51 protein-coding genes and 1 pseudogene (2 of these 52 running past the window's edge) are annotated in these 56,937 nt (G+C 63.2%); 34 read left to right on the forward strand and 18 right to left on the reverse strand.

The window, feature by feature from the left end; genetic code table 11:
- The 5 genes from EYW45_RS07040 to EYW45_RS07060 all read left to right on the forward strand — a co-directional run.
- Nucleotides 1-356: the 3' portion of a YqgE/AlgH family protein gene (locus tag EYW45_RS07040; protein WP_161134692.1), read on the forward strand. The gene continues 235 nt to the left of window position 1, outside the view; 356 of the gene's 591 nt are visible here — the last part of the coding sequence; its start codon lies beyond the left edge, outside the window; it ends in the stop codon at nt 354-356.
- Nucleotides 349-750, forward strand: coding sequence for a Holliday junction resolvase RuvX (gene ruvX, locus EYW45_RS07045; RefSeq protein WP_161134693.1), 402 nt, complete (start codon nt 349-351; stop codon nt 748-750). Before EYW45_RS07040 ends, ruvX begins: the two co-directional genes overlap by 8 nt.
- Nucleotides 751-765: 15 nt before the next feature.
- Nucleotides 766-1,746 (forward strand): aspartate carbamoyltransferase, encoded by a 981-nt coding sequence (locus tag EYW45_RS07050; protein ID WP_161134694.1) that lies wholly within the window; start codon nt 766-768, stop codon nt 1,744-1,746.
- Nucleotides 1,747-1,810: 64 nt separating this feature from the next.
- Nucleotides 1,811-3,232, forward strand: a complete 1,422-nt coding sequence (locus tag EYW45_RS07055) for an amidohydrolase family protein (RefSeq protein ID WP_161134695.1) — start codon at nt 1,811-1,813, stop codon at nt 3,230-3,232.
- Nucleotides 3,229-4,035: a lysophospholipid acyltransferase family protein gene (locus tag EYW45_RS07060; RefSeq protein ID WP_161135363.1), complete on the forward strand. Its 807-nt coding sequence runs from the start codon at nt 3,229-3,231 to the stop codon at nt 4,033-4,035. The genes EYW45_RS07055 and EYW45_RS07060 overlap by 4 nt, the downstream gene beginning before the upstream one ends.
- A gap of 69 nt (nt 4,036-4,104) precedes the next feature.
- On the opposite strand, the gene EYW45_RS07065 is transcribed toward EYW45_RS07060, so the two are convergent.
- From EYW45_RS07065 to mpl, 8 genes and pseudogenes are all read right to left on the reverse strand, one after another.
- Entirely contained in the window at nt 4,105-4,938 is an 834-nt protein-coding gene (locus tag EYW45_RS07065; RefSeq protein WP_161134696.1) for a symmetrical bis(5'-nucleosyl)-tetraphosphatase, read from the reverse strand.
- Nucleotides 4,935-6,113, reverse strand: coding sequence for an LPS export ABC transporter permease LptG (gene lptG / locus EYW45_RS07070; protein ID WP_161134697.1), 1,179 nt, complete (start codon nt 6,111-6,113; stop codon nt 4,935-4,937). The genes EYW45_RS07065 and lptG overlap by 4 nt, the downstream gene beginning before the upstream one ends.
- 62 nt (nt 6,114-6,175) lie before the next feature.
- Nucleotides 6,176-6,919, reverse strand: a complete 744-nt coding sequence (gene mtgA, locus EYW45_RS07075) for a monofunctional biosynthetic peptidoglycan transglycosylase (RefSeq protein WP_161135364.1) — start codon at nt 6,917-6,919, stop codon at nt 6,176-6,178.
- A 20-nt stretch (nt 6,920-6,939) separates the two neighbouring features.
- Complete coding sequence (gene aroE / locus EYW45_RS07080) at nt 6,940-7,827, reverse strand: shikimate dehydrogenase (protein ID WP_202444656.1); 888 nt, start codon at nt 7,825-7,827, stop codon at nt 6,940-6,942.
- A gap of 86 nt (nt 7,828-7,913) precedes the next feature.
- A complete protein-coding gene (locus EYW45_RS07085) occupies nt 7,914-8,816 on the reverse strand; it encodes an energy transducer TonB family protein (RefSeq protein ID WP_328703600.1) in 903 nt (300 codons plus the stop codon).
- Nucleotides 8,817-9,107: 291 nt separating this feature from the next.
- A pseudogene (locus tag EYW45_RS07090) lies at nt 9,108-10,973 on the reverse strand (ribonuclease catalytic domain-containing protein); the annotation flags it as partial.
- Nucleotides 10,974-11,018: 45 nt separating this feature from the next.
- Nucleotides 11,019-11,642, reverse strand: a complete 624-nt coding sequence (locus EYW45_RS07095) for a YqiA/YcfP family alpha/beta fold hydrolase (protein WP_161134699.1) — start codon at nt 11,640-11,642, stop codon at nt 11,019-11,021.
- Complete coding sequence (gene mpl / locus EYW45_RS07100; RefSeq protein ID WP_161134700.1) at nt 11,639-13,024, reverse strand: UDP-N-acetylmuramate:L-alanyl-gamma-D-glutamyl-meso-diaminopimelate ligase; 1,386 nt, start codon at nt 13,022-13,024, stop codon at nt 11,639-11,641. The genes EYW45_RS07095 and mpl overlap by 4 nt, the downstream gene beginning before the upstream one ends.
- Nucleotides 13,025-13,173: 149 nt before the next feature.
- Between mpl and EYW45_RS07105 the strand changes: the two genes are divergently transcribed.
- The 13 genes from EYW45_RS07105 (at nt 13,174) to EYW45_RS07160 (ending at nt 24,932) form a co-directional block, all read left to right on the forward strand.
- The gene (locus tag EYW45_RS07105) at nt 13,174-13,728 is read left to right on the forward strand and encodes a TlpA family protein disulfide reductase (protein WP_161134701.1); all 555 of its coding nucleotides are present in this window, start codon (nt 13,174-13,176) and stop codon (nt 13,726-13,728) included.
- 98 nt (nt 13,729-13,826) lie between these two features.
- Nucleotides 13,827-14,261, forward strand: a complete 435-nt coding sequence (aroQ, locus tag EYW45_RS07110; protein ID WP_161134702.1) for a type II 3-dehydroquinate dehydratase — start codon at nt 13,827-13,829, stop codon at nt 14,259-14,261.
- 89 nt (nt 14,262-14,350) lie between these two features.
- Entirely contained in the window at nt 14,351-14,803 is a 453-nt protein-coding gene (gene accB / locus EYW45_RS07115; RefSeq protein ID WP_161134703.1) for an acetyl-CoA carboxylase biotin carboxyl carrier protein, read from the forward strand.
- A gap of 1 nt (nt 14,804) precedes the next feature.
- The gene (gene accC, locus EYW45_RS07120; protein WP_161134704.1) at nt 14,805-16,151 is read left to right on the forward strand and encodes an acetyl-CoA carboxylase biotin carboxylase subunit; all 1,347 of its coding nucleotides are present in this window, start codon (nt 14,805-14,807) and stop codon (nt 16,149-16,151) included.
- 35 nt (nt 16,152-16,186) lie between these two features.
- Nucleotides 16,187-17,107: a 50S ribosomal protein L11 methyltransferase gene (gene prmA / locus EYW45_RS07125; RefSeq protein WP_161134705.1), complete on the forward strand. Its 921-nt coding sequence runs from the start codon at nt 16,187-16,189 to the stop codon at nt 17,105-17,107.
- Between the two features lie 19 nt (nt 17,108-17,126).
- A complete protein-coding gene (locus tag EYW45_RS25010) occupies nt 17,127-18,983 on the forward strand; it encodes a DUF3426 domain-containing protein (protein WP_161134706.1) in 1,857 nt (618 codons plus the stop codon).
- 18 nt (nt 18,984-19,001) lie between these two features.
- Entirely contained in the window at nt 19,002-19,940 is a 939-nt protein-coding gene (locus EYW45_RS07135; protein WP_161134707.1) for a carbohydrate kinase family protein, read from the forward strand.
- Nucleotides 19,941-20,034: 94 nt separating this feature from the next.
- The gene (locus EYW45_RS07140; protein WP_161134708.1) at nt 20,035-20,538 is read left to right on the forward strand and encodes an outer membrane lipoprotein; all 504 of its coding nucleotides are present in this window, start codon (nt 20,035-20,037) and stop codon (nt 20,536-20,538) included.
- A 247-nt stretch (nt 20,539-20,785) separates the two neighbouring features.
- A complete protein-coding gene (locus EYW45_RS07145) occupies nt 20,786-21,022 on the forward strand; it encodes an acyl carrier protein (RefSeq protein ID WP_161134709.1) in 237 nt (78 codons plus the stop codon).
- On the forward strand, nt 21,003-22,190 hold the full coding sequence (locus tag EYW45_RS07150) for a D-alanyl-lipoteichoic acid biosynthesis protein DltD (RefSeq protein WP_161134710.1): 1,188 nt from the start codon (nt 21,003-21,005) through the stop codon (nt 22,188-22,190). Before EYW45_RS07145 ends, EYW45_RS07150 begins: the two co-directional genes overlap by 20 nt.
- Complete coding sequence (locus tag EYW45_RS24715; RefSeq protein WP_268894263.1) at nt 22,187-22,312, forward strand: hypothetical protein; 126 nt, start codon at nt 22,187-22,189, stop codon at nt 22,310-22,312. Before EYW45_RS07150 ends, EYW45_RS24715 begins: the two co-directional genes overlap by 4 nt.
- Before the next feature lie 5 nt (nt 22,313-22,317).
- Nucleotides 22,318-23,445: an MBOAT family O-acyltransferase gene (locus EYW45_RS07155; RefSeq protein ID WP_161134711.1), complete on the forward strand. Its 1,128-nt coding sequence runs from the start codon at nt 22,318-22,320 to the stop codon at nt 23,443-23,445.
- A 17-nt stretch (nt 23,446-23,462) separates the two neighbouring features.
- Complete coding sequence (locus EYW45_RS07160) at nt 23,463-24,932, forward strand: D-alanine--poly(phosphoribitol) ligase (RefSeq protein WP_161134712.1); 1,470 nt, start codon at nt 23,463-23,465, stop codon at nt 24,930-24,932.
- 293 nt (nt 24,933-25,225) lie between these two features.
- Here the strand turns inward: EYW45_RS07160 and EYW45_RS07165 are convergent, their stop codons facing one another.
- The 5 genes from EYW45_RS07165 to EYW45_RS07185 all read right to left on the reverse strand — a co-directional run bounded on the left by EYW45_RS07165 (nt 25,226) and on the right by EYW45_RS07185 (nt 34,916).
- A complete protein-coding gene (locus EYW45_RS07165) occupies nt 25,226-25,786 on the reverse strand; it encodes a YggT family protein (protein WP_161134713.1) in 561 nt (186 codons plus the stop codon).
- 192 nt (nt 25,787-25,978) lie between these two features.
- A complete protein-coding gene (locus EYW45_RS07170; RefSeq protein WP_161134714.1) occupies nt 25,979-26,560 on the reverse strand; it encodes a histone H1-like DNA-binding protein in 582 nt (193 codons plus the stop codon).
- Between the two features lie 256 nt (nt 26,561-26,816).
- Nucleotides 26,817-28,010 carry a ribonucleotide-diphosphate reductase subunit beta gene (locus EYW45_RS07175; RefSeq protein WP_161134715.1) on the reverse strand — a complete coding sequence of 398 codons (1,194 nt, stop codon included), beginning with the start codon at nt 28,008-28,010 and terminating at the stop codon, nt 26,817-26,819.
- Between the two features lie 21 nt (nt 28,011-28,031).
- Nucleotides 28,032-30,947 (reverse strand): ribonucleoside-diphosphate reductase subunit alpha, encoded by a 2,916-nt coding sequence (locus EYW45_RS07180; protein WP_161134716.1) that lies wholly within the window; start codon nt 30,945-30,947, stop codon nt 28,032-28,034.
- Between the two features lie 339 nt (nt 30,948-31,286).
- Nucleotides 31,287-34,916, reverse strand: a complete 3,630-nt coding sequence (locus EYW45_RS07185; protein WP_161134717.1) for an indolepyruvate ferredoxin oxidoreductase family protein — start codon at nt 34,914-34,916, stop codon at nt 31,287-31,289.
- 264 nt (nt 34,917-35,180) lie between these two features.
- Here EYW45_RS07185 and EYW45_RS07190 point away from each other — a divergent pair, with 264 nt between their 5' ends.
- The 3 genes from EYW45_RS07190 to EYW45_RS07200 all read left to right on the forward strand — a co-directional run bounded on the left by EYW45_RS07190 (nt 35,181) and on the right by EYW45_RS07200 (nt 37,566).
- Complete coding sequence (locus tag EYW45_RS07190) at nt 35,181-35,633, forward strand: Lrp/AsnC family transcriptional regulator (protein WP_161134718.1); 453 nt, start codon at nt 35,181-35,183, stop codon at nt 35,631-35,633.
- A 230-nt stretch (nt 35,634-35,863) separates the two neighbouring features.
- Entirely contained in the window at nt 35,864-36,382 is a 519-nt protein-coding gene (locus EYW45_RS07195; RefSeq protein ID WP_161134719.1) for a hypothetical protein, read from the forward strand.
- Entirely contained in the window at nt 36,379-37,566 is a 1,188-nt protein-coding gene (locus EYW45_RS07200; protein WP_161134720.1) for an MFS transporter, read from the forward strand. The genes EYW45_RS07195 and EYW45_RS07200 overlap by 4 nt, the downstream gene beginning before the upstream one ends.
- 275 nt (nt 37,567-37,841) lie before the next feature.
- Here the strand turns inward: EYW45_RS07200 and gltX are convergent, their stop codons facing one another.
- Nucleotides 37,842-39,248 carry a glutamate--tRNA ligase gene (gene gltX / locus EYW45_RS07205; RefSeq protein WP_161134721.1) on the reverse strand — a complete coding sequence of 469 codons (1,407 nt, stop codon included), beginning with the start codon at nt 39,246-39,248 and terminating at the stop codon, nt 37,842-37,844.
- A gap of 62 nt (nt 39,249-39,310) precedes the next feature.
- On the opposite strand from gltX, the gene EYW45_RS07210 reads away from it, so the two are divergent.
- Nucleotides 39,311-41,785: a bifunctional acetate--CoA ligase family protein/GNAT family N-acetyltransferase gene (locus EYW45_RS07210; protein WP_161134722.1), complete on the forward strand. Its 2,475-nt coding sequence runs from the start codon at nt 39,311-39,313 to the stop codon at nt 41,783-41,785.
- A 41-nt stretch (nt 41,786-41,826) separates the two neighbouring features.
- On the opposite strand, the gene EYW45_RS07215 is transcribed toward EYW45_RS07210, so the two are convergent.
- Nucleotides 41,827-42,504, reverse strand: a complete 678-nt coding sequence (locus EYW45_RS07215) for an alpha/beta hydrolase (RefSeq protein ID WP_161134723.1) — start codon at nt 42,502-42,504, stop codon at nt 41,827-41,829.
- Between the two features lie 75 nt (nt 42,505-42,579).
- Complete coding sequence (yjgA, locus tag EYW45_RS07220; protein WP_161134724.1) at nt 42,580-43,140, reverse strand: ribosome biogenesis factor YjgA; 561 nt, start codon at nt 43,138-43,140, stop codon at nt 42,580-42,582.
- Between the two features lie 62 nt (nt 43,141-43,202).
- Here yjgA and pmbA point away from each other — a divergent pair, with 62 nt between their 5' ends.
- From pmbA to erpA, 6 genes are all read left to right on the forward strand, one after another.
- Entirely contained in the window at nt 43,203-44,567 is a 1,365-nt protein-coding gene (gene pmbA, locus EYW45_RS07225; protein ID WP_161134725.1) for a metalloprotease PmbA, read from the forward strand.
- Nucleotides 44,568-44,828: 261 nt separating this feature from the next.
- Nucleotides 44,829-45,257, forward strand: coding sequence for a 50S ribosomal protein L13 (gene rplM, locus EYW45_RS07230; protein ID WP_161134726.1), 429 nt, complete (start codon nt 44,829-44,831; stop codon nt 45,255-45,257).
- A 9-nt stretch (nt 45,258-45,266) separates the two neighbouring features.
- Nucleotides 45,267-45,659 carry a 30S ribosomal protein S9 gene (gene rpsI, locus EYW45_RS07235; RefSeq protein ID WP_161134727.1) on the forward strand — a complete coding sequence of 131 codons (393 nt, stop codon included), beginning with the start codon at nt 45,267-45,269 and terminating at the stop codon, nt 45,657-45,659.
- Nucleotides 45,660-45,746: 87 nt separating this feature from the next.
- Nucleotides 45,747-46,808, forward strand: a complete 1,062-nt coding sequence (gene argC / locus EYW45_RS07240) for an N-acetyl-gamma-glutamyl-phosphate reductase (protein WP_161134728.1) — start codon at nt 45,747-45,749, stop codon at nt 46,806-46,808.
- A 204-nt stretch (nt 46,809-47,012) separates the two neighbouring features.
- Entirely contained in the window at nt 47,013-47,750 is a 738-nt protein-coding gene (locus EYW45_RS07245; RefSeq protein ID WP_161134729.1) for a DUF6776 family protein, read from the forward strand.
- Between the two features lie 87 nt (nt 47,751-47,837).
- Nucleotides 47,838-48,209 carry an iron-sulfur cluster insertion protein ErpA gene (gene erpA, locus EYW45_RS07250; protein ID WP_161134730.1) on the forward strand — a complete coding sequence of 124 codons (372 nt, stop codon included), beginning with the start codon at nt 47,838-47,840 and terminating at the stop codon, nt 48,207-48,209.
- A 153-nt stretch (nt 48,210-48,362) separates the two neighbouring features.
- On the opposite strand, the gene EYW45_RS07255 is transcribed toward erpA, so the two are convergent.
- Both EYW45_RS07255 and EYW45_RS07260 read right to left on the reverse strand, forming a co-directional pair.
- Nucleotides 48,363-49,493: an anhydro-N-acetylmuramic acid kinase gene (locus EYW45_RS07255; protein ID WP_161134731.1), complete on the reverse strand. Its 1,131-nt coding sequence runs from the start codon at nt 49,491-49,493 to the stop codon at nt 48,363-48,365.
- Nucleotides 49,494-49,652: 159 nt separating this feature from the next.
- Nucleotides 49,653-51,083 (reverse strand): M23 family metallopeptidase, encoded by a 1,431-nt coding sequence (locus tag EYW45_RS07260; protein ID WP_235938959.1) that lies wholly within the window; start codon nt 51,081-51,083, stop codon nt 49,653-49,655.
- 260 nt (nt 51,084-51,343) lie between these two features.
- On the opposite strand from EYW45_RS07260, the gene tyrS reads away from it, so the two are divergent.
- From tyrS to EYW45_RS07290, 6 genes are all read left to right on the forward strand, one after another.
- The gene (gene tyrS, locus EYW45_RS07265) at nt 51,344-52,576 is read left to right on the forward strand and encodes a tyrosine--tRNA ligase (RefSeq protein ID WP_161134732.1); all 1,233 of its coding nucleotides are present in this window, start codon (nt 51,344-51,346) and stop codon (nt 52,574-52,576) included.
- A gap of 33 nt (nt 52,577-52,609) precedes the next feature.
- Entirely contained in the window at nt 52,610-53,263 is a 654-nt protein-coding gene (locus EYW45_RS07270) for a YbhB/YbcL family Raf kinase inhibitor-like protein (protein WP_161134733.1), read from the forward strand.
- Nucleotides 53,264-53,449: 186 nt separating this feature from the next.
- Nucleotides 53,450-54,694, forward strand: coding sequence for a serine hydroxymethyltransferase (gene glyA / locus EYW45_RS07275; RefSeq protein ID WP_161134734.1), 1,245 nt, complete (start codon nt 53,450-53,452; stop codon nt 54,692-54,694).
- Nucleotides 54,695-54,746: 52 nt separating this feature from the next.
- Nucleotides 54,747-55,229, forward strand: coding sequence for a transcriptional regulator NrdR (gene nrdR, locus EYW45_RS07280; RefSeq protein ID WP_161134735.1), 483 nt, complete (start codon nt 54,747-54,749; stop codon nt 55,227-55,229).
- A gap of 46 nt (nt 55,230-55,275) precedes the next feature.
- Nucleotides 55,276-56,391 (forward strand): bifunctional diaminohydroxyphosphoribosylaminopyrimidine deaminase/5-amino-6-(5-phosphoribosylamino)uracil reductase RibD, encoded by a 1,116-nt coding sequence (ribD, locus tag EYW45_RS07285; RefSeq protein WP_161135368.1) that lies wholly within the window; start codon nt 55,276-55,278, stop codon nt 56,389-56,391.
- Nucleotides 56,392-56,625: 234 nt separating this feature from the next.
- On the forward strand, nt 56,626-56,937 hold the 5' end (the start) of the coding sequence (locus EYW45_RS07290; RefSeq protein ID WP_161134736.1) for a riboflavin synthase. The gene runs 339 nt beyond the window's last position; the window shows 312 of its 651 coding nt (coding positions 1-312); its start codon is at nt 56,626-56,628; its stop codon lies off the right edge, out of view.

The raw sequence follows: 56,937 nt of genomic DNA on the forward strand, positions 1-56,937 counted from the left end.
ATTCGCCGGTATTTTTCGGCGGCCCGGTGCAAACCGATCGCGGCTTCGTGCTGCATGCGCCTGCCGGCGACTACAGCTCCAGCATCAAGCTGGGCGATCTGGCGTTGACCACGTCACGCGACGTGCTGCAGGCCGTAGCCGAAGGCAGTGGGCCGGCCCGCATGCTCGTCACCCTCGGTTACGCCGGGTGGGGTGCGGGCCAGCTCGAAAATGAAATGGCGCAGAATGCCTGGCTCAATGTCTCGGCCAATCTGCACATCATTTTCGATGTGCCGCCCGACGAGCGTTATCCCGCTGCACTCAAGTTGCTGGGCTTCGATCCCGTGATGTTGACGGGTGACGCGGGCCATGCCTGAAGAAACGTTGCTGGCGTTCGACTACGGCGAGACCAAAATCGGCGTGGCGATCGGCAATACTCTAACCTCGCACGCGCGTCCGCTCGAAATCATCAAGGGTGAGGCGCAGGCGCCGCGCTTTGCGCGAATCGAGCAACTTTTGGCCGAGTGGCAACCCCAACGGATCGTGGTCGGCTTGCCGCTCACGACCGAGGGGGATGAACAGCCGGCGTCCAAGCGCGCCCGGCGGTTCGGCAACCAACTGCATGGCCGCTACGGCCTGGCGGTGGTGCTCGTGGATGAGCGGGGGTCGAGCATGGAGGCCCAGTCGATACTGGGCAGCCACGCACCGGATGACGCCGTGGCAGCGGCTATTATTCTGCAACGTTACTTCGACGCCTTGCCCGCCGCTTAAACCATTGCTGTCCGCATGCTCAACCCGCAACTGAATCGTCAAGGTCGGTTGGTCCATCTTCTGTCGACCGAAGGATTGTCGCGCGCGTTGCTTACGGCGCTGCTCGATGCGGCTGACCGGCGCATGGGGTCCGACGGGCGTTTGCGTGCCGATTCGAACATCCCGCTGTCGCACTGGCGGGTGGCGCTGTGGCGTGAGGAGGGTGCGGCGTTGCCGCGTGATGGCTTGGGCGCTGGCGGGGCCGTTGCAGGGCGTGACGACGACCCTGGGCAATCTCGCGAGGACTCGATGTCGCGTCTGGCAGACGCGGCGGCGTTACTGGGGGCGCGGGTTGAGCAGTGGCCGACAGATCATCCCGCACCAGACAATCCCGCACTGAGCGACCTCGATCTGCTCGTGATGCGGCACCGTGCGAGTGGCGCTGCGCATTGGGCCGCCCGGCGCACGCCTGGGCCGCGGCATATCGTCAATGCCGGCGATGGCGCGCACGAGGATCCTGTTTCTGGATTGACGATGGTGGCCGCGCTGCGGCGGGCCTTGCCCGATCTGACAGCGTTGACCGTAACCCTGGTCGGCAATCTGAACGCCAGCGCGGCCGGGCGCTCCTGTCTGCATATTCTGACGACCCTGGGCGTGCCGGAAGTGCGGCTGGCCACCCCGCCCACGCTGGCACCCGAAGTGAGTGCCGCGCTTGGGGTACAGGCTTATGTCGATGTGGATGCGGCCTTGGTTGGCGCGGATGTGGTCGTCGTGCTTCCCATGGCACCTGTTCACGGTCAGCCGTCGCGACACCTCTCGGCTTGCGAATACCGCACGCAGTATGGCGTGTCGCGGGCGCGCCTGACCGCTGCCTGCCCGGCCGCGGTCGTGCTGCTCGCCGATGGGCTTGGGTGCAGATTGGAGGTTGCCGATGACGTGACGCCGCTGCCTCTGGATGACTGGGGCCGCGGCGTGAGCCTGGCGGTCCTGCAGACCCTCGTCGAAGGCGAAACATGACAGCACGCGAGAGCGACACAGCTGTGCACGCTGGCAAAGGGATTTGGGCCCGGGAGGCCGGCGCATGAGGACGCACGTTGCGGGTGGCCGTGTGATCGACCCGGCAAGCGGTTTGGATGCCGTGGCGGACATCTGGATTGCCGATGGGGTAATCGTCGGTGTCGGCAAGCCGCCTTCAGGTTTTGAGGCGGATCGGCGCATCGATGCGACCGGGTTCTGCGTGCTGCCGGGCCTGGTGGATCTTTCCTTCACCCCGGGGCCGGCAAACGATTGGCTGGGCGCGTTTGCAGGTGGCATTACGACCGTGGCGGTAGGCGTTGCCGCCGGCGCTGTGTTTGCGTCATCTGCAGCAGCAACGCCGCATCGGACGATGGCGCCCCGGTTATTGCCTGTGGGGCCGATGTGCGCCGATGTGTCAAACCAGCACCTGTCCGATTTCGGCAGACTGCGGCAGTCCGGTTGCATCGCCTGGTCGCCGGGCAGGCCCGTGCCTGGACGGCATGGAACCCCACCGATGCGTGCCGATGCTCGCAGCGGTCTCAACGGCGGCGGCAAGGACCGGTCTGACATCGCCGACTGCGAGCCTTCCCGCGCCGAGCGCACTGGCAGCGCTGTCATCGATCCGCATGTGCTTTGGCGCGCGATGCAATACGCCCGCGGATTGGGCGGGGCGCTGTGGCTGCCGCCGGTCGATGCGGCGTTGGCGCAGGGTGGCGTGGGGGGGGCGGGCGCTTATGCGGCGCGACTGGGCCTCGACAGCGTGCCGGTCGTTGCCGAGACCCTGGCGTTGGCACAAATCTTCGCACTGCAACGCGACACGGGCGCGCGTGTGCACCTGTCGCAGATCACCAGTGCAGAAGGGGTGGCGCTCGTGCGCGAGGCCAAGCGCGAAGGGTTGCCGGTAACCTGCGATGTCGCAGCTCACCACCTGCATGTGATCGACCTGGACATCGGGTTCTACGACCCGCGTTACCGGCTCGATCCGCCGTTACGCGGATCGCGCGATCGCGATGCGCTGCGCGCGGGGGTGGCCGACGGCACCATCGATGCCGTGTGCTCGCATCATCGTGTTGTGCCGCCCGAGCACGCCGACGCGCCGTTTGCGTATGCCGCCGCAGGCGCGGCCGACGGCCCGCTGCTGGCGTCGCTGGTGCTCAAGTGGGCGCGGGAAACCGGCGTGTCGCCAGTGCAGGCGTTGGCCAGGATTACGATCGGCCCGGCGGCCGTGGTGGCCGCCACCCAACCGGCCTTGCCGCGCGCGGGACGGCTGGAGGTAGGCGTGCCGGCGGATTTCTGCCTTTTCGATATCGATGATTTCTGGTTGGTGCCTGCCGGCGAGCCAGATGGCGGCGCCGCAGGTGGTGCCACAGGCGCAGCAACCGGCGCGGCCTTTTACGGGCGCACGCCGTTTTCCGGCATGCCGATGACCGGCCGCGTCACGGCGACGTATATCCATGGAGAATGTGTATGGCGGGCGGCGCAATGAGCGTTGTGTGGTTCGTGGCCCGTATGGCCTTTCTGTTGCCGCTCCTCGTCGTGGGGTTGTTGTGTGTGGCTGTGGTGTATCCGCTCTTGAGCGTCAGGGGGCGTTGCCGCCTGAATCGCCGGTGGTCGCGGCTGTTGCTGGGCGTGTGCGGCATCCGCGTGCGCGCCGCCGGGACGCCCATCATGGAGGGCCCGGTGCTGTACGTGGCCAATCATGTATCGTGGATCGATATTTTCGTGATGAATTCGGTGCGGGCCACAGCCTTCATCGCCAAGAGCGAGATTCGGGCCTGGCCGGTGATCGGATACCTGGTGGCAGGGGCCGGCACACTCTTCATTCAGCGCGGTCAGCGTCATGCCGTGCACGCGGTAAGCGAAGCCATGCAAGCGCGTTTTGCGCAGGGCGAGGCACTGGGATTGTTCCCTGAAGGTACGACCTCGCTGGGCGAGGATCTGCTGCCGTTTCACGCCAGTTTGTTTGAACCAGTGCGGTTTGCGTCGGTGCCGGTGCAGCCGCTGGCGATGCAGTTTCGCCAGCATGGCAAGCGCAGCAGTACGGCCGCATTTGTGGGCGAGGAAACCCTGGTGGCCAATCTTTGGCGCGTGCTGGGATCGCGGGGGCTGTCGGTCGACATCATTTATCTGCCGCCGCTCGATCTGAGTGTGGACGGGGCGCCGGTCAGGCCGCCGGCAACGGCATCGCCGCAATCGCCGTCGACCGCGCCGTCCGCCGCCGCTGTGGCGCCCCGCGCGATACTGGCGGAACGCGCACGCCAAGCGATCGCGCGCGGTCTTAACCGTTGATGTCGGATGCATCGGCGGGCAATGCGCCGACCGATCTGCAGGTTGTCGCCGTCGCGACCCGTATCGCAATCAATGGTCGTGCGGATCCAGTGAGGATTCGCATTCGATTTGCACCAGCTTGTGGTCTTGCAGGCGCATGGCCGTGAGCTGTCCGCCCCATACGCAGCCGGTGTCCAGGCAGATGGCGTCCGACCGAATCATCAGCCCCAACGTCGACCAATGGCCGAAAACGACGGTGATGTCTTTGGTGGCGCGCCGCGGCACGTCGAACCACGGCACCAGCCCTGCCGGCCACGCGCCCGGAGCGACCTTGGTGTCGAACTCCATGTGACCCGACGGCGTGCATAGCCGCATGCGGGTGAACGCATTGATGATCACGCGCAGGCGCTTGCTGCCCTTGAAATCGTCCTTCCAGTTGACCGGTCCGTTGCCGTACATCTTCTGGAGCACTTTCTGCCAGTTCGGACCGCGCAATGCCTCCTGCACTTCGCCGGCAAGCGCGAGGGTTTTGTCCACATCCCATTTGGCCAGGGTGCCGGCATGCACCAGCAGGTGTCCTTGCGCGAAGTGGGCCAACGGCCGGTTGCGCAACCAGTCGATCAGCTCATTGCGATCGGGTGCGCGCAGGATGTCGTCGATGGTGTCCGATTTGCCGGGCCGGCGTACGCCGGCGGCGGCGGCCAGCAGATGCAGATCGTGATTGCCCAGTACCGCCACGGCGCGGTCGCCCAGCGCCTTGATGCGGCGCAGTGACGCCAGCGACCGCGGGCCGCGATTGACGAGGTCGCCGGCAAACCAGAAGCGCGCGTCGGGATCGGCGGCGATGTCGGGATGTGCCAGCAGTTGATCGAGGGAATCGCAGCAGCCTTGTATGTCGCCAATCATCCAGATACTTGACGTCATACGGCAGCCTTTCTCCACGGCCAGCGGCGCTGCACCAGATTGGCGATGGCGTGCCGGGATTCCATGCGGGTCAGCGCACCCAGCGCCAGCAACAACGCGCCCACGTTGGGGCCAATCGCCGTCACCCAGGGCGGCCACTTGCTGAGCATGCCTACGTTCAGGGCCAACTGGTTGATCATGAAGAAGCCCACGCCCAACAGGATGCCGACGAACACCTTGGCGCCGACGCCGCCACGGCGGGTTTGCATGAAGGCAATGGGCGCCGCGATCGTCATCATCACCAGCAGCGTGAAGGGATAGACGAGCTTGCGCCACAGTGCGACCACTTGTCGCTCCGAGGACAACTGGTTGACGTGGAGATAATCGATGTAGTCGATCAACGTGGCCATCGACATTCGCTCAGGCGTCAGCACGCGCGCGAGCAGGCGCTCGCCGGTCAGCGAACTGCCGAATGCAATATTGGGCACACGATCGACCGACAGCAATGTTTCGCGATCGGGTTCGGCATCGCTCAACGCATCGATGGCATTGGGCTTGAGCCGATTGGCGGTGACGTTCTCCATCACGAACTTGCCGTCATTGAACCGGCCGCGCTCGGCGACGGACATTGAAAGCAACTGCTGACCTTTGTCGAATTCGTACGTATTGACGCCGGACACCTGACCGCTGGCCAGGAGCTTGGCCACGTTGATGATGCGGGTGCCGCCTTCTGCTGTGGGTTCCTTGAACCAATAGCCGCTGACCATCTGACCGCCGCCTGCGCGGCCGCGGTACTCGAGGCTCGCCTCGCCGCTCTTGATCTCTGCCCACGGTGTGGCGTATTCCGAGAGCAGCGTGGCGAAGATCATGGCCGGGATCGTGACCACCCAGAGCATCACCATGAGTCGCATGCCACTCACGCCGGATACCCGCAGGATGACGAGTTCGTTGCGTTGGGCAAGCCCTGCGAGCGCCAGGATGGAACCGATCAACAGCCCGATGGGCAGCAGGTCGTAGAGCCGTGTGGGCACCGCCAGCGCCTGCATGTACAACAGGGCCAGCACGGTGAACTTGTCGCCGACGTTATCGAGATCGTCGACGAGTGCGAAAAAGGTAAACAGCCCCAGCAAAGCCAGAATGACGACGGTGCTTGAGCGGTAGATTTCGCGAGCCAGATAGCGGCGAGCAGTACGCATGAATCGAATGAGAAGGAAGGTGACGCCCAACGTTGCAGCTTAACAAATCCTGCAGGGTCGGGTCAGGGTATATCGACCATGCGCATGCGGCGTTGAATCGTGCCGCTGCGGTTGCCTAAGTAGGTTGTCACACCGCGTTTATCGTAGTAACGCGGATTGGGCAGCATGACGGCCAGCCGCGCAGCCTGCGCGGCGTTGAGCTGCGCCGCAGAAGTCTTGTAATAATGCCGGGCAGCGGCCTCGGCGCCAAAAACGCCCACCCCCCACTCGGCCACGTTCAAATACAGTTCCAGAATGCGTTCCTTGGACATGACATGTTCGATCATGTAGGCGAGCACCAGTTCCTGGCCCTTGCGCACATAGGTGCGTGAACCCGAAAGAAAAAGGTTTTTCGCCAATTGCTGCGTGATCGTCGAGCCGCCCCGTATCTTGGCGCGCGCGAGCTCGGCCTGGGCCTGGTTGTACTCCCAGGCTTTGCGCACGGCATCCCACTCCACGCCTTCGTGCTCGGTGAAGCCCGTGTCTTCCGAGGCGATCACCGCACGCTTGAGCGACGTACTGATCTTGTCGTAGGGCACCCAGGTGTATTGCAATTGCGCATCGGGATTGGTCTCGCGCAAGCGCGAAAGTTCGTCGCGCATGACGGCGCTGCTGCTGGGCGGTTGGTAGTTGTACCAAACGACGCGGCAAAACAGCCACAACTGATAGGCGATGATGAGGATGGCGAATGCCATCAACACGCCGGTCGCGATGCGCAGCCATGAGCGGCGCGGTTTGCCGCCGCCGGGCGCATTGCGTACCGCCATCGAACGTGCGGGCCGGGCCATCAGGCGCGCTTGCCCAACGATCGACGCAGCGCGTCGAGCACCGGCGCCGGGTCGGGCCGGATGCCGTGCCAGATGAAGAAGCTCTCGGCCGCCTGCCCAACCAGCATGCCGAGGCCGTCGGCTGCGGCATGGGCGCCGTCGGCCGTGGCCTGACGCATGAAGGGCGTGGGTTGCGCACCGTACATCATGTCGTAAGCCAGGGCGCCCGGCGCATACAGGCCGGCGGGCAGATCCGGGGGCGCGTCCCCCAGGCTGCTGGCGCTGGCATTGATCACGATATCCCAGCCTTCGGGTTGCGCAGCTGAGGCCAGGTCGCCCGCAGTGACGCGGCCGCTGTCGTCGAGTGCGGCCAGCGCCTGCGCCCGGGCCGGCGTGCGGTTGGCGACATGCAGGGCGGCGCAGCCGGTGGCCAGCAAGGGATGCAGCACGCCGCGGGCAGCGCCGCCGGCACCGACCATCAAGATGCGCTTGCCCTCGAGTTGCCGCCCAAGACGTCGCAGGTCGGCAACCAGCCCGATGCCGTCGGTGTTGCAGCCGTGCACGCCGTCGGCTTCCATCCAGAGCGTATTGACGGCTCCGGCACGCTGGGCCCGTTCGCTCAAACGCGAACCGGCCAGGGCGAAGGCCTCATGCTTGAACGGCACCGTCACGTTCAGCCCCGTGCCGCCCGCCTCGAAGAATGCTGTGGCCGAGGGCACAAAGGCGTCCTCCGGCGCGTCGCGCCGGTCGTACGACAGCGCGATGCCCGTTTGCGCGGCGAACGCGGCATGGATATCGGGCGAACGGCTGTGCGTGACGGGGTGGCCGATAACGGCGAAGCGTGCGACGGCGCCGGCATGGGGGGCATCGATGATGCGGCCCGTGTGAGCCACGGCGGCGGTGCCCATCGATGGCGTTTGCGTCGTGGTGGCGCAGGCGGTGGTAGCCGTGGAGGCGGAATCGGGTTTTGCGGCAGCAGTCATGGCAGGATCGGTCATTGGGCGCGCATGTCGAGCGTCTCGTTAACGAAATGCCACGTGCGCGTAATCGAAAGCGTACCCGCCTGGCTGGCCAGCGCCGGGGGAAAACGGTCGAACGGCGCGGCCAACTGAATGATGCGTCGTGCCGCCTGATTCAGCGCCGGGGAGGCCGCCGGGCGGTCGATGGTCAGGTTGGCGATACTGCCGTCGGCATTGAGTGTGACGGTCATGCGTAGCGAGCCGTAGAGCCTGCCGCCGGCGCTGTCGGGGTAATGGGCTGTGCCGACAGCTTCGACCCGGCTGCGCCAGGCGGCTACATAAGCGGCCTGCGCGGCGGCGACCGCCGCCGGAGCGTCGACGGTGCGCCGAGGCGCCTGGTTGCCCACGGTTTCCTGTGGCGCGAGGGCGGCAAGCCGGGCGTTTTGAATCCGTGCGGCCTGATCGGCGTCGTTATCCCCACCGCTGCCTGCGGTCTCGGGCGTATCGTCGGCGGGGGGCGCATCGGGTGCAGCGCGCGCCGTGGGCGCCAATTGGGTCAGCAGGCGCGTGCGCTCGGCTTCCAGCTCGGCCTGGCGTTTACGCAGCGCCTCCAGCACGATGCTGTCGGGCGAGTCGTCCGTGCGGGGCAGGGCCGACGCGGCAAACCCCGTTTGCGCAGTGCCGCCACCATCCACATTGACCTGTGCCTGCAGGGTGCTCTGCGGCGGGGCGGTGTCGGTACGGGCGTTGACGATGGCGACTTCGAGCGTGTTGTCGGCCAGCGCCGGTCGCGGTCCACCACCGCTGTGCCAGGCGAGCAACCCGGCATGTACCCCGAGCGACACCGCCAACGCGATCCACAGTGTCGACAGTGCCCGCGCCCGGCGTTCGCGGGCGTGCCTGTCCGTCGTCGAGAGGGAAAAGTCTAACGTTTGCACATCGGCATTCTAAGCCGGACGCGCTTGGGCAGCATCTTCGGCAGTATCCGCCGCCGCGTCGCGTGCATTGACCGGTGCCGCCGCGGCAGCAGGCATCGCGGCATCGATCGCCGTGGCGTCGTCGGAGTGGCCATCGGGCGAGTCGACAGGCGCGCCATCGGCTTTCGCTGCCAGTACTTCGGGGTCCTGATCCAGGCCGGCGGGGGCGCCTACCTCTTCGGCACCGCTCTCGGCGAGATCCGCCGCCAGGGAGACGGAGGGCGCGCCGGACTGATCGGCGCGTGTCTCACGGTAGGCTGCGTCCAGTTCGAGCGCCAACTCATCCGCGCCGAAGATCTCGATGTCGACCTCGGTGCCGCGCGGCAATGCCGGCATGCCGGAGATGCGTGTGACGAGCGGGGCATTGCCCAGGCGCACGAGATCGTCGCGCAGCACGGACGCCGTCGTGCGCGTGAGCCCTTGTTGCGCAACCCAACGCAGGCACCAGTAGCGTTCCATGCCGTTCTGGAAATCGGCCCAGGCGGCGTACTGCGTTTCGAAGGCGCTGATGATGGCAAACAAATCCGCATCGCGCGGTTTGAAAGGGGCCACCAGTCGCGCCGATACGCCATGCTCGACCGCCGCGATCAACTGCCATTGATTGACGAGATCCACATAGCGACGCAGAGGCGACGTGCACCAGGCGTATTGGGGAACGCCAATGGCTTCATGCGGCAGCGCTTGCGTGCTCATGCGTACGCGTCCGGCTTGCTGCGAGCGATAGATGCCCGGCAATCCGGTTTCGGCCAGCAGGCCACCCCATACGTTGTTGGCGAGGATCATGTACTCGGCCACCATGCGGTCCAACGGCGCGTTGCGTTGGCGCGGCACCAGGCGAACGGGCGTATCGGGATCGTTAGGATCCCCATCCAGGTAGAAGCTGTATTCCACCCGTGAGTTGTTTTCGGGCTTGCCGCGCACTTCTTCACGCTTGCGCGAGAGTGCTGTGGCCAAACGCCACAGGGGGCGCAGCCAATGGGCATAGGGCATCGCTGCATGTTCATCGTCGAGCGCCGCTTCGGTCACGGCGCCATCCAGATGATTGTGTCGCAGGTTTTCGCGAACGGTGATGCGCTCGACCTTCGTTTCCGTTGCCGTGATGTCGCCGGTGTCCAGATCGGCCGTCACATATAGCGATAGCGCGGGCACAGCCCGCCCGGCGTCGAGCGAAAACGCCGCGATGACCTCGTCGGGCTGCATCGGAATCTTGTCGCCCGGCATGTATACGGTCGACAGCCGCGCGCGCGCAAGCTGGTCGAGTTCGCTATCGCGCGTGACCGACAGGCCGGGCGCCGCGACGTGAATCCCCACGCGGACCTTGTTGTCGGCCAATACCGTTACCGACAGGGCATCGTCGATCTCGGTCGTGGTCACATCGTCGATCGAATAGATCTCGGCATCGGATAGCGGCAGGTCTTGCGTGACGGGCGGCACTTCTACCGGCGGGAAGGCCAGGCCGCGCGGGAAGTTGACCGCGAGGAAGCGACGTTGATGCAGTGCCAGCGCATGCGGCCAGGCGCCCAGGTCCAGCAGGAGGCGATCGGGCCGCTTGCGCGTGCGGGCGCAGGCGGCTTCCAGCGCCTTCCACGCCATGGTGTTCTTGTCGGGGCGAACGACCAGCGACTCGGCCACCTGGGCGATCGGCTCGGGCAGCGTACCCGTGGCCATGGCTTCGACCCATTCTTCGAGCTGCTCTGCCTGACGTTGCTTCTTTTCTTGCGCGGCGAGCGCGGCTTCGAGGATGTCGGGCGGCGCCGGACGATAACGGCCGCGGCCTCGGCGATGAAAATAGATGGGGGCGCTGTGCAGCCGCATGATGACCGCGGCGTGCTCGACCGAACTCGGCGTGTGGCCGAAATAGGAAAGGGCAAGCTCCTGCGCGTCGAATTCTTCCTGTGGCGCCACTTCCCACAGGAAGGGAATGTCGAGTTCGGCAGCGGCGTCATTGGCCTGTGCCATCAACGCGGCGGCGTCAGGCGCGGAAAACGTGAACAGCGTATTGCTGCGTTTGAGTTTGCTGCGCTTGCCGGTCTCGGACTCGATCTGCAGACTGGCGTCCGTTTCGGACAGGATATGCCCGGCCTTGAATTGGCCGTCATCTTCGAAAAAAACAAACATATGAAACGTTCCAACCGGCATGTTAAAGACCATGCCGTATGTAAATCAGGATTGAGGGGTCGCGACGGCGTCGGGCGCGGCGAAGGCGAACACTTCAGGCATCCAGGTTTGAAAATCGGATAGGCCGTGATCGCTGCCGGGAATGATGCGCTGACGCGCACCGGCGTAGAAATCACGCATTTCGGTCCAGTCGAGCACTTCGTCGCCCGTGGCCGCCACTAAAAAATAGCGATCGAGCGACGTGGGGGCGGCAACGGTCAGCGTCCGCAAGGCCTCCACATACTCGGGCTTGAATTCGAAGGGATCGTCGCTGTGAAACTGCGTGTGCGACCCCACCTGCGTGGCCAGGTCGCGGGCAGCATGCACCGCTGGGTTGAGCAAGATGGCCTTGCAGTCGAGCCGCTCGGCCAGCCACGTGGCATAGAAGCCGCCCAGCGACGAGCCGACGACCGTCAGTGCGCGGGGGCCGGCATCAGGGGTCGCGCGCGGTGCACGGTCGAGCAGCGTGGTGGCCAGATCGAGGGCAAGCGCTGCAGCTGCCGCGGGATCGGCTGGGAGTTGGGGGCACGCCCATTGATCTTCGCGGCCGGCTGCCTTCATCGCGTTGGCCATCAGACGTGCTTTATACGATTGCGGCGATGAACGGAAGCCGTGCAGATAAAGAATCATGCTGCCTCGCTTTTTTGTCGCGTGGCAAGCGCATCCAGCAATTTGCCGTGGATGCCGCCGAAGCCGCCGTTGCTCATCACGACGATGTGATCGCCCGATCGTGTGGCTGCAACGATGGCCGCAACCAGGGCGTCGATGTCGTCATAAGCGTGCGCGCGCGTGCCGAGCGGGCTCAGGACTTGGGCCGGGTCCCAGCCCAGAGCGTGCTTGCCGGTGGCGGCGCCGAAGCAGAATACTTCGTCGGCAGTGGCCAGGGCCGGCGCCAGACGGGCAGCCATCGTGCCTTGCTTCATCGTATTGGAGCGCGGTTCCAGTACCGCCACGATACGCGCGTGCCCGATCTGCTTGCGAAGGCCCGCCAGCGTGGTGTCGATGGCGGTGGGGTGGTGGGCGAAATCGTCGTACACCTTCACCCCGTCGATCGTGCCGCGCAATTCCATCCGCCGCTTCACGCCGCCGAACGCATTGAGCGCGGCGATGCCGGCATCGGGCGCCAAGCCGGCGTGCTCGGCGGCAGCGAGCGCAGCCAGGGCATTGCTGCGGTTGTGTTCGCCGGTGAGGTGCCACGAGATTCGGCCAGCGCGCACGCCGCGATGCAAGACGTCGAAGTGGCCGTCGCGATCGACCTCCGATGCCGCCCAATCGCCGTCCGCACCGAAAGTGACGCGTTCGGACCAGCATCCGCGCTCAAGGACGCGCGCAATCGCGTCGTCATGGTGCGGCACGACCAATCGGCCGTTGCCGGGCACGGTACGCACCAGATGATGAAATTGCGTTTCGATGGCGGCGAGATCGGGAAAGATATCGGCGTGATCGTATTCGAGGTTATTGAGGATGGCGGTGCGCGGTCGGTAGTGCACGAACTTCGAGCGCTTGTCGAAAAATGCGGTGTCGTACTCGTCGGCCTCGATCACGAAATGGCGCTTCGCAGAATCGAAACGCGAGGAGGTGACGAGATCGGGCGCGATGCCGCCGACCAGAAAGTTGGGCGCAAAGCCTGCATGCTGCAGCATCCACGTGAGCATGGCGCTGGTCGTGGTCTTGCCATGCGTGCCCGCCACGGCGAGCACATGCTGGCCAGGGAGTACATGATCACCCAGCCATTGCGGGCCGGACACATAACGTGCACCGCTGTTGAGGATCGCTTCCATCAACGGATTGCCGCGGCTGACCACGTTGCCGATGACGAAAAGATCGGGGGCGAGCGCGAGCTGCTCCGCCCCGAATCCTTCGATCAGGTCGATCCCTTGTTCGGTGAGCTGCGTGCTCATGGGCGGGTAGACGCCCGCATCGCATCCTGTGACGCGATGGCCGGCCGCGCGTGCAATCAGCGCGAGTCCGCCCATGAAGGTCCCGCAGATACCTAATATGTGTAGATGCATGCCGTACCAACGAAAGTGAGTCTGCAGCCCCATTGTAGTGGAGCGTGTCAGCCCCCTTTGCGGAATCAGACGAATTACCCGCTCGTGCCGGACTCGCGTGCCTTGTCTACATCGTGACGCATCTATGGGCAAACAGGTATCATCGCACCATGAAGCGACGTAATTTTGTCTATGGCGGGTTGGCAGCCATCGCCATCGGTGCGACGGGTTACGCGGTAACGCGCGGCGACTCTCCTCGAAGCGCCGGGCCCCAAGCCGCCGATCCCAAGCCTGCAGCCGCCGACGGCGGTCTCGCCACGTTGATGGGTCAGACCTTGCCCGACGTCGACGGCAAAATGACGGCGCTTTCGCAATGGGCAGGTAAACCGTTGTTGGTCAACTTCTGGGCAACGTGGTGCGCGCCCTGTGTGAAAGAGATGCCGGAGCTCGATGCGCTGGCGCGGGCCTATCCAAATGTGCAGTTTGTCGGTATCGGCATCGACTCACCTGACAATATTCGCGCATTTCAGCGTAAAGTGCCCGTAAACTACCCGCTATTGGTGCTGGAAAACAATGGGGTGGAACTGCTGCGTGCCATGGGCAATGGTCCTGGCGGCTTGCCGTTCACCGTCATCGTGCATCCCCAAGGGCGCGTCGAGCGCCATATCCTGGGTCAGATCGATGCCGATGACATTGCCAAAACCCTGTCGCGGATTACGGCGTAACCTTTCTGGACAAATGCAGTGATTTGTCGTACAAAGGCGCCTTATCGTCGACGTTCACGGTAGTTGTTGCCGGGCTTTCCGGTGCTTTTCCCCCTTCCATGGCCCAACGCATCCTTGTCCTGCACGGACCCAATCTCAATCTTTTGGGCAAGCGCGAACCCGGTATCTACGGGCGCGTGACCCTGGCTGAGATCGACGCTCGTCTGCACCAGCTTGGCGCCGAGCTGGGCGTGACGGTCAGTACCTACCAAAGCAATCACGAGGGTGCGCTGGTCGATCGCATTCAGGCTGCAGCCGGTGACGGTACCGACTTCATCGTGATCAATGCCGCCGCCTACACCCACACCAGCGTTGCCATTCGCGATGCCCTGTCAGGCGTAGCGCTTCCGTGCGTTGAAGTACATTTGTCCAATATTCACAAGCGCGAATCGTTTCGACACCATTCCTACATTTCCGATATCGCAGTTGGCGTCATTGCCGGACTGGGCGCGGAGGGGTACGAATCGGCCGTGCGGTTTGCGTCGCGGCAGTGACTGCGCTGGCGCATCATTCATTCACCTTTTTCATTCCCGGCGATCGCGCGTGCGACGGTCGCCGTCAACACTAACGGGAAGCAGCTTTCATGGATCTCAGAAAACTTAAGACGTTGATCGATCTGGTTGCCGAGTCCGGCATCGCCGAACTCGAAATCACCGAGGGCGAAGGCAAGGTTCGCATCGTCAAGTTCTCGCAAACCTTGCAGCCCGTGGCCTATCATCAGCCCGAGCACGGCTACGCGCCGGCGCCTGGCGCCGCACCCGCTGCTGCGCCGGCCGCGCCCGAAGCGCCGCCCGTGGTGTCGGGTCATGTCGTGAAGGCGCCGATGGTCGGCACATTCTACCGCTCGCCTAATCCCGGCGCGTCGCCGTTCGTCGAAGTGGGTCAAACGGTCAAGGAAGGCGATCCGCTGTGCATCATCGAAGCGATGAAGCTGCTCAACGAGATCGAAGCCGACAAATCCGGCGTCATCAAGGAAATCCTGATCGAGAACGGTGAACCCACCGAATACGGTCAACCTCTCTTTGTCATTGGCTGATATGTTCGAAAAAATTCTGATTGCCAACCGCGGCGAAATCGCGCTGCGGATACAGCGCGCATGTCGGGAACTGGGCATCAAGACCGTTGTGGTGCACTCGGAAGCCGATCGCGATGCCAAATATGTGCGGCTGGCCGACGAGTCGGTCTGCATCGGTCCGGCGCCTTCCCGCGAAAGCTACCTGAACATGCCCGCGCTGATCTCGGCGGCCGAAGTGACGGACTCCGAGGCGATTCACCCGGGTTACGGCTTCCTGTCGGAGAACGCCGACTTTGCCGAGCGCGTCGAAAAAAGCGGATTCGTCTTCATCGGCCCGCGTCCGGAAACCATTCGCCTGATGGGCGACAAGGTCAGCGCCAAGCACGCGATGATCGAAGCCGGCGTGCCGGTGGTGCCCGGCTCGAAGGGCGCGTTGCCCGACGATCCGCAGGAAATTCTGCAAACCGCTCGTGAAGTCGGTTATCCAGTCATCATCAAAGCGGCCGGCGGTGGCGGCGGACGCGGCATGCGCGTCGTCTACACCGAAGCGGCGCTGCTGAACGCAGTCACGATGACCAAGGCCGAAGCGGCTTCGGCGTTCAACAATCCTGAAGTCTATATGGAGAAGTTCCTTGAGAACCCGCGCCATATCGAGATCCAGGTGTTGGCCGATGGCGGACGCAATGCCGTCTGGCTGGGTGAGCGCGATTGCTCGATGCAACGGCGTCACCAGAAAGTGATCGAAGAAGCGCCGGCTCCCGGCGTTGCGCGCCGCTTGATCGAGCGCATCGGTGAACGGTGTGCCGAGGCTTGCCGCAAGATGGGCTATCGCGGTGCGGGCACGTTCGAGTTTCTGTACGAAAACGGCGAGTTCTATTTCATTGAAATGAACACCCGGATTCAGGTCGAGCATCCCGTGACCGAACTGATCACGGGTGTGGATCTGGTGCAGCAGCAGATTCGGATTGCGGCCGGCGAGAAGTTCACGCTGCGTCAGCGCGATATCGAATTCCGCGGTCACGCCATCGAATGCCGCATCAATGCCGAGGATCCGTTCCGTTTCGTGCCCAGCCCCGGCCGGATCACCAACTGGCACGTGCCGGGCGGCCCGGGTGTGCGTGTGGATTCGCACGTGTTCAACGGCTACTTCGTGCCGCCCAACTACGATTCGATGATCGCCAAGATCATCACGTACGGCGACACGCGCGATCAGGCCCTGGCCCGCATGCGCATCGCCTTGTCCGAAATGGTGGTCGAAGGTATTTCGACGAACGTGCCCCTGCATCGCGAGTTGCTGCAGGATGCCCGCTTCATCGAAGGCGGTACGAGCATTCATTATCTTGAGAACAAGCTGGCGCAACGCCCGTAAGGGGCGCCTTGCCAGCAGACTGCGGAACTGTCGTCATGCGTGAATTAGTCCTCCATTGTCGCGACGCCGAGGCGGAAGCCATGTCCGACGCGTTGTTGGAGGCGGGCGCCTTGTCGGTATCGGTTGAAGATGCCGATAGCGACACGCCCGACGAACGTCCGCTGTTCGGCGAACCCGGCACGGAGCCCGATGTGCTGGCCTGGGGCCACAATCGGGTGGTGGCGCTGATGCCCGACGGCACCGACCCGGCGCAGATGGTGGCGCAAGCCACGGCTGCCAGCGCCGCATTTGCCGCGTGGGAAGCGTGGACCGTGCGCGAGGTGCCCGACGCCGATTGGGTACGCCTGACGCAGTCGCAGTTTCAGCCGATCCCCATCGCCGGCCGTCTCTGGATCGTGCCCAGTTGGCATCGGGACGATCCCGCGGTGCCCGGACTGGACGACGCGGGCGCCGACGGCCGCATCCACATCGAACTCGACCCGGGGCTGGCCTTCGGTACCGGCAGCCATCCCACGACGCACTTGTGTCTGGAATGGCTCGAAGCCACCTTGCCGGAGGGCGCGACGGTGCTCGATTACGGCTGCGGCTCCGGCATCCTGGCCATCGCGGCCGGCAAGCTTGGGGCGAGTGAGGTCACCGGTGTGGACATCGACGAACAGGCCGTGCAAGCCACGCGCGATAATGCTGCCGTGAATCATGTGACGGTCGAGGCGCTGTTGCCCGATGGTCTGGCAGACGGGCAGTATCGTGTGGTGGTGGCCAATATTCTGTCCAATCCGCTTAAAGTGCTGGCGCCGATGCTCAGCGGCCGCGTGGCCGAAGGCGGCGATCTGGTGCTCTCCGGCGTACTGGCGCGTCAGGCCGACGAGGTCGCGGCAGCGTACGCGCCGTGGCTCGCCATGACCGTCTGGCGTGAGAAAGACGGCTGGGTGTGCCTGCACGGCCGCCGCGTTTGACGGCGACCGCGCACCCATCATGGCGTCGTTAACTACCCGTTGCCCGCAATGTGGCACCGCCTTCAAGGTGGTGGCCGATCAGCTGCGGGTTCGACAGGGGCTCGTGCGCTGCGGCGTATGCAGTGCCGTCTTCGATGGCTATGCTCGCCTGATCGGCGAGGCGGAAAGCGTGCCCCCGGCACCTGCCGTAGCCCACCCGATCGCCCCAGCACCGTATTCGTCACCGGTCGCCTTGCCGCCGGTGACGCCAGCGCCGCCGGCGGCTACCCCGCGGGCGCCCGTCGACGACGCCGATCCGCCATGGGCGATGCCGCGTGCCACGCTCCCCGAGCCTTCGGCGAACGCGTATCTCCGTACCCCGCGCGTTGCCGCATCGCCTGCATCGCAACCGCCGTTTGACGCTTCCATACCCGCGCCTGCACCGGCCCCGGAACCGGCGGTCTTGCGCGATCGTTCGCATGCGTCGCGCCGCTCGCGCGACGACGAGCAGGACGATCGTCCGCCTCGCGATGCCGATGCCGAAGATGAGGATCGCGATCCTCAGGCCGGCGTCTCCGGCCGCGGCCCGGCCTATCCGTCGCCGTACCGCGGTAGCGGTGGCGACGATCAGGCCGCCGGGCTGCGCGCGGCCGGTTTCGGCTACGGGCGCACGCAAGCCGACACCGAACGCGCCGACGATTACCACAGCCGGGAACCGCATCATGCGGGTTACCGCAGTGACGACTACGCCTCGAAAGACTATCTGCTCGAGCGCAACGACAGCGACGGCCGCACCCCGGCCGGCGCCGCCGAGCAGCACGACGACGAGCAGGACGACGACGAGCGCTTCACGCCGCGCGCCGAGGCCGGGTGGGGCGCGGATCGCAGCCCGAGCACGCCCGTGCGCAATCCTCGTTTCGATCTGAGCGATGACGACGTGCCGTCGCGCCGCGAAGATGAGGATGAAGACGACGGGCCGTATGCGCCTGCACCCGCCGTGTCGCCTTGGGACAATCGCCGCGAGCCGGCCGTGTTCACACAGCCGCGCGCGGCCGTCGGCCCGGCCGATCAGTGGGGCCGAACGGGGCAGCCGGCGCGCAATGCAGGACCCCGCGATGCGGCGTTCTATCTCAACGACGACGACACGCCGGCGGCCGACGCGCGCGAGCATGACGAACGGTATGCCCCGGATGCGCGCGATATTCGTCCGACGCGCGTAACGCTCGACGATGATCTGGCCGACGACAACGTGGCACGCGACGGGCGTGACGATGAGTGGGACGACGATGACCAGGACGCGGCGCCGGTCGTGCGGGGTGAGACCCGTGTACGCCAGAGCGGCGACCCGCATGCTGGCGCCACGCCGCCCGAGTTCATGGACGACGAGGTCGAACGCCAGAGTACGTTCGGCCGGTGGTTCTGGGGCACGTTGTGCGTGGTGGCCCTGATCGCTCTGGCGTTGGCCAGCATCTGGACCTACCGCAACGCGATCGTGACCTCGGCCCCGCAGTTGCGGCCCGTCATGGCGCAATTGTGCGCGCGGATGGGTTGCGAGGTCGGGTATGCGCGCCGTATCGATCGCATCGCGATCCTGTCGTCCTCGTTGCAGCCCCCTGCAGGTGGATTCACGACGGAGCCGGGCCGCAACCGCTTGATCATGCGTGCCGTGATCCGCAATCGTTACAACATGCCGCAACCGTTGCCGGCATTGACGCTGGAACTTACCGATTTTTCCGACACGATCGTGGCGCGCAAGGTGCTGCGGCCCGAGATGTATTTGCCGGCCAATGTTGCCGCTCAGCCGTTTGCGGCCGAGGGTGAGTTGTCGGTGGCGGTGCCGATTGATGTGACCGATCTGCAGGTCAACGGCTACCAGATAGGTAAATTTTTTCCTTGATAAGGGAAGGCGATAACGATGGCGAGTTCCGTGCTGGTATGTGGGTCCATGGCTTTCGACACGATTGCCGTGTTTGAAGGGCGCTTCAAAGATCATATTCTTCCGGATCGCATCCATTCGCTCAGCGTGTCGTTTCTGGTCCCCCAGATGCGCAAGGACTACGGCGGTTGCGCCGGCAACATCGCCTACGGCTTGAAGCTGCTGGGCGGCAATCCGCTGCCGGTGGCCACCGTAGGCGAAGACGCCACCGATTACCTGGAGCGCCTGCGCGGCATGGGTATCGATACCGAACATGTGCGCGTGATGCCCGGCACGCTTACCGCGCTGTGCTACATCACGACCGATCTGGACGATAACCAGATCACCGCCTTCCACCCTGGCGCCATGGCTTTGTCGGCCGAAAACGATATTTCGGGCGTGAAGGCCGATTGGGCCATCGTGGCACCCGACGCCAAGGCAGGCATGTTCGCGCACGCCGAGCGGCTGCATGCCACTGGCGTGCCGTTCATTTTCGACCTGGGTCAGGCCATGCCGTTATTCGACGGCGCGGATATCGCCCGTATGGTGGAACTGGCTGATGTGCTGACGGTCAATGACTATGAAGCAGGTGTGGTCGAAGAGCGCGTGGGCAAGTCGCTGGGCGAGATTTCCAAGGGCGTGCAGGCACTCGTGGTCACGCACGGCGCGCGCGGCGCTACCCTGTGGCAGAAAGGGAAGGACACCGCCATCGCGCCCGTTGCGGCCGGCGAAGTGGTGGATCCGACCGGTTGCGGCGACGCCCATCGGGCCGGCTTGCTGTACGGGCTGACTTCCGGAATGTCTTGGGTGGACTGCTGCCGCCTGGCCAACGTGATGGGTGCGCTCAAGGTGAGTGCGCGTGGCACGCAGAATTACGCCCCCTCGCGAGCCGAGATCGCCGCGCAACTGCAGGCCGCGTACGGCATTGCACTTCCGTAATATGCGTAGCAGCCTGTTGCGCTACTGCTAATTTTGTTGCTTCATGCACGGGTTATCATCTGTCGATGCTGTGCTGATCAGGAGAACAGACGTAATGAACACGACACCATTTTTCTCGACGGGAACGGCGCGGCGCGTTCGTGTCCTCGCGCTTGGCGCCATCGTCACTTCCGTGGCCTTGCTCGCCGGTTGCGCCAACAATAGCGCTTCGGGCTCGGTCTATAGCTATGGGCAGGCCCAGCGCGAGCAAATCGTGCGTGCCGGCACCATCACGGCCGTGCGTCCCATCGTGATTCAAGAAGACAAGACCTCGGGCGCTGGCGTATTGGCCGGTGGCGCACTGGGCGGTGTCGCAGGTAACGCCGTCGGTGGCGGCACGGGTCGCGCCATCGCAACCGTGGGTGGCGCTTTGCTTGGCGCACTCGCCGGCAATGCCGTCGAAAACCGGGTGGGCCGCACCTCCGGTCTGGAAGTGACGGTTCGCCTGGATAACGGCGAAACGCGTGTTGTGGCCCAGGAAGCGGATATCCCGCTGAGCGTGGGTCAACGCGTGCAAGTCATCAGTGGTGCCGGCCCCACGCGCGTCGCCCCGATGTAATACCGACGTCGTCGTGTCGGCCATTCGGCCGGTGCGATGGCTCATACCCTCGATGGGCATTGCCCGGAGGAGGGGATAAACCCGCAGTGTTGTGTGCATGCACAACCTGCGGGTTTTTGCATTTTCGTTAAGCGCGCTGTCAGTTGGCGGTCCTTAGAATCGCCCTGCAATCTCCTGTTGTGTATTGTTAACTCGAAATTTCGCTAGCGTGCATTCGCTACGACGGCATCCAGGGCGCAGCATCATCATGATCACTGAACAAGCCATGCACGATCGTCTTGCCGAGATCGTCGAATCCATCATTTTGAAGAAAGTCACGGCCGACACGCCCCTGATCGAGTCGGGCCTGGTCGATTCCCTGTCTGCCGTGGATATCACGCTGGCGGTTGAAAGTGCGTTCGGCTGTAGCATTCCCGCCCCGGAGATTGCCGAGCATTTGCAGTCGGTTCGCACGCTTGCCGACTATGTCGCTGCTCACGCATAACAGCCGGCTGCTGTCGCATATCGCGGCGGCCACCACGGCCGCCGTGCTGGCCTTGGGCCTTTACATTGCCGGCGACGATTTCCTGGATCGGCTGCCGTTGCCTGTGCAATTGCCGTCTGCCGCAACCAGCACGACCACGGACAATTACCTGCCCAATCTCGGACCCGACTGGGGCACGCAAAACGTCAATATCGGGCGTCTGGCCAATGCGCTCTCGGACGGCACGCTGACGGTGCTGGGCTCGTCGGAACTCTCCAGCCACGATCTGCGTTTCGTGCCGTACCGGTTCTTCCCGCAGGAATTGAAGATGCCCACGCTGGCCTATGGGCATGCGATGTTTCAGTCGTACGGCATCTTCAGCGTGCTCGAATCGATCTCGGACTCGCTCACGCCCAATACGCGTTTGGTCATCATGGTGTCGCCGGCCTGGTTTGCGTCGGGCGGACAGTTGCCGCGCAGTGCGTTTGCCGAACACATCAGCGGTCCGGTCTGGGATCGTCTGTGGGACAAGCCCGCCACCCGCGATCAGATGCAGTCCTGGATCAGCAACAACGCCAATTTCGGTCTGCTGTGGCTCATCGCCAATGGGCAGGCCTCGCAGCTGAAGGACAAGCTCGGGCTGTGGTGGCGCACCTACGGCGAGCGTCCGGCGGACCGCCCCCGCAGCAAGTTGAGCGTGCCGGCTCATCGCTACGTGACGTGGCCGTCGGCAGGCAAACTGTCGACGTCGGGCTGGGACGCCTTGACGCAGGAAGCCCGTGCGGCCGAGCGGGCGCTGGGCGGGCATAACCCCTACGACGTGCGGGACGATTACTACGAACAGTTCCTCAAGCCGCTTGCCGCACCGGCTCACAACGAGTTCGCGGACGTCAATCCGTTGACGCGCACCGAGTTGGGCGATCTGGCACGCGTGATGGCATTGCTGCAGCGGCACAAGGTGCGGGCGTATTTCGTGATGCAGCCCTTCAATCCCAAATTGATCCTGGACCACGATCGATTCGATCCGGCCGTGGCAGCCTTCAAGGGCATGTGCAGCCATTACGGCATGGGCTGCCTCGATATGTACAGCATGCCGTTCGAGCCCGGCGTGGTGCGCGACGATATGCATCTGGCCGAACTGGGTTGGGCGATCGCCAACCGTGCGATAGCGGAGTACTTCACGCGATGAAACGTTTCATGTGGCACCTTTGTTTATACGTCGGCCTGATTCTGGTGTTTATTCTGCAGGCGCAGCCCACCACAGGTAGCGGCGGACCGATCAAGGTCGAATTCCAGTACCAGCAGTTCTGATCGCCATGGAACTCTTCGGCAGTTTCGGCTTTTTCGGTAGCGCGATTGCGGGCGGCCTGGGGTTGCTCGCCTATCGTTTTTTCGCCGCGCCCCTGCGCTTGTCTTATCGGCGCGTGGTGGGTCTCGTCGTGGTGGCGGCATGGTTCGCGATTTTCTGGGAGCGGCCCTATCAGCCGTTGGGCTTGCTGGCGGTAACGAGCGGCGTATTGTGGCTCGTGCGCCGCAGCTACATTCCCACCTGGGCGGCCGTGGTGCTCACGCTGGCGCCGTTGCTCGTGGTGAAGACGGGCGTGTCGACCCTGCCGGCGATGCTGGGCCTGTCGTTCGCCACGTTCCGCGCCATCGATGTGCTGCTGTTCTCGCAGCGCAACGAGCGTATCGATCCGCTGGACTACTTCGCGTATCTCTTCTTTCCGCTGACTTTGCTGGCGGGGCCGATGTATCGGTGGAAGCATTTTCAGGCGGATCTCAAGCGCGGTTACGACGGGATATCGCTGAATAACTGGCTGACGGGCCTGGAGCTCGTGCTGGTCGGCGTGATCCAGAAGTTCGGTCTGGCCGAAGCGATCTGGCGATTCGGACTCAGTCAGGTCTCGGCGCAGGATTATTCGTTCACCGGCGTGGTGCTCAATGCGTCGCTCTACAGCTTTTATCTGTTCTTCGACTTCGCCGGTTATACGAGCATGGCGATCGGGGTAGGCATGTTCTTCGGGTTATCGCTGCCGGGTAACTTCAAGAATCCGCTGGCCACCCTCAATCCGCAGGATTTCTGGCGCCGCTGGCACATCAGTCTTTCCGAGTGGTTGCGCGACGTGGTCTTCATGCCGATTTACAAGGCGCTTTCGAAAACGGCATATTTCGGCCGTCACCGCCTGGCTGCGCAAAACATCGGTATCTTCGCGACCCTGCTGGCGATGGGCGTATGGAACGGGCTGTCGTGGCACTACATCGCGAGTGGCGTCATGTTCGGCGCCTATTCGGTGGGCCATAACCTGCTCGTGAATGCTGCCCGCACCCGGCCCGCGTGGCAGGCCACGTTTGCCCAACCCGCCGTCAAGTTCGGCGGGCGCGTATTGACCCTTGTGCTCGTGGCGCTGGCGCTTTACGTGTTCAGCGGCCGCAGTCCGATTTGATTTCTTGAAGCGCGCTTATGCATGTCGATCTGTCTTCAGCTTGCTTCACCGATCTGGCGCATCGCCCCGACGCGCCGGCTGTGATCGGCGCGGACCGTACGCTCACCTGGCAGCAGTTGCACGACGAAGCGCAGGCATGGGCCGCACAGGCCCGCGCGGCCGGGCTTGTGGCCGACGTGCCGGTTGCGATCTATGGGCACAAGGAGGCCGCATTTTTCGTGGCCATGGTGGGGTGCCTTCTGGCGGGCCTGCCGTTCGTGCCAATCGATACGCTCTATCCCCGCGAGCGCATGCTGCGCGTGGTCGACATTGCGCGTGCAGGCGCGGTCTATGATGCAGCGGCCGGCGACTTCCTGCCGGGTGCGCCAGGCGGGGGGACGCCGTTGGCCGAGAAGGATGTGGCCTATGTGATGTTCACCTCGGGCAGCACCGGCGACCCCAAGGGCGTGCAGATCGGCCGCGAGAGCGTGGTGCTGCTGGCCGAATGGATGCGTGGCTGCTTCGGCCTGGGCGATGCGCCGGTCTTCATGAACCAGGCGCCGTTCAGCTTCGACCTGTCGATGTATGAGGTGTTCGGCACCTTGGCGGGCGGCGGCGTGTGCGTGCTGAACGCGCGCGATCGGATCGCGAGTGGCGCGGCGTGGTTCGAGCGGTTGGCAGAGGCCGGCATTACGGTATGGGTGTCGACCCCGTCGTTTGCGCACCAGCAACTGCTGCATGCCGGTTTCTCACCCGAACATTTGCCAAGCCTCCAGGTCTTTCTCTTTTGCGGTGAGCCGCTGCCGGTGGCATTGGCCAGGAAGCTGCGCATGCGGTTTCCGTCGGCCCGTATCCTGAATACCTACGGCCCCACGGAAGCCACGGTGGCTACCACGTGGATCGAGATCGACGATGCGCTTCTGGCGGCACATCCGCAACTGCCGATCGGCTATGCCAAGCCCGACTCTGCAGTATGGGTGGAGGGCGACGAACTGTGCATCGCGGGCGAGCACGTGATGCGGGGTTACTTGAATCGGCCTGACCTGAATGCCACCAAGCTATTTACCGATACATCAGGCCGGCGCGCCTTTCGCACGGGAGACGTTGGCGAGCAGCGTGAGGATGGACTGCTGTTTTGCCGCGGCCGGCGCGACGATCAAATCAAGCTCAATGGCTATCGCATCGAGCTCACCGAAGTGGACGCCGCACTCGATCATTTGACCGGCGTGCGTGCCGGCGCGTGCATCGTGCTGCGCCGTCCCGATGGGACTGCCGTACGGTTAATCGGGTTTGTGGAGCGTTCCGAAGGTGTGGACGGTGCCGATGATTCGGCGTTGCTCATCCAAGGCCCGGACGCCTTTGGTCGCTGGAAGCACGTGCTGGGAGAGCGGTTGCCGGGTTATATGGTGCCCACCGAGCTGATCGTGTGCAAGCATCTGCCGATGTCGCCCAATCACAAGATCGATCGCAAAACGCTGGCGCAATGGTATGCGGACATGCCGGCGTAGTGCGGCGCTGAGCACTGAGGTAAGTGGTGCGAATGATCGGTGCGCAACAGCGACACGGATAGACGGCACGGATAAACGGTACGCATAAACGGCACGCATAAACGGTACGGATAAGTGGTGCGTATAAGCGGTATCGATAAACGGTACCGATAAGCCGTACCGATAAGCCGTACCGGTGATCGACCATCCAAAACAAAACCCGCCGAGGCGGGTTTTTGTTTGTTGAGCGGTGGCTCGGCTGGCGAACTCATGCTTGCGGCTTGACGCCACATGCCATACATCAAACGGCGAAATTACAGCCCGAACAGCCGGAAGCTTGCGCGCGTGATGATCATCAGCAGCACTTGCGCCAGGATCAGCAACACGAGCGGTGAGAAATCGATCGTGGTGCGGGGCAGAATGCGGCGGATCGGGTCGAGCAGCGGGGTGGTGAGGGTTTGCAGGAGCGGCATAAGCGGCGCTCCGGGATTGACCCATGACAGCACGGCCTGAATCAGCGTGAGCCACACAACCAGATTCAGGATCCATTTCACGACCGTAAGCAATGCTGCGCCCAAGGCCATCGGCAATGCCGAGACGGGGGGCAGCGTGCCGATCGCGGCCAGCCACATAAGGAAGAGGTACACCAGGGCTGCCAGCCAGGCGCCGACGAGGCACGCCCATTCGATTCGTCCGCGGCTGGGGATCACGCGGCGAAGAGGCCCGACGAGCCAATCCGTGCCGCGAAAGACGGCATGCGCCAACGGATTGAGCGGGGGAATACGCACGGCATGCATCCAGGCGCGGATAATGAGCGCAGCGCCAAAAAGCGTGAAGGCAATATCGAGCAAGAACCGGAGAATGTCGCCGATCATGGTGTCATCTGTCGCGTTGAGGTGGCGCTATTGTCGCACGCATACGTGAAGATCGGCGCCCACTCATACGAATGATAAACAGGCGAAAGGGCCGGCTGATCTCGGCGTGGAAATGAAAAAGCCACCTCGCGTCAAGCGAGATGGCCCGGTATCCGCGCGCGCGTTCAGCGGCGCGGATCAGGAACGGTCGTCTTAGGGACGGCCGCCCGTGGGGAAAGGCCACGATGCTGCCGGGTTCAGCGCGGTCTTCGTGCTGGAGGCGGCGCCGCTTGCGGAAGGCTGAGCCGGCTTCTTGGCGGCAGTCTTCTTGGCAGGGGCTTTCTTGGTGGCGGGCTTCTTGGTTGCAGCGGGCTTGGCGGCCGGCTTTGCTGCAGCCGTCTTCTTCACGGCCGGCGCCTTCTTGGCAACCGTTTTGGCCGTGGATTTCTTGGCCGGTGCCTTGGTGGCCGTGGTCTTCTTGGCGACGGCTTTCTTGGCTACAGCTTTTTTAGCAACTGCTTTCTTGGCAACGGCTTTCTTGGCCGGTGCCTTCTTGGCGGCGGCGACTTTCTTTACTGCCGTTTTCTTGGTTGCTGCTTTCTTGGCCGGAGCCTTCTTCGCTGCAACCTTCTTCACAGCGGCTTTCTTGGCCGGTGCTTTTTTGACGGCAGTGGTCTTCTTCACGGCGGCTTTGGTGGCCGTCGTTTTCTTTACTGCGGCTTTCGTCGCAGCGGGCTTCTTGGCGGCGGCTTTCTTGGCCGGTGCCTTCTTCGCAGCTTTTTTGGCTGTTGCCATGGTCTTGCTCCTTAGGTTCAGGGGTCCCAGAACTTAAACCCGCGCGCCTCAGGAGGAGTCGCTCGGGTTATTCATCGGCACATACCGACGGCATGACATGCATGCCGGAAAGTGGTGTGCGCTAATGAATACGGCACAGCCATTTGAACTGGCCCCCGCGGTTGACGCGGGCCATTTCAAATGGCGACGGTACGCGCACGGGATCACCCGCTTGCGTACCGCTTTATTCAACGTGTCCGAACACCCCGACCAGGGATCACTCCCAGTTCAGCGCGCCTCCGGTCTGATATTCGATCACGCGTGTTTCAAAAAAGTTGCGTTCCTTCTTCAGGTCGATCATTTCGGCCATCCACGGGAAGGGATTTTCTTCCTGCGCGTAGAGCGGCTCGATACCGATTTGCTGGCAACGACGGTTTGCAATGAAGCGAAGATACGACTTGAACATCGGTGCATTCAAACCCAAAACACCGCGCGGCATCGTGTCTTCGGCGTAAGCGTATTCCAGTTCGACCGCTTTGCGGAAGAGTTCGCGAATTTCTTCGCGGAATGCCGGCGTCCAGAGATGCGGATTTTCGAGCTTCACCGTATTGATCAGATCGATGCCGAAGTTGCAGTGCATGGATTCATCGCGAAGGATGTACATGTACTGCTCGGCGGCGCCGGTCATCTTGTTCTGACGGCCCAACGCCAGAATCTGGGTAAAGCCCACGTAAAAGAACAGTCCTTCCATCAGGCATGCGAAGACGATCAACGACTTCAACAGCGTCTGGTCCGCATCGGGCGTGCCCGTTTTGAAATGCGGATCGGCGATGGCGTCGATGAACGGAATCAGGAACTCGTCTTTCGCGCGAATCGAAGGCACTTCGTTGTACGCGTTGAAGATTTCCGCTTCGTCCAGATCCAGGCTTTCGACGATGTACTGATAAGCGTGCGTGTGAATCGCTTCTTCGAACGCCTGGCGCAGCAAGAACTGGCGCGCTTCAGGCGCGGTGATGTGGCGATAGGTGCCCAGCACGATGTTGTTGGCAGCCAGCGAATCGGCCGTCACGAAGAAACCCAGGTTGCGCTTGACGATGCGGCGCTCGTCGTCGGTCAGACCGTTGGGGTTCTTCCACAGTGCGATGTCGCGCGACATGTTCACTTCCTGCGGCATCCAGTGGTTGGCGCAGGTGGCGAGGTATTTTTCCCACGCCCACTTGTACTTGAACGGCACCAGTTGGTTGACGTCGGTCATGCCGTTGATGATGCGCTTGTCGGCCGCCTTGACGCGATGCGCCGTGGCGGCTTCGTCCACTTCCGGTTCGGCAGTGGCGGGGGCGGGCTGAGGCAGTGCCGCGTCGTTGAACGCGTTGCTTGCCGCGCGCACCGGCTCGGCCTGGGCAGGCCCGCGACCCGACGCGGGCGTCGGAGCGGGTTGCGTGGCGAGAGGTTCGTCGTCCCAATTAATCATGAATGCTTTCTCCAGCGTCGGTTATTGGCAGGCTTCGCACTCGTCAAACCCGGCGTCACCGGGTCGCATCGTGCAGGCCGCGCCGACGACTTCCGGTTCCGGCAAGTTGGGAGCGGCGGCAACAGCGGCAACACCGCTTTGCCCGCCCGACGATACGGCGTTCAGTTCGCCGCCACGACCCGTGGACTTCTCGGCGCTCGTTGCACCCATGGTGCGCAGATAGTAGGTGGTCTTCAGACCACGCAGCCAAGCCAGCTTGTAGGTGTCGTCGAGCTTCTTGCCCGACACGCCTGCCATGTAAATGTTGAGCGATTGCGCTTGGTCGATCCATTTCTGGCGACGCGAGGCGCATTCGACGAGCCAGTTCGGCTCAACTTCAAATGCGGTGGCATAAAGGCCACGCAATTCGGCCGGTACGCGATCGATGCGGGAAAGGCTCCCGTCGAAGTACTTGAGGTCGGCGACCATGACTTCGTCCCAGAGACCGAGCTTCTTGAGATCGCGAACGAGATACTCGTTAACGACCGTGAACTCGCCGGAGAGATTCGATTTGACGTACAAGTTTTGGAATGTCGGCTCGATGCACGCAGATACACCAATAATATTGGAAATCGTCGCCGTTGGGGCAATTGCGACGCAATTCGAATTCCGCATGCCGTTTTGTTTGATGCTGGCGCGCAACGCGGACCAATCGAGCGTGCTCGACGTATCCACTTCGACGTGACCGCCGCGCTCTTCGGCGAGCAGGGCGAGCGTGTCTTGCGGCAGGATGCCACGATCCCACAGCGAACCGGCAAACGATTCGTAGCGGCCGCGTTCGCCGGCCAGCTTGCTCGACGCCGAGTATGCGTAATAGCACACCGCTTCCATCGAGCGATCGGCGAATTCGATGGCGCCCTGCGAGGCGTACGGCAGACGCATCATGTGCAGGCAATCCTGGAAGCCCATGATGCCCATGCCCACCGGGCGGTGACGCTTGTTCGAGTTCGCCGCTTTGTCGACGGCGTAATAGTTGATGTCGATCACGTTGTCGAGCATGCGCATGGCGATGTTCACCGTGCGCTCGATCTTGGCGTGATCCAGCTCGAAGCCGCCGTTGGCCGACGGTTTCATGTGAGCGACCAGGTTGACCGAACCCAGGTTGCAGACCGCGATCTCCGACTCGTTCGTGTTCAGCGTGATCTCGGTGCACAGGTTCGAGCTGTGCACGACGCCCACGTGTTGCTGGGGCGAACGGATATTGCACGGGTCCTTGAACGTGATCCAGGGATGGCCGGTTTCGAACAGCATCGACAGCATCTTGCGCCACAACGTCATGGCGGGCATTTTCTTGAAGAGCGTCAGCTCGCCGGTGGCGACCTTGTTTTCGTAGCCCAGGTAAGCGGCCTCGAAGGCGCGGCCGACCTTGTCGTGCAGGTCCGGCGTGTCCGACGGCGAGAACAATGTCCATTCGCCGTTTTCCATCACACGCTTCATGAACAGATCGGGAATCCAGTTCGCCGTGTTCATGTCGTGCGTGCGGCGGCGCTCGTCGCCCGTGTTCTTGCGCAGTTCCAGGAATTCTTCGATATCCAGGTGCCACGTTTCGAGGTACGTGCACACGGCGCCCTTGCGCTTGCCGCCCTGGTTGACCGCGACGGCGGTGTCGTTGACGACCTTCAGGAACGGCACGACGCCCTGGCTTTCGCCGTTGGTGCCCTTGATGTGGCTGCGCAGCGCGCGTACGGGCGTCCAGTCGTTGCCCAGGCCGCCGGCGTACTTGGCCAGCAAGGCGTTTTCCTTGATCGCGTCGTAGATGCCTTCGAGGTTATCGGCCACGGTGGTCAGATAGCACGACGACAACTGCGAGTGCAGTGTGCCGGCGTTAAAGAGCGTGGGCGTGGAGCTCATGAAGTCGAACGAGGAAAGAATCTCGTAGAACTCGATGGCGCGCGCTTCGCGGTCTTTTTCGCCCAGCGCCAGGCCCATGGCCACGCGCATGAAGAACACCTGCGGCAATTCGATGCGGGTGTTGCGAATGTGCAGGAAATAGCGGTCATACAGCGTTTGCAGACCGAGGTAGCCGAATTGCAGATCGCGATCGGCATTCAGGGCCTTGCCCAGACGATCCAGATCGAACGTTGCAAGCTTGGCGTCGAGCAGGCCGTTGTCGATGCCGCGCTGGATGAACGTGGGGAAGTAGACGGCGTAGCGCTCGTTCATCGCGCCTTGGCGCACTTCTTCGCCCAGCACTTCCTTGCGGATCGTGTGCAGCAGCAGACGGGCCGTGACCTGGTTGTAGGCGGGATCTTTTTCGACCAGCGCGCGTGCCGACAGAATCGCCGACTTGAACACTTCGTCGACGGGGATGCCGTCGTACAGGTTCTTGATGGTTTCTTTAAGAATGGCTTCGGTGTCGATGAACTCGGTCAGGCCGAGTCCCGCGGCGTCGATGGTGTCGCGCAGCGACGCCAGATCCAGCGGGCGCTTCACGCCGTTATCCGTAATGTTCAGACCGAGTTCGTTCTTGGGGGCGGGGGCAGCCGTGCCGGCGGTCGCGGCGCGCTCTTGCGTGCGCTTCTCGCGGTACAGCACGTAGGCACGCGCCACGTCATGTTCGCCCGAGCGCATCAGCGCCAGTTCGACCTGATCCTGGACGTCTTCGATATGGAACGTGCCGCCGCTGGGGCGGTTGCGCACGAGGGCAGACACCGACTGGCGGGTGAGCTCTTCGACGAGCTGGCGCACGCGGGCGGAGGCGGCGCCCTGGCCGCCGTTGACCGCCAGGAAGGCCTTGGTCAATGCGATCGCGATCTTGCTGGGCTCGAACGGTACGACGGAACCGTTGCGGCGAATGATGTTAAAGCTGCCCCATTGCCCGGCGGGCGCCTGGGCGCCGTCTTTCGACTGCTGGGGAACGGCACCTTGCCGTGTCTCGGTAGAGGAGGTCGTCTGCATGGAAGCTCCTAGTGTGCGTGGAATGCGTGATGAAGGAATCGGCCCATCGAAGGCCAATTCCGAAGTAAGTGGGGTGATGCTGGAAATCGTGAGACGGGTGAGTCAACTACGACTGCGGCGCGCTAGAAGGATTAGACTTTTTCCCTCTCCAGCCACTAGATGTGGTGTGTGCCCGTGGCGTCGGCACCAATTCTAGTGACCTTGGCCGTTCGGATCAAGTCTAAAGTTTACTTGACGAACCCGACGAAAAATGCAAATTCGAACCTGCCTTGGAAAAAACAAAATCGCCCGGCGCGCAGAGCCTGCACGGCGGGCGAAGTGACTACTTAGAATGCCGTTTCAAGCGGTTTTTCGTAGATCTTCGACCGGAGAATGAGGCATATCGTAGGCCTGCAGTGCGCGACTCAAGTCTTCATGAAATTTAAGAATGTTCTTATCTTTCACGTGACCGTAGCCTCGCACTTTTTCTGCCAGGCTGGCGATACGCACCGCCTCGCCCAGGCGGGCGGCGTCCAACCTGCCGCAGAGCGTGTCGATGGCCGCGACATAGGTCTGGATCATCGCGCGTTCCGTGCGGCGGTCGGCAGTGTAGCCGAATGGGTCGAGCCATGTGCCGCGCACCCGTTTGAACCGCGCCAGCAGTCGCAGGGCCGGCATCATGCGCGGACCGAATGTCATCTTGCGCGGTACCCCGGTGCGAGGATCCTTGCGGGCCAGGAGCGGCGGCGCCATATGAAAGCGCAGGCTGTAGTCGCCTTCGAATTGCGCGCCGAGTTGCGCTTCGAAGGCGCCGTCCGTAAAGAGGCGAGCGACCTCGTACTCATCCTTGTAGGCCATCAGCCGATAGAGCTCGCGCGCCACGACCGGCGCCAGACGCAATGCGCCATCCGGATGCACGGCGCGTTCGCGTTCGGCTACGCCACGCACGATCGCTTCGTATCGGCGAGCATAGGCGGCGTCCTGGTAGCGGGTGAGATCGGCAATGCCGCGAGCCAGACGCTTATCGAACGATTCCGGAATCGTCAGTTGCACCACTTGGGCGGCGGGGCGCAACGCAGCAGCGAGCGCCTCCGGCTGCTGTGCCGCCAGCCGGCCGTAGTCGAAAGCTTCGGTGTTCTTTTGCACCGCCACGTTGTTGAGTTCGATGGCGCGCTTGAGCGCGGCATGCGACACCGGCACCCAGCCCCGCTGCCAGGCGTAGCCGAGCAGGAAGATGTTCGAGAGAATGCTGTCGCCGAACAGCGCAACCGCGATCTGATGGGCATCGAGCGATTCGGCGTGCGCCTCGCCGACGGCATGGCGGATCTTGGCCAGCAGCGACTCGGGGCGAAAGGCCGCATCCGGATTACGCGTGAATTCGGAGAGCGGTGCCACATATGTATTGGCGATCACATGCGTGTGACCGTGGCGCAGCGCGCCCAGCGATTCGGGCGATACCGCGGCCACCGGGTCGCACATGATGGCGGTATCGGCTTGCTGCCAGTCGATGCGCACGGGGCCGGGGGCCGCCTGAGCCGTACCGATGCGGATATGGCTGATCACCGTGCCGCCCTTCTGCGCCAGGCCGGTGAGATCCAGCACCGAGGTGCTGCGGCCTTCCAGGTGCGCGGCCATCGACACGAGTGCGCCGATCGTGATCACGCCGGTGCCGCCCATGCCGGCCACGAGCAGGCTGTATACGCCGTCTTGTGACGCGGGCGCGGGCAGGGGCAGGGTGGCGATCGCGTCGGCCAGGCGCGTGCGCTCCGCCTGGGGGGCGGCGGTTTTGCGGGGCGCACCACCCATTACCGACACGAAACTCGGGCAGAAGCCGTCGACGCAGCTGTAGTCTTTATTGCAGCTCGATTGATCGATGGCGCGTTTGCGGCCATACGGTGTCTCGACCGGCACCACCGACAGGCAGTTCGACTGCACGCCGCAATCGCCGCAGCCTTCGCACACGGCGGTGTTGATCGCCAGTCGGCGGGCGGGATCGGGGTAAGCGTTCTTCTTGCGGCGGCGGCGTTTTTCGGCGGCGCAGGTTTGGTCGTGAATCAGGATCGTCACGCCTGCAATCTCGCGCAACTCGCGTTGCAGGCGATCGAGTTCGCGGCGGTGATGCACCACGACACCCGCACCCATGTCCACACCAGCGTATTTTTCGGGCTCGTCGGAAGTGACGACGACGCGCTTGACGCCCTCGCTGGACATTTGCCGGCTGATCTGCGGCACGGAGATGGGGCCGTCGACCGGTTGACCGCCCGTCATCGCGACTGCGTCATTGAACAGGATCTTGTAGGTGATGGTGGCATTGGCGGCAACGGCTTGGCGAATGGCCAGGTAACCCGAGTGGAAGTACGTGCCTTCGCCCATGTTCTGGAACACATGTGGCATGGTCGTATAGCGCGACAGGCCAACCCAATCGACGCCTTCCCCGCCCATTTGCGTGAGTCCGCCCGTGTCGCGGTCCATCCACGCGGCCATGTAATGGCACCCCACGCCGGACTGCGCCTGGCTGCCTTCCGGCACCTTGGTCGAGGTGTTGTGCGGACAGCCCGAACAGAAGTAGGGCTTGCGACGCATGCCATCCGCGTCGTTGTTGAGCGATTCCGGACAGGTGAATGCCGCGAGATGCGCCAGACGATCGGCGCCGCCATGGGCCGCGATCCAGCGCAGCAGGGGGGCGGCCAGCAACGACGGGCGCAACTGGCCGGCCGACGGAATGAGGCCTGCGCCATCCATGTCGCGCTTGCCGACCACGCTTGGGCGGGTGGCGCGGTTGAAAAGCATCTCCTTGACCTGCGTTTCGACGACGGCGCCTTTTTCCTCGACCACCATGATGTGGTCCAGGCCCTCGGCAAAGGCCAGCAGACGATCGCGATCCAGCGGCCAGGTCAGGCCGGGGCGGTAGATACGCAAGGCGTCGGTGCCCTCGGCATCGTCAAGCCCGGCGCGGGCCAGCAATTCCATGACGTCCAGATGCGCTTTGCCGACGGTGATCAGGCCCATGCGGGCGCCAGGTGCGGCGCGCACGACGGTATCGATGCTGTGCGTGCGCGCGAAATCTGCCACCGCCAACATGCGCCGATCGATGCGGGCCTCGATGGCCAGCGACAGGAAATCGCGGGCGCCATACTCGAGATCGTCGGCATCGGCCGCAGGCGGCATGGCGAACTGAGCCGGTGCCGAGACGTCGAACGCACGCCCACTTTCGATGGTTTCCGACAAGGCCTTGAAGGCGACCCATGCGCCGGCATAGCGCGACAACGCCCATCCATATAAGCCGTAGGTTTCATACTCGGCCACGGTCGACGGATTGAGGATCGGCATTTGCCAGCCGATCAGCGATGGTTCGCTTGCGTGCGGAATCGACGAGGACACGGCCGTGTGGTCGTCACCCACCACCACAAGCACGCCGCCGTGGCGCGAGGCACCTGCCGCATGGCCGTGATGCAACGCGTCGCCGGCGCGATCCACGCCCGGACCCTTGCCGTACCACATGCCGAAGACGCCATCGACCGTGCGATCCTGGCGCATGCCCGCCTGCTGCGTGCCCATGAGGGCCGTCGCGGCCATGTCTTCGTTGATGGCCGGTACGAACGTGATGTTTTCGGCGTCGAGCGCCTTCTTCGCGCGCCACAACGCCATATCGACACCACCCAGGGGCGAGCCGCGATAGCCGCTCACGAACCCGGCGGTGTTCAGGCCAGCCGCGCGATCGAGGCGATGTTGCGTGAGCAGCATGCGCACGAGGGCTTGCGTGCCGGTGAGGAAGATGCGGCCGCTGGTGCGCGACAGGTTGTCGCTCAGGGCGTAATCGGTGTCCAGCTCACTGGAAGCTTGCGCAGCGTCGTGTGGGGCATCTGCCGGCAGGGCGGCACCACGTGCTGCAGTGGCCGGAAATGCGGCAGTGGATGCTTCAGGTTCAAGTGCTGCATTGCCTGGCGCGGCAGGGTGCGAATCCAGATCGGTATGGCGGGTGCCGTCCATTGGGCATGTCTCCTCGTTTTAGCCATGATAGGCTTCTCGCACAAGGGTTTTATTGCGTAATCGACGCGTGAATTCCCTATGATTTGAAATGAATGTTTCGTTTGATGGCCATATAACGGCTGTTGGCCTCAAAATCCGATGTTCGGGTGTCGGGAGGCGTTTGAGCGTTGCTGAAACCTTCGGCGCACCGGCTGCTCGCATCGATCGACAAGGATTCGGTCGGGCGTGAGTGACGAACACGTTGGCCAATCAAAAGGAGGGGACATGGATAAGACGGATTTGGGGATCCTGCGTGCACTGCAGGAGGACGGCCGCGCTTCGGCGCAGCAGCTCTCGGAAAAAGTGGGTTTGTCGGCCGCGCCCGTGTGGCGGCGGGTCAAGGCACTCGAGGCGCAAGGCGTGATCGTGGGCTACGGTGCCCACGTCGACCGGTCGAAGACGGATTTGAAGGCGTGCATGTTTGCGCATGTGAGCCTCGAACGGCATTCCACCAGCGTGGTGGAGCACTTCGAACGATCGGTTCGCGACGCGCCGGAAATTCTCGAGTGCTATGCCGTCACGGGCGACTCGGATTTCCTGCTCAAGATTCTTGTGGAGAGCGCCGAAGACTACGATCGGTTTCTGCATCGGTTCCTGTTCAACCTGCCCGGGATTCGTCAAACGCGCACGATCGTGGCGCTGCGCGAGATCAAGCACGACGTGAAGCTGCCGCTGTAGAAGCCGGGGTGCGGAGCGCTTGAATGCATAACGCGTGCATGCCGAGCGCACATCGAGCGCAGATCGAGCGAGCATCGAGTCCACACCAAGGCACACCGAGTCCATACCAAGTGTTGCGCAATTGCACTAGCGCCAAACGCGATATTGCGTCTTCGCGGCAGGCTATTTAGAGTGCGTGAGTGGCCACGCGCCTTGCGGTGCCGCGTATTCAAAAGGTTTTGAACGTGTTGATGAGTCGTCCTCTTACGCATGCCGTCTTGGGCGCATGCGCCGCGTTGGCCCTTGCTGGCTGCGCTGTCAAGAAACCCGCCGCGCCGCCCGCCAGTGCCGCTTCCGGCGCTGCGTCGGCCAATGCCGCCGGCGTGATTGCATGCCAGGCGCAAGAGGCGTCGAGCCCCTTGGTTGGTACGTGGTATGCGGTGTCGACGCCGCGCGGGATGGCCGGTCAAATGCAGACCGTGACGGTGCTCAAGCCGGACGGCACCATGAGCTACGAATCGCAGCTCAAAGTGGGCAAGCGGGTTCGTCCGGCGCTGCGTGAAACGGGATGCTGGACCTACACGAACGGCATCTACACGATGCAGACGACGCGCTCCAACGGCGAACCGGTCGATATCGAAGATCCCATCTATCGCAATCGTTATCGCGTCGAGCGCGTCGATGCGCAACGCATGACGCTGCGCGAAGACATCAAGGGCGGGCAGTCGTCATCGGCCAAGAAGATGGCGCCGAACTACCGTCTGCCTTGAACCCCGCCGACGAACGGCGGGCGATCACGCTGCTGGCGCTGGCAGCGTTCGTCAGCTCCAGCGCGTTCCGGGTCTGCGATGCGATGCTGCCGCAGCTCGCCCTCGATTTCGGCACCACCACCGGCGGTGCCGCTTATGTGGTCACTGCCTTCGCGGTGGCCTACGGCTTCGTGCAGATCGTTTTCGGGCCTGTGGGCGATCGCTACGGCAAATACCGGGTGATTGCATTCGCCACGTTGGCGTGCGCGATCGGGAGCTCGGTCGCGGCGCTGGCCAGTTCGTTACCGGTATTGATCGCCGCGCGCGCGGTGTCCGGTGCGGCCGGCGCGGGCATCGTGCCGCTCTCGATGGCGTGGATCGGCGATAACGTGCCGTATGAGCGCCGGCAGGAAACGCTGGCGCGGTTTTTGACGGGCACCATTCTGGGCATGTCGACCGGCCAGGTGCTGGGCGGCGTGTTTGCCGACACGGTCGGCTGGCGCTGGGCTTTCGCCCTGCTGGTGGTGGGCTATCTCGTGGTGGGCGTGCTGCTGCAGCGCGAGTTGCGGCGCCAGCGCGAGACGCACGATGTGCCTACCGGCGGGCAGGCACGGCCCCGCTTCGTGGCGCAAGCGGCCGTCGTCTGGCGCACGCCGTGGGCGCGCGTGGTGTTGGCCACCGTGTTCATCGAAGGTCTGCTGGTGTTCGGTTCATTGGCCTTTGCGCCGGCATATCTTCACACCCGCTTCGGTTTGTCGCTCACCTTGGCAGGCGCCGTGGTCGCGGTGTATGCCGCCGGCGGCCTTGCCTACACCGTGGTCGCGCGCCGGGTGGTGGCGCGATTGGGCGAAAGCGGCATGGTCATGGCCGGTGGCTTTGTGCTGGGGCTGGCGTTCCTGCTGTATCTGATCGGGCCGATCTGGGCGGTAAGCCTGGCGGCAAGCGTGCTGGCCGGCTTCGGTTATTACCTGCTGCACGCCACCTTGCAAACCAATGCCACGCAAATGGTGCCGGAAGCGCGCGGCACGGCGGTGGCGTGGTTTGCCTCGTGTCTCTTCATGGGGCAGGCCGTAGGGGTGGCGATCGCCGGCATGCTGGTCGATGCGGCGGGGGCCGTTTGGATCTTCGGCAGTTCGGCCTTGCTGCTGCCGCTGCTGGGACTCGCGTTTGGCGCAGCATTGCGGCGTAAAGGACGTGCCGTGTAGCGCACGCGTCTTTACGCGGCGATTGTGAGCGCCAAAGTAAGCAACTGAGTAAGCACCTGAGTGAGCACCTGAGTGAGCACCTGAGTGAGCACCGAAGTGAGCACCCAGGCAAGCGCCTGAGCTGAGCCGGCAAGGGGGGCGCCTGACGCTACCCCGAAAAAGCGTTCGGCCCGATACCGAACGCCATGCGTTGAGCAAAAAAAAAGCCGGAACGCTAGGTTCCGGCTTTTTGTGGTGCGCTCGGGGTGGCGCAGCCTGTGTGGGCTACCGCCCGTTCATACGCTGCCCAAGCGCGCCAGCACCGTGTCGCGGCCCAGGATGGCCAGCACCGCGTCGATGGCCGGCGTTTGCTGTTGCCCCGTCACGGCGATGCGCAGAGGAATGCCCAATTGCGGCATCTTCATGCCGCGATCCGCCAATACCTGCTTGATCGTGGCCGACAACGCTTCACGCGTCCACTCGACATTTGCGGCACGTTGCGCGAAGTCACGCAGCGCTTCACGGGCCGGATCGGTCAGATGCTGGGCGGCCAGTTCGGCCGGGGCGCCTTTGAATTCGCCGCAGAAGAGCATGGCACCATCGGCCAGCTGCTCGAGCGTTTCGGCACGATCCTTCAGCAGCCCCATCACGGCGGGCAGATCGGTGGCGTCCGGGTTGCCGCCGCGTTTGACGATCCGCGGTGCTACGCGGGCGGCCAATTCAGCGTCGTCCATGTGCTTGATGTAATGCGCGTTTACCCAATTGAGCTTCTTGGGATCCCACTGTGACGCCGATTTCGAGAGATGCTTGGTGTCGAACCACGCCACCAGTTGGTCGCGCGTGAACAATTCGTCGTCGCCGTGGCTCCAGCCCAGGCGCGCCAGATAATTGACCATCGCCTCGGGCAGATAGCCCTCGTCGTCGTAGGCCATCACATTGACGGCGCCGTGGCGCTTCGACAGCTTCTCGCCGTCCGGACCCAGGATCATCGGCACATGCCCATACTCGGGCAGCGTGGCGCCCAGGGCGCGCAGGATATTGATCTGACGCGGGGTGTTGTTGACGTGGTCGTCGCCGCGCAGCACATGCGTGATTTTCATGTCCCAGTCGTCAACCACCACGCAGAAATTATAGGTAGGCGTGCCATCCGGACGCGCGATGATCAGGTCGTCGAGTTCGCCGTTATCGAACGTGATCGTGCCCTTGATCATGTCGTCCCAGCTCGTCACGCCCGATTGCGGGTTGGCGAAGCGCACGACCGGGCGGCGGTCTTCGGGCACCGGGGGCAAGGTTTTGCCGGGCGCGGGCCGCCATGTGCCGTCATAACGCGGCTTGCGTCCCTCGGCACGCGCTTTCTCGCGCATGGCTTCCACTTCGTCGGGCGAGCTGTAGCAGTGATAGGCGGTGCCGGCGGCCAGCATTTGCGCGACGACTTCGCGGTAGCGATCCATGTGCTGCATCTGGTAGAACGGGCCTTCGTCCGGGCCCATGCCCAACCACTGCATGCTGTCCAGAATTGCCTGCACGGCTTCCGGTGTGGAGCGTTCCACATCGGTATCCTCGATGCGAAGCACGAACACGCCCTTGTGGTGCCGAGCGAACGCCCACGAGAACAGCGCGGTGCGCGCGCCGCCCAAATGCAGGAAGCCGGTGGGGGAGGGGGCGAAGCGCGTGCGGATAGCGTTGGGAGCGGAAGAAGTCATAACCTTGAGGCGGTGTATCGTTACGGATAACCCCCATTTTAGAGTAGAGCGCGTTCACACCCATGTTGCGTCACGCCCTGGCTCCATTATTCGAACCCCGGTCGCTCGTGGTCGTCACCGATCGCCCCTTGCCGGTAGCGCAGTGGCTGCCTGCCGCGCTCAAGTCGTGCACGACGATGGTGATGTGCGGCGAGGGCATTGCGCCCGACATGCCGGATGTATTCGAAGGGGTCGATCCCGGCGCGCGGCCTGACCTCGCACTCGTGTGCGTTTCCCCCGCGGTGTTGCCCGAAACGCTGCGCCGTCTGGCGCCCGGCGCGCCGCGCGGACTCATCCTCCTGCCGCATCCGCTGCCCGACCCTTACCCGCGCGGCACGGCGGCGCTCTGCCGCGAGTGGGCGCGCGCGCACGATTGCCAGGTGCTGGGGCCAAGATCGTTTGGCGTGCAGCGTTCTCATGCCGGTTTCAACTTCAGTCAGCATCCGGCGCTTGCGCGTATTGGCCGGGTGGCACTGGTGGCGCAGTCGCGTTCCATCATGGCGGCGGTCATGGATTGGGCCGACGACGTTCACATCGGCTTTTCCACCGCGGTGGCATTGGGCGACGAGGCGGTCGTCGGGCTGGCTGAAGTGCTGGATTACCTGGCGTCCGATCCGCGTACCGACAGCATTGCGCTGTATATCGAAGATGTGGGCCCGGCGCGCGAGTTCATGAGTGCAATGCGTGCGGCCGCCAGCGTCAAGCCGGTGGTGGTACTCAAGGCGGGCCGTCACGATGCCGAGGGCAGCGATGCGGTGTTCGACGCCGCCTTGCGCCGCGCAGGCGCGGTGCGCGTGCGTTATTTCGTGCAGTTGTTTTCGGCGGTGAAGGTGCTGGGCTATAACCGCCGCCCGCGCGGGCAGCGCGTGGCGTTGATTTCCAACGGCAGCGGACCGCCGCAGTTGGCCCTGGACCTGATTGGGCCGGAGGCCGCGATCCAGCGCGCCGAATTGTCGTCTGCGACCCAGCGTGCGCTCGCCCAGCAGCTCGAACCCGACGCGGCCATCGACAATCCCGTCATCACCTATGTGCCGTTGACGGCCGAGCGCATGCAGGCGATCGTCGACATCGTGCTGGACGATACCGGCGTGGACGGCTTGCTGGTGCTGTTGGCACCTGACGCCCTGGCCGATCTACCCGCTGTGGCGGCGCAGTTGGCCGTGTTGGCGCCGCGCGCCCGCAAGCCCGTGGTGACCTGTTTCATGGGCGACGCCGGCATGCGCCCCTTGCGGCGCATTCTCGACGATGCCGGCACGCCCGCGTTTCGCACACCCGAATCCGCTGCCGATGCGCTCGGCGTCCTCTCGGCGCACTACTACAACCAGCAATTGCTGCTGCAAACCCAGCCGCCGGACACGCGCGCTTATCGCGCCGATCTGGACGCCGCCCGCGCCATCATCGCCGCCGCCCGCGCAGCCGGGCACCTCGAGCTGTCGCACGAGGCATGCTGGGCATTGCTGGCCGCCTTTCGGGCACCGGTTCAGGCGCTCACCGCCACCGGCAAGCCGATCGAGGGGGCGCTGCCTCGGCCGATGGCCATCCGGCTACGCCGTGACGATCATTTCGGGCCGGTGCTGCGCTTCGGCGCCGGCGGTCCGGATGCCATCCTCAGCTTGAGCGATCGCGGCATGGATCTGCCGCCCCTCAATCATTTCCTGGCGCGCCAGCTCATCGCGCGCAGCCGCGTGTGGCGTCACGTGCTGGCACCGCGTGTGAACGAAGACACGTCCGAGATCCTGCAGCGGGCCGTGATGGACGTTTCCGAGATTGCCGCCGAGCTCCCCGACGTCGACGTGTTGGAAATCGATCCGCTGTATGTGGGTGAGAACGGCCTGTACGCCGGCGCGGTGAAGATCGTGCTTACGGCGCAGCCGGTGACCGAACTCCCGCAGGCGAGCGGGTACCCGCACATGGCGATTCATCCGTATCCCGCGCGCTACGTGCAGGCGCGGCGATTCGAGGATGGGCTGCGCTGGACGCTGCGGCCGATTCGTCCCGAGGATGGATCGGCCCTTCAGACCTTTATCCGCGAACTCTCGGAGCGGTCGCGCTACATGCGGTTCGTGTCGATGATGCGCGAACTCACGCCCACACTCGTCGCCCGCTATACGCAAATCGACTATCACCGTGAGCTGGCCCTGGTCGCCGCCACGCAGGTGCCCAACCCTGAAAACCGCGGGCATCCGCATGAGGTGATCATCGGATTGGCGCACTATCTGCGCAATCCGGATGGGCGCGGTGCGGAGTATGCGTTGGTGGTGGCAGACGATTGGCAGCAGCGCGGATTGGGCAAGGCGTTGATGACGGCGCTGATCGACGCTGCCCGCGAACAGCACCTGGCTTATATCGATGGGCTGGTACTGGCCGCCAATCGGCCGATGCTGTCGTTGATGACGAGCCTGGGATTCAAGAACGACCGCGATCACGACGACCCAACCATGCGGCGCGTGTGGCTCGATCTGGAGCCGGAAGCGCCGGCGGGGCCGGCGATCGCTTGAAGAGGGCTTGGCCTCTCACACCATAAAGCGGGCTTTTCCCGCTACACCAGCACGCGGCGCAGGAACGCGGCGATATCGGCGATCTCTTGCGGATTGACGGCGTGCGGCATCGGATATGTGTGCCACTCCACTGTGTATCCCAGCTGTGTCAGTCGCTCGCGGGACGCTTCTGCGCGCACCAGCGCCACCACGGGATCGTACGTGCCATGCGCCAGAAAGATCGGCGTATCGGTGTTGTGGGGGGTGTGTTCGGAAGCGGCCATGTCGATCAGCGGCAGGTAGCCCGACAGGCCGATCATGCCCGCCAGCTTTTCTTTCAGACGCAAGCCCGTGTGCAACGTCATGGCGCAGCCTTGCGAGAAGCCGGCCAACACGATGCGCTCCGTGGGAATGCCGCGCTCGTTTTCGCGTGCGATCAGCGCTTCGATGGCTGCCTGCGAGCGGCGGATGCCCGCCGCATCTTCCTGTCGCACGAGATCCATGACCAGAATGTCGTACCACGAGCGCATCACCATGCCGCCATTGATCGTGACCGGCTGTACCGGCGCATTCGGAAAGACGAAACGCACGGCCAACGCACTCGGCAAACGCAGTTCCGGCACCACCGGCACGAAATCGTTGGCGTCGGCGCCCAGTCCGTGCAGCCAGATCACGCTGTGCGTAGGCGTGGGCGCGGTTTCGATTTCAACGCAGTCGAGCAGATCGGTAGGCGAGGTCATGAGCAAAGTGGTGAGCGAGGAGAGAAAAACGACTCGGCGGATGCGCATGTGGCACCCGTCGCGGACGGTCGAACGTTAATGCTGCATGCCCTTCAGCATTTGAAACAGCGCGCGGTAATGCTTGCGCTGCGGTTCCTGCCCGGGTTGCAGATGCACGTTCTGCTCCGCTTCCTTGCGCGCGCCGCGGATGGCTGCGCGCAACGCCTGGATATCGGCGTCGGGGTTGCGTTCCAGCAGTTGCGTCAGGGTGTCGTCATTGGTGAGCAGTCGGTCGCGCATCGACTCGAGCCGGTGCATCGCGGCGGTTTCTTCGCGCGAGCCGTTTTTCCAGGTATCGAGCTGCGCCCGAATCTCATCGGCCGGGGCATCGCGCATCAGCTTGCCCACGAAATGCACTGCGCGGCGGCGGCCCTCGCGGGTCGACGGCGGCACCTTCTGCGCCGTGCGGATGGCCTCATACAGCCGCTCGGAGATCGGCAACTGCTTGAGCCGGTCGTTCGACAGCTCGACGAGCTCCCGGCCCAGATCGAGCAGATCGTTCATTTCGCGCTTGATCTGCGACTTGCTGGGGCGGTCGTCGATTTCGTCGGGGACGTAGTCGGCGTCGTGGGAGGTGACGTTATAAGGTGCGATCATCAAAAATAGACGGGAAGAGGGCGGACTTGGCTATGATACCCGTCTCTTTGCCGTGGACTGCAATGCCTAATTCCTCATCCTCCCTGCCGATCGCCGCCAATGCGGCGCGCTTTTCCGAAATCGTGGCCTTCGTACTGGCCCATGCCAAGAAAACCGGCGCCTCCGATGCCGCGGCCGAAGTCTCCGAAAGCCTGGGGCTGTCGGTGTCGGTGCGCAAAAATGATGTCGAAACCGTCGAGCAGACGCGCGACCGATCGCTCGACGTGACGGTGTATGCCGGCCAGCGCCGCGGTTCGGCGTCGACGTCCGACTTTTCCGAAGCCGCCTTGCGCGAAACGGTCGAGGCCGCCTGGCACATCGCCCGCTATACCGCCGAGGATCCCGCTGCCGGGCTGCCGGATAGCGACATGTTGGCCACCGACTACCCCGACCTCGGCCTGCACTACGGATGGGACGTGACCACGGAGGCGGCCGCCGAACTGGCGCTGCGTGCCGAGCGTGCCGCCCTGGCCGTCGATCCGCGCATCACGAATACCGAAGGCGCCAGCGTCGGCGCCTACGAGGGCCAGTTCATCATGGGCAACAGCCGCGGCTTCATGGGCGGCTATCCTTATTCGCGGCACAGCTTGTCGGTCGCGCCGATTGCCGGGCGCGGCAATCGGATGCAACGCGATTTTTGGTATTCCAGCGAGCGTGATGCGACCAAGTTGGCCGACCCGGAAGCCGTGGGCCGCTATGCCGCCGAACGGGCGTTGTCGCGTCTTTCGGCTCGCCGTATTCGCACGGGTAAATTCCCGGTGCTGTTCGAGGCGCCGCTGGCGCTGGGCCTGCTGGGCGCGCTCACCCAGGCCACGAGCGGCGGGGCGCTTTACCGTCGCGCCAGTTTCCTTGTTGATTCGTTGGGCAAGCCGGTGCTGGCCGATCACATCGATATCGCTGAAGATCCGTTTGTATATGGCGGGATGGGCAGTTCGCCGTTCGACGATGAAGGCGTGCGCACGCAAGCCCGCGATGTCGTTCAGGCCGGCGTGCTGCAAGGTTATTTCCTGTCGACGTACACCGGCCGCAAGCTGGGGATGCCGTCTACGGGCAACGCCGGCGGCTCGCACAATTTGACCATGACCTCGCGACTAACCCAGCCTGGCGACGACTTCGCCGGCATGCTCAAGAAAATGGGCACCGGCTTTCTGGTTACCGAACTGATCGGGCAGGGCGTGAATTACGTTACGGGCGATTATTCGCGCGGCGCATTCGGCTATTGGGTCGAAAACGGCGAGATCCAGCACGCTGTGGAAGAAGTCACCATTGCGGGCTTCCTGCCGGATATGTTCAAGCAGATCGTCGCCATCGGCAACGATACGCTCATGCGCGGCACCAAACGCACCGGCTCGATCCTGATCGAGCGGATGTCCATCGCCGGGGCCTGATGGCCCGATGGACTGGGAAGATCGGAATATTTTCGGGGCGGCGTGCATCGCGCGCCGACAACACCCGATCGTCTTGACAGCATATGCCCTTGTGTGGCTGCGCGGTGCGTGCTAAAGTCATGGGCTCTCCTTTTCGCTTTGTCGGCAGTACACGCGTATACGGGCGGTTAATAACGCCTCGAGACGAGACAAAGGATCAGGGGGCGGCGCTCGGTGCTTTATCCGAGCGGCATCATCCCAATTTTTTATCTAGGACCCATCATGAAGACCTTTGTGGCCAAGCCGCATGAAGTCACGCGTGACTGGTTTGTGATCGACGCCAAGGGCAAAGTCCTCGGTCGTGTGGCCAGCGAAGTCGCACGCCGCCTGCGTGGCAAGCACAAACCCGAATTCACGCCGCACGTTGATACTGGCGACTATATCGTCATCATCAACGCTGCCGATATCGTCGTTACCGGCGCGAAAACCACCGACAAAAAGTACTTCCGTCACACGACGTACCCGGGCGGTATCCGCGAAACGAACTTCGAAAAGCTGCAACAGCGTTTCCCCGGTCGTGCGATCCAGAAAGCGGTCAAGGGCATGTTGCCCAAGGGTCCGCTTGGCTACGCCATGATCAAGAAACTCAAGGTGTACGCGGGTGCCGAGCATCCCCACACCGCCCAGCAGCCTAAGCCGCTGGAATTCTAAGGAAACGCCATGATCGGTAACTGGAATTACGGAACCGGCCGTCGCAAGTCCTCTGTGGCGCGCGTGTTCCTCAAGAAAGGATCGGGCAAGATCATCGTCAACGGCAAGCCCGTCGACGAATTCTTCGCTCGCGAAACGGGTCGTATGATCGTTCGCCAACCCCTGGACCTCACGGGTCACCTCGAATCGTTCGACTTCAAAGTCAACGTTCGCGGCGGCGGTGAGTCGGGTCAGGCCGGCGCGATCCGTCACGGCATCACCCGTGCACTGATCGACTATGACGAGTCGCTCAAGCCTTCGTTGAAGCAAGCGGGCTTTGTGACCCGTGACGCCCGTGAAGTCGAGCGAAAGAAAGTCGGTTTGCGCAAGGCGCGCCGTCGGAAGCAGTTCAGCAAGCGCTAAACTGTTCTCTGTCAAAAAGGCCGCTATTGCGGCCTTTTTGTTTTTTGCGAAGATACAATCGTTGTTCGTACAAGGAAGCGGATCATCATGTCCCAAGTCTCTCAGCGCATTAAGGTAGGTATTGTCGGCGGCACCGGATACACGGGCGTCGAGCTGTTGCGATTGCTGTCGCAGCACCCGAACGTCGAATTGACGGCCATTACCTCGCGAAAAGAAGAGGGCATGCCCGTCTCCGAGATGTACCCCAATCTTCGCGGGCACGTGGATCTCAAGTTCACGACGCCTGAAAACGCTGCGCTCACCGATTGCGATGTGGTGTTCTTCGCCACGCCCCACGGCGTGGCCATGGCACAGGCGCAAACCTTGTTGGATGCGGATGTCCGCATTATCGATCTGGCCGCCGATTTCCGGTTGCAGGACACGGCGGTGTTCGAGAAGTGGTACAAAATTCCGCACACCTGCCCGGAGATCCTGGCGGATTCGGTCTACGGCCTGGTGGAACTCAATCGTGAGCGGGTTGCCGCCGCGCGGGTGATCGGAAACCCTGGCTGCTACCCCACCACCGTGATCCTGGGCCTGGCCCCGCTCATCGAAGCGGGCAACGTGCTCGTGGATACCCAAACGCTGGTCGCCGACTGCAAATCAGGCGTGTCGGGTGCAGGCCGCAAGGCTGAAGTGGCCACGCTGTTTTCCGAAGCGTCAGACAACTTCAAGGCTTACGGTGTCAAGGGCCATCGCCATCATCCCGAAATCCAGGCGCAGCTTGAAAAGATCACCGGTGGTCCGGTTGGCTTCACATTCGTGCCGCATCTGGTGCCGATGATTCGCGGGATGTTTTCCACGCTTTATGCGCGGATTCTGCCCGAAGCGCGCGACACGGATTTCCAGGCGCTGTTTGAAGCGCGCTACGCCAACGAGCCGTTTGTGGACGTCATGCCCGCCGGCAGCCTGCCCGAAACCCGTTCGGTGCGCGGCTCCAATACGCTGCGCATTTCTGTGGAACGCCCGAATGGCGGCGACCTGCTCATCGTCATGGTGATTCAAGACAATCTCGTCAAGGGCGCATCCGGCCAAGCCGTGCAAAACATGAACCTGATGTTTGGTCTGCCCGAAACGGCCGGCCTGAATCACGTTGCGCTGCTGCCTTAAAACGGTTGCGGCGGTTGCGGCGGTCGCCGCCGGGCAGGTGGGCGCTCAGGCGTCCCACCGCCGCGCGGCTCTGGCAGCCCTAGCCGGGTACGCGGCAGGCTTCGCCCCGTACCCGGCATTTGCACCCGCTCGAGATGGTCATAGGCTGCACCGCTCGGATTTTGTGCGCGGGAACTCACGCCCACCCTGTACGGTCTCAGTCTGATGCGCTGGCCGAGATGGGCGACCTGGGTCGCCGTCGTGGTGCTCAGCATGCTGGTCGGTGCAGGCGCGGCGCTATTGGCCAAGCGGCCGGTCTCGCCGAGTGCCATGGGTCAACCCGGCTCGCCACAGGAAATGGCCGGCCTTGATGCGAAGATCTGGGAGCGCGAGGCTGCCATTCAGGCCATGCAAACCCGCCTTGACGTCGCCGATGGCGAAGTGGCACTCGAGCGCAGTGCGCGTCTGGAGCTCGAGCGGCAACTCGCCGCGGTGCAAAACGATGTGGGTCGCGTGCGCGAGCAATTGGCCTTTTACGAGCAGTTGCTGCCGGCGGGCCCCGAAGGCTCGGTCGCTGTGCGCGGCGCCGAGTTTCAAAAATTGCCGAATGGCCTGGGATACCGCGTGCTGGTCATGCGCAACGGCAAAGCGTCCGATACACCGTTCGTTGGCCGACTGCAGATCACCGCTTCGGGCCGCGAGTCCGGTCGCGATCGGGTGCACACCGTGACGCTGGCGCCGTTGCGTGACACCAGCGGTTCAATCGCGGCCAAGGTGCTCGACATGGCCAAGCCCGCTTCCAGCCAACCCGGGAACGACACGTTGGGATTGAAGTTCGAGCAGTATCAGCGGCTCGAGGGCGTGTTGGCTTTACCCGACGGTTTCACCCCGGAGACGTTGGTTGTGAGCGTTCTCGAGGGAAAGACGGTACGCGCATCGCAGTCTGTTGAATTGAGATTTTGAATCCCGGGATGCACTGGGCTATAGTGAACACATCAGGGCGCTTTGCGTCCGACCGGATATTGGCCGACTTGGCCAGGAGTGACCATCATGAATGCTTTGACCGAAACCGTTGACCTGCAAGCTGCTCCCCCCGCGCCGCTCGTCTTTACCGACGCTGCCGCCGCAAAGGTTAAAGAGCTGCTGCTGGAAGAAGGTAATCCCGATCTGAAACTGCGCGTGTTCGTACAGGGCGGCGGCTGTTCAGGCTTCCAGTACGGCTTCACGTTTGATGAAGTGATCAACGATGACGACACCGCACTGGACAAGGAAGGCGTGCAATTGCTCGTCGATCCGATGAGCTTCCAGTATCTCGTCGGTGCCGAGATCGACTACAAGGAAGACCTGGAAGGCGCACAATTCGTGATCCGTAACCCGAATGCGTCCACCACGTGCGGTTGCGGTTCGTCGTTCTCGGTGTAAGTCATTGCGGTAGTTAAGGGCCGTTCGTGCGACGGTGCCGTGCCGCAGTCAAAAACCCTCGCTTGCGCGAGGGTTTTTTGTTGGCTGCTGGGAAGTGGATTCAGGCTGACCGAGTCCTGGACCTTGCGGTTTCGGTGTCCTCGGGGATGGCGCTCAGGCCGGGTAGTAGGCGCCAAGCACGCGCGGGCCGCGCACGCCGGTGACCGCTGGAATGCCCGCCGGGATACGCGCGCAGTGCGCGTACGCCAGCCATGCAAATGCCATGGCCTCCGCATCCTGCGCTGCCACGCCGGCGGTATCCGTAAGTGCGATCGGGCGGTTCAGTCGTGCGCCAAGCGCGCGCATCAGGGCACCATTGCGGCTGCCGCCGCCGCACACGAGCACATCTTCCACGTCGGGCGCTTGTTGTGCAACGGCCTGCGCGACGGTTGCGGCGGTAAGCTGCACCAGTGTGGCTTGGATATCCTCGCGCCAGGTGGCAAGCGCGGCGTAGCCGTGCGGAATGCGTTGATCGAGCCATTCGGCGTTGAAATGATCGCGTCCCGTCGATTTGGGTGGCGCAGCGGCAAGCCAGGCATCGCTCGCGATCCATTCGGCGAGCAGCGCGTCGTCGCAGGTGCCTGTGCGGCCCCATGCGCCATCGGCATCGAACGGCTGACCGGTATGCCGCAGGCACCAGAGATCCAGCAACGCATTGGCGGGTCCAGTGTCAAAGCCGATAGGGGGCAGACCAGGCCGCAACGCGGTCACATTGGCGATGCCGCCCAGGTTGAGCACCGCACGCGGCCGGTTCGTGCTGAATACGGCATGATGAAAAATCGGTGCGAGCGGCGCGCCCTGACCGCCTGCTGCGACATCGCGGGTACGAAAGTCGGCAACCACCGCGATCTGCGCGAGTTCGGCAAGCAAGGCCGGTGCGTTCAATTGCAGCGTGTAGCCTTCTTGCGGACGGTGCCGCACGGTTTGTCCGTGCGCGCCGATGGCGACGATATCGGTGGGTGCGATACGCGCGCGATGGAGGAGTTGCGCAACGGTATCCGCGTAGCAGCGCACCAATGCATTGGCCGCGAGTGCTGCGCGATGCAACTCGTCCGATCCGGATTCATTCAAGGCGAGCAATTCAAGCCTAAGGTCGGGCGGCATGTCGACACTGGCACGTGCCAGTTGATGCGGGTGCAGGCTGCCATCTGAGGCTGCGCGCATCTGCATCAACGCGCCATCGATGCCATCGACGCTGGTGCCCGACATCAAGCCGATGAAGTAGGAACCGTCGAATGTGATCATGGTTGTCGCCACCAGATAAAAGGCATCGGAGATGAAGCGTTGAGAATCGAACGTCGAAAACTAAGGGTGGGCCACGAAAAAGGAGGCACAAGGCCTCCTGATGATTGCGGTCAGCTGCGACGTGGCGCAGCTTGAGCGGCGTGTATGGCGTGTGCTTGATCAGCGTGCCGCGACGTTGGTCAACGAATCGGGGCTGATGGTTTGCAATTGCGCCAGCATGCCGATTTGCTGTTTGTACGGTTCCACGGCCCGATTGAAGGCCTGCTGCTCCTTGGCGTCGAGCGTACGCGCGATGGGCAGATCGGCAGCCAAAGGATCGATAGGCTGGCCATCGACGCGGAATTCGTAATGCAAATGCGGGCCAGTGGCCCAGCCGGTGGAGCCGACGTAGCCGATCAACTGGCCCTGCGACACTTTCGTGCCCTTGCGCATGCCCTCGGCCAGGCGGCTTTGGTGAGCGTAGGCCGTGGTGTATTTGTCGGAATGCTTGATGACGATGATGTTGCCGTAGCCGCTTTGCGTGCCGGCGAAATCGATCGTCCCATCGGCCACGGCATGAATCGGCGTGCCGGTAGGCGCCGCATAGTCCACGCCCTTGTGGCCCATCCAGCGGCCGTGAATCGGATGCATGCGGCCACCGAACGTGGAACTGATCCGCGTGAACTTGAGTGCCGTCTTAAGGAACGTGCCACGCAGGTTCGTGCCGTCAAAGTCGTAGTAGGCGCCTTGGCCGTTGCCGTTGGCACTGAACCAGACGGCGTTATACGTTTTGCCCTGATTGATGAATTCCACCGCCATCACGCGGCCGGCGCCGGCATAGCGGCCGTCGTGGGAGCGGGTTTCGTACACGACGCGAAATTGATCGCCCTGGCGCAGATCGCGCAGGAAGTCGACCTTGCCGTTCAGAATATCCGCCATTTGCAGCGTGATCGAATCGGGAATGCCGGCCGCATCGGTCGCGCCGAAAAGCGATGATTTGATCGTCCCCACGGCCACGCGCGTTTGACGGTCGGTATTTTCGGCGATCTCGTCGGCGGCGTAGCCCGTGCCTTCCGGCACGACATGCAGCATCTTGGTGACGACCTGGCCTTCGCTGTCATTGCCCGGCGTATGGATGTAGCGCAGCCAGACCAGCTTGCCTTCGGCAGTGGTGGCGGCTTGCACCGAACGGCCCGGATAAAGCTTGTAGATGCTGCGCGCACTGGCATCGTGCGTCAAAAACGTTTGCAGACCAGGCTCGTCGAGCTCGAGGCGCTGCAGCACGGCAGCAAGCGTATCGCCCGAGCGGATGCGAGTTTCGCTGATATAAGGCGTATCCACGCTTGCGCTCACCGACATCGCATCGGCCGTCATCGGCAGAACGCTCTGCACGACACTTGCTGCAGGCATTGCCGTGCGATCCGGCTGGCTCACCATGCCGATCGCCGCAGCGCCTGCAAACAGGCCCAAAGCGGATACGACGAGCGTGCGGCGAAACCAACCTACGCGGGGCGAGGTGGGTGCGACAGCGGCACTACTGGTGGGGATGGCGAGCGAGGGAGAGGTGGCGCGGGGAGTGCGATCGGTGAGATCTGAAATTCCACGAGTCATCGTGTGGGAACCCTTGATGATGAAACGTGGATCGGTTCACCGGGGCCAAAACGCCACACCGCTTACGCGGGGCACATCGGCCGCACCGGATCACGGAGATCCACGCTTACGAAAAAAAGGAAGCTAGACGCTACGGAATCGGTGCAACCGAGAGAGTTGCTATGATTCGGGCTGTATCCTAACGCATCTGTGTTGAAAATTCGACAAAAATCGTAATTTTTACACCTTGCTGGTGTCTTCTCCCTGTAAAAGCCCCGACCATGACGCAGTCAGAATTTTCAATTTCGCCCGAAGTCGAAGCCGATCTTCGTATCGTTCGCCGCGGGTGCGACGAGTTGCTCGTCGAATCGGAATTTGCCAAGAAGTTGGCGCAAAGCCGGCAGACGGGCAAGCCGCTGCGCATCAAATTGGGCCTGGATCCTACCGCGCCGGATATCCATCTCGGTCACACCGTGGTGTTGAACAAGATGCGTCAGTTGCAGGATCTCGGTCATACCGTGATCTTCCTGATCGGCGATTTCACCTCGATGATCGGCGATCCGAGCGGCCGCAATTCGACCCGCCCGCCGCTCACGCGCGAGCAGATCACCGAAAACGCCAAGACCTATTACGCCCAGGCCAGTCAGGTACTGGATCCCGCGCGCACGGAGATTCGCTACAACTCTGAGTGGTGCGACGAGTTGGGCGCGCGCGGCCTGATTCAGCTCGCCTCGCGGTATACCGTTGCGCGCATGATGGAGCGTGACGACTTCACCAAGCGCTTCAAGGGCGGCGTGCCCATTTCGGTGCACGAGTTTCTCTACCCGCTCTTGCAGGGCTACGACTCGGTCGCGTTGAAGTCGGATCTTGAGTTGGGTGGTACCGATCAGAAGTTCAATCTGCTGGTAGGCCGCGAGTTGCAGAAGGAATATGGTCAATCGCCGCAGTGCATTCTCACGATGCCGCTGTTGGTGGGATTGGACGGCGTTGAGAAAATGTCCAAGTCCAAGGGTAACTATATTGGTATCTCGGAAAGCCCCGATTCGATGTTCGGCAAGTTGATGTCGATTTCCGATACGTTGATGTGGTCTTACTTCGAGCTGCTTTCGTTCCGCAGCCTCGACGACATCGCCGCACTCAAGGCCGAGATCGATGGCGGGCGTAATCCGCGCGATGCGAAGGTCATGCTGGCGCAGGAAATCATCGCGCGCTTTCACTCGAAAGCGGCGGCTGATGCGGCGCTTGCCACGTTCGAAGCGCGCTTCCGTGATGGCGCCATCCCGGACGACATCCCGGAAGTTACCGTTGCCGGCGCGCCCATCGGCATCCTGAAGTTGCTGCGCGAAGCCGGATTGGTCGCATCGGGCTCCGAGGCGCAACGCAATATCGAGCAGGGCGGCGTACGTCTGGACGGCACGAAGATCGAAGACAAATCGTTGCAAATCGACGGTGGCGTATACGTGCTGCAGGTGGGGAAACGCAAGTTCGCGCGTGTTACCGTGGTGGGGTCATAGTAGGTAGAAATTTAATTTCTGCAGGAGACCCGCATGCAACTCACGAGCTTGTCTTTCACGGATAACGAAGCGATTCCCGAGCGCTATGCGTTCGCAAAGATCGACCCGGATACGCATGTCGTACTGGCGGATAATTACAACCCGCAGTTCTCGTGGGACGACGTCCCCGAGGGTACGCTGTCGTTTGCATTGATCTGCCACGACCCGGATGTGCCGAGCAAGCCCGACGACGTCAATGTCGAGGGCCGCACGGTGCCGGCCGATCTGCCCCGCGTGGATTTTTTCCACTGGGTGCTGGTTGACCTGAATCCGGCCCTGCGGGAGATCGACGAGGGCACGTTTTCCAACAGCATCACGCCGCGCGGCAAGGGCGGGCCGTTGGCACCGATGGACGCGCGCCAGGGCCTGAACAGCTATACCAAGTGGTTCGCCGCTGATCGCGACATGAACGGCGAGTACTTCGGTTACGACGGCCCATGCCCGCCGTGGAACGATGAAGTGGCGCACCGCTACATCTTCACGCTGTACGCGCTCAATGTGATCTCGCTCAAGCTCGATGGCTCGTTTACGGGTGAAGACGCGCTGCGGGCCATGCAGGGCAAGGTGCTGGCGCATGCATCGGTGCGGGGCACCTATTCCCTCAATCCCAATCTGGCCCCCAAGCAGATCGGCGCCACCTCCACCTGATCGCGGCTCGATTCGACCAGGTTATGAAAGCGGCTCATCTCAACATGAGCCGCTTTTTCGTCGAGGGAAGCCAAGCGTAAAAAAGTGGTTAAACAACGACCATGCTTAGGGTTTTACCTGGGATGGTGCGGGCTACCGGGGTAAACTAGATGGCTTCGAATTCAAGTCACCGCTTCAGGAACCGTCATGTTTGACCGCACCCGCACCATCGATCAGGTGGACCCCGACGTCTGGGCAGCCATCCAGAAAGAAGACGTCCGCCAGGAACAGCACATCGAGCTCATCGCTTCGGAAAACTACGCCAGCCCGGCCGTCATGCAGGCGCAGGGCACGCAGTTGACCAATAAATATGCCGAAGGTTACCCGGGCAAGCGGTACTACGGCGGTTGCGAATACGTTGACGTCATCGAGCAGCTCGCGATCGATCGCTTGAAGGAAATCTTCGGCGCCGAAGCGGCAAACGTGCAGCCGAATTCGGGCTCGCAGGCCAACCAGGGCGTGTACCAGGCGGTACTCAAGCCGGGCGATACCGTGTTGGGCATGAGTCTGGCCGAAGGCGGTCACTTGACGCACGGCGCGTCGGTCAATCAATCCGGCAAGCTCTATAACTTCCTGCAGTACGGCCTGGATGCCGACGAAGTGCTCGATTACGCGCGTCTGGAGCAATTGGCACGCGAAAGCAAGCCCAAGCTCATTGTGGCGGGCGCTTCCGCCTACTCGTTGCACATCGATTTTGAACGCATGGCCCGCATTGCCCGTGAAAACGGCGCCTTGTTCATGGTCGACATTGCCCACTACGCAGGTCTGGTTGCCGGTGGCGCGTATCCCAATCCGGTGCCGCATGCCGACTTCGTTACCTCGACCACGCACAAATCGCTGCGCGGTCCGCGCGGCGGCGTGATCATGATGAAGGCCGAGCACGAGAAGATCGTCAATTCGGCCATCTTCCCGGGCATTCAAGGCGGCCCGCTGATGCACGTCATCGCCGGCAAGGCCGTGGCGTTCAAGGAAGCGTTGGCGCCCGAGTTCAAGGATTATGCGCAGCAAGTCGTGAAGAACGCCAAAGTGCTGGCCGATACATTGGTCGAACGCGGCCTGCGCATCGTGTCGGGTCGTACCGAAAGCCACGTCATGCTGGTCGATCTGCGCGCCAAGGGCATCACCGGCAAGGAAGCCGAGGCGGTGCTGGGTGCGGCTCACATCACCGTCAACAAGAACGCCATCCCGAACGATCCGGAAAAGCCGTTCGTCACCAGCGGTGTTCGCCTGGGTACGCCGGCCATGACCACGCGCGGCTTCAAGGAAGCGGAATCGAAAGAAACCGCACACTTGATCGCCGATGTGTTGGACAATCCGCGGGACGAAGCCAATATCGCCGCCGTTCGCGAGCGCGTCAACGCGCTGACGGCACGTCTGCCGGTTTACGGCTGATCGCTGCGCGCGACGGTAGTACGCGGGCGCAGGCGACCAAACGGGGAAATCCATGAAGTGTCCGTTCTGCGCCCATCCCGACACCCAGGTCATCGATAGCCGGGTGCCGGACGAGGGCGACACGATCCGCCGCCGGCGGCGCTGCCTGTCCTGTGACAAGCGGTTCACCACCTACGAGCGGATCGAACTGACCATGCCTGCCGTGGTCAAACGCAATGGCAGCCGCAGCGAATACAGCTCCGCCAAGCTGCGGGGCAGTCTCTCCCTTGCGCTGCGCAAGCGCCCGGTATCAACCGAGCAGGTCGATAACGCCGTCTTTCGCATTGAAGAGCAACTACTGACCAGTGGTCTGCGGGAAGTGCCGTCCGCGCAAGTGGGCGAGCTCGTCATGCAGGAGCTCAAGCGTCTTGACAAGGTCGCGTACGTACGCTTTGCATCGGTGTACAAAAGCTTCGAAGACATCGGCGAATTCGTCGACGCCATCCGCGAGATGCAAGGGCCGCGGTTGCCCGGAACGCCACGCTCGCCGCGTTAAGACCATGTCAGCGTCATCATCGATCACCGATCGCGACGTGCGCTGGATGCAGCGCGCGTTGGCATTGGCCGAAGGCGTGCTTTTTTCCACGTCTCCCAATCCGCGCGTGGGTTGCGTGATTGTGCGCGACGATCATGTACTGGGTGAAGGCGCCACCCAACCGCCTGGGTCGGCGCACGCTGAGGTGATGGCACTGCGCGATGCCGCTGCGCGTGGGCATGGTGTGGCGGGTGCCACGGTGTATGTGACGCTGGAGCCGTGCAGCCATTTCGGCCGCACGCCACCCTGCGTCGACGCGCTGCTCGACGCTCGCCCGGCGCGCGTCGTCATCGCCATGGGCGACCCCAATCCGCTGGTCAATGGTGTGGGTGTGCGCAAGCTGCGCGACGCCGGTATCGATGTGACGACGGGTGTGGAAACCGAGGCGGCTCTAGCGCTCAACGCCGGGTTCATCGCGCGTATGGTCCGCGGCACGCCGTGGGCCTGGCTGAAGATGGCGGCGTCGCTGGACGGCCGTAGCGCCTTGCATAACGGCATGTCGCAGTGGATCACCGGCCCGCAGGCACGCGCTGATGGCCATCACTGGCGCGCCCGCAGCGATGTGGTGTTGACCGGTATGGGCACCGTGTTGAAAGACGATCCACAATTGAATGTGCGCGGCGTCGTCACACCGCGTGCACCACGCAAGGCTGTGGTCGATGGCCGTTTCGAGATTTCTGAGGCCGCGCGCCTGTTCGACGAAGGCGAAACATGGATATTTACCGCACGCGATGACACGGCCAAGGCGCAGCGCCTGGCAGCGCGCGGCGCACGCGTGATCGTGCTGCCGATGGCGGATCGGCCGGATCGCGTGGATCTGGCGGCGATGATGCGCTGGATGGCCGAGCAGGACGTCAACGAAGTGCATGTGGAGGCGGGCGCGGGTTTGGGCGGCGCGCTGCTCTCGGCGGGATGCATCGACGAACTGCTGGTGTATCTGGCGCCCATGCTGCTGGGGGATGCAGCCGGTATCGTAAAAATGCCGCTGCTGGAACATCTGGATGGAGCGCAACGGTTTGCGTTCATCGACACGCAATTCGTTGGGCCCGACGTGCGGTTGCGTGCGCGGCGCGAAGCGGCGTGGCAAGCGTTGCTTGCGCGCGTTGGCGGTGGCGCCCTTTAGCATCGCAGCAGAGGCTGGAAGGCCGCCAGCGTGCTGCAGGCGAAGTGACGTCGCTGAAGTCACGCGTCGAAATTGCCCTGGCTGGCGTGGCAGGCTAGAAGCGCTGCGGTTGGCGAGAAATGGATCGAGCGGCGGCGTGAAATCCGAGAACGCGCTCATGTCGGGCGAAAACGAGACGCCTGCTGCATGAGTGCGATAATTGATCGGCGGCGCGAGACAGCCGTTGGAGAGCACATGTTTACTGGAATCGTAGCGGCGGTGGGCCGCATTGTGACGACCAAACCCTTGTTGGCAGGCGACGAAGACGCCGGGCTGCGCTTGCGTATCGACGCAGGCGGGCTGGGGCTATCGGACGTGGCCATTGGCGATTCGATCGCCATGCAGGGCGCGTGCATGACGGTGGTGGTGCTGGAAGAAGGGCACTTCGAAGTCGACGTGTCGCGCGAAAGTTTGAATCTGACGGTAGGCCTCTCCGCGCCTGGTGAGGTCAACCTGGAGAAGTCGTTGCGCATGGGCGATCCGCTCGGCGGTCATCTCGTGTCCGGC

It is taken from the genome of Schauerella aestuarii, from assembly GCF_009866805.1.
In the GTDB taxonomy this organism is placed as follows: domain Bacteria; phylum Pseudomonadota; class Gammaproteobacteria; order Burkholderiales; family Burkholderiaceae_B; genus Schauerella; species Schauerella aestuarii.

Bases quoted from the DNA above. Each gene is read 5' to 3' on its own strand.
- EYW45_RS07210 (WP_161134722.1), top strand. From the start codon at position 39,311: ATGTTGCGTCACGCCCTGGCTCCATTATTCGAACCCCGGTCGCTCGTG.
- rpsI (WP_161134727.1), top strand. From the start codon at position 45,267: ATGATCGGTAACTGGAATTACGGAACCGGCCGTCGCAAGTCCTCTGTG.
- EYW45_RS07165 (WP_161134713.1), bottom strand. From the start codon at position 25,786: ATGATCGGCGACATTCTCCGGTTCTTGCTCGATATTGCCTTCACGCTT.
- ribD (WP_161135368.1), top strand. From the start codon at position 55,276: ATGCAGCGCGCGTTGGCATTGGCCGAAGGCGTGCTTTTTTCCACGTCT.
- EYW45_RS07215 (WP_161134723.1), bottom strand. From the start codon at position 42,504: ATGACCTCGCCTACCGATCTGCTCGACTGCGTTGAAATCGAAACCGCG.
- accC (WP_161134704.1), top strand. From the start codon at position 14,805: ATGTTCGAAAAAATTCTGATTGCCAACCGCGGCGAAATCGCGCTGCGG.
- EYW45_RS07195 (WP_161134719.1), top strand. From the start codon at position 35,864: ATGAGTCGTCCTCTTACGCATGCCGTCTTGGGCGCATGCGCCGCGTTG.
- EYW45_RS07050 (WP_161134694.1), top strand. From the start codon at position 766: ATGCTCAACCCGCAACTGAATCGTCAAGGTCGGTTGGTCCATCTTCTG.
- aroQ (WP_161134702.1), top strand. From the start codon at position 13,827: ATGGCCCAACGCATCCTTGTCCTGCACGGACCCAATCTCAATCTTTTG.
- tyrS (WP_161134732.1), top strand. From the start codon at position 51,344: ATGACGCAGTCAGAATTTTCAATTTCGCCCGAAGTCGAAGCCGATCTT.
- mpl (WP_161134700.1), bottom strand. From the start codon at position 13,024: ATGCATCTACACATATTAGGTATCTGCGGGACCTTCATGGGCGGACTC.
- EYW45_RS07270 (WP_161134733.1), top strand. From the start codon at position 52,610: ATGCAACTCACGAGCTTGTCTTTCACGGATAACGAAGCGATTCCCGAG.
- EYW45_RS24715 (WP_268894263.1), top strand. From the start codon at position 22,187: ATGAAACGTTTCATGTGGCACCTTTGTTTATACGTCGGCCTGATTCTG.
- nrdR (WP_161134735.1), top strand. From the start codon at position 54,747: ATGAAGTGTCCGTTCTGCGCCCATCCCGACACCCAGGTCATCGATAGC.
- EYW45_RS07155 (WP_161134711.1), top strand. From the start codon at position 22,318: ATGGAACTCTTCGGCAGTTTCGGCTTTTTCGGTAGCGCGATTGCGGGC.
- EYW45_RS07055 (WP_161134695.1), top strand. From the start codon at position 1,811: ATGAGGACGCACGTTGCGGGTGGCCGTGTGATCGACCCGGCAAGCGGT.
- accB (WP_161134703.1), top strand. From the start codon at position 14,351: ATGGATCTCAGAAAACTTAAGACGTTGATCGATCTGGTTGCCGAGTCC.
- EYW45_RS07245 (WP_161134729.1), top strand. From the start codon at position 47,013: ATGCGCTGGCCGAGATGGGCGACCTGGGTCGCCGTCGTGGTGCTCAGC.
- yjgA (WP_161134724.1), bottom strand. From the start codon at position 43,140: ATGATCGCACCTTATAACGTCACCTCCCACGACGCCGACTACGTCCCC.
- EYW45_RS07105 (WP_161134701.1), top strand. From the start codon at position 13,174: ATGAAGCGACGTAATTTTGTCTATGGCGGGTTGGCAGCCATCGCCATC.
- EYW45_RS07095 (WP_161134699.1), bottom strand. From the start codon at position 11,642: ATGATTCTTTATCTGCACGGCTTCCGTTCATCGCCGCAATCGTATAAA.
- EYW45_RS07065 (WP_161134696.1), bottom strand. From the start codon at position 4,938: ATGACGTCAAGTATCTGGATGATTGGCGACATACAAGGCTGCTGCGAT.
- EYW45_RS07135 (WP_161134707.1), top strand. From the start codon at position 19,002: ATGGCGAGTTCCGTGCTGGTATGTGGGTCCATGGCTTTCGACACGATT.
- EYW45_RS07060 (WP_161135363.1), top strand. From the start codon at position 3,229: ATGAGCGTTGTGTGGTTCGTGGCCCGTATGGCCTTTCTGTTGCCGCTC.
- argC (WP_161134728.1), top strand. From the start codon at position 45,747: ATGTCCCAAGTCTCTCAGCGCATTAAGGTAGGTATTGTCGGCGGCACC.
- EYW45_RS07150 (WP_161134710.1), top strand. From the start codon at position 21,003: ATGTCGCTGCTCACGCATAACAGCCGGCTGCTGTCGCATATCGCGGCG.
- EYW45_RS07140 (WP_161134708.1), top strand. From the start codon at position 20,035: ATGAACACGACACCATTTTTCTCGACGGGAACGGCGCGGCGCGTTCGT.
- EYW45_RS07160 (WP_161134712.1), top strand. From the start codon at position 23,463: ATGCATGTCGATCTGTCTTCAGCTTGCTTCACCGATCTGGCGCATCGC.
- EYW45_RS07190 (WP_161134718.1), top strand. From the start codon at position 35,181: ATGGATAAGACGGATTTGGGGATCCTGCGTGCACTGCAGGAGGACGGC.
- lptG (WP_161134697.1), bottom strand. From the start codon at position 6,113: ATGCGTACTGCTCGCCGCTATCTGGCTCGCGAAATCTACCGCTCAAGC.
- EYW45_RS07145 (WP_161134709.1), top strand. From the start codon at position 20,786: ATGATCACTGAACAAGCCATGCACGATCGTCTTGCCGAGATCGTCGAA.
- aroE (WP_202444656.1), bottom strand. From the start codon at position 7,827: ATGGGCACCGCCGCCGTGGCTCACACGGGCCGCATCATCGATGCCCCC.
- mtgA (WP_161135364.1), bottom strand. From the start codon at position 6,919: ATGGCGGTACGCAATGCGCCCGGCGGCGGCAAACCGCGCCGCTCATGG.
- EYW45_RS25010 (WP_161134706.1), top strand. From the start codon at position 17,127: ATGGCGTCGTTAACTACCCGTTGCCCGCAATGTGGCACCGCCTTCAAG.
- gltX (WP_161134721.1), bottom strand. From the start codon at position 39,248: ATGACTTCTTCCGCTCCCAACGCTATCCGCACGCGCTTCGCCCCCTCC.
- EYW45_RS07255 (WP_161134731.1), bottom strand. From the start codon at position 49,493: ATGATCACATTCGACGGTTCCTACTTCATCGGCTTGATGTCGGGCACC.
- EYW45_RS07185 (WP_161134717.1), bottom strand. From the start codon at position 34,916: ATGGACGGCACCCGCCATACCGATCTGGATTCGCACCCTGCCGCGCCA.
- rplM (WP_161134726.1), top strand. From the start codon at position 44,829: ATGAAGACCTTTGTGGCCAAGCCGCATGAAGTCACGCGTGACTGGTTT.
- ruvX (WP_161134693.1), top strand. From the start codon at position 349: ATGCCTGAAGAAACGTTGCTGGCGTTCGACTACGGCGAGACCAAAATC.
- EYW45_RS07260 (WP_235938959.1), bottom strand. From the start codon at position 51,083: ATGACTCGTGGAATTTCAGATCTCACCGATCGCACTCCCCGCGCCACC.
- EYW45_RS07175 (WP_161134715.1), bottom strand. From the start codon at position 28,010: ATGATTAATTGGGACGACGAACCTCTCGCCACGCAACCCGCTCCGACG.
- erpA (WP_161134730.1), top strand. From the start codon at position 47,838: ATGAATGCTTTGACCGAAACCGTTGACCTGCAAGCTGCTCCCCCCGCG.
- pmbA (WP_161134725.1), top strand. From the start codon at position 43,203: ATGCCTAATTCCTCATCCTCCCTGCCGATCGCCGCCAATGCGGCGCGC.
- prmA (WP_161134705.1), top strand. From the start codon at position 16,187: ATGCGTGAATTAGTCCTCCATTGTCGCGACGCCGAGGCGGAAGCCATG.
- glyA (WP_161134734.1), top strand. From the start codon at position 53,450: ATGTTTGACCGCACCCGCACCATCGATCAGGTGGACCCCGACGTCTGG.
- EYW45_RS07180 (WP_161134716.1), bottom strand. From the start codon at position 30,947: ATGCAGACGACCTCCTCTACCGAGACACGGCAAGGTGCCGTTCCCCAG.
- EYW45_RS07170 (WP_161134714.1), bottom strand. From the start codon at position 26,560: ATGGCAACAGCCAAAAAAGCTGCGAAGAAGGCACCGGCCAAGAAAGCC.